This is a genomic window from Acidovorax sp. GW821-FHT10E03, assembly GCF_059415205.1.
The window spans coordinates 1-57671 of the sequence record NZ_JBWKMU010000002.1 but is presented as its reverse complement, the minus strand read 5'-3'; the positions used below and the strand labels follow the sequence as shown (position 1 = coordinate 57671).

General features: G+C 67.8%; 48 protein-coding genes (1 of these 48 running past the window's edge). 36 read left to right on the top strand and 12 right to left on the bottom strand.

The genetic code is table 11. From position 1 onward, the window contains the following. The 3 genes from AC07OD_RS03480 to dnaG all read right to left on the bottom strand — a co-directional run. Positions 1–467, bottom strand: the 5' end (the start) of a protein-coding gene (locus tag AC07OD_RS03480; protein WP_218295385.1) for a Bug family tripartite tricarboxylate transporter substrate binding protein. The gene continues 571 nt to the left of window position 1, outside the view; the window shows 467 of its 1038 coding nt (coding positions 1–467); its start codon is at positions 465–467; its stop codon lies off the left edge, out of view. A gap of 260 nt (positions 468–727) precedes the next feature. Continuing rightward, on the bottom strand, positions 728–3097 hold the full coding sequence (rpoD, locus tag AC07OD_RS03475; protein WP_218295384.1) for an RNA polymerase sigma factor RpoD: 2370 nt from the start codon (positions 3095–3097) through the stop codon (positions 728–730). A gap of 259 nt (positions 3098–3356) precedes the next feature. Further along, on the bottom strand, positions 3357–5435 hold the full coding sequence (gene dnaG, locus AC07OD_RS03470) for a DNA primase (RefSeq protein WP_369642876.1): 2079 nt from the start codon (positions 5433–5435) through the stop codon (positions 3357–3359). Between the two features lie 87 nt (positions 5436–5522). Between dnaG and AC07OD_RS03465 the strand changes: the two genes are divergently transcribed. Genes AC07OD_RS03465 through AC07OD_RS03455 form a run of 3 tightly spaced genes read left to right on the top strand, consistent with a single transcriptional unit; the run spans position 5523 to position 9981 of the window. Beyond that, positions 5523–6599, top strand: a complete 1077-nt coding sequence (locus tag AC07OD_RS03465) for an ABC transporter substrate-binding protein (RefSeq protein WP_494595175.1) — start codon at positions 5523–5525, stop codon at positions 6597–6599. A 3-nt stretch (positions 6600–6602) separates the two neighbouring features. After that, a complete protein-coding gene (locus tag AC07OD_RS03460; protein ID WP_369642874.1) occupies positions 6603–8273 on the top strand; it encodes a diguanylate cyclase domain-containing protein in 1671 nt (556 codons plus the stop codon). 49 nt (positions 8274–8322) lie between these two features. Further along, positions 8323–9981: an acyl-CoA synthetase gene (locus AC07OD_RS03455; protein ID WP_494595173.1), complete on the top strand. Its 1659-nt coding sequence runs from the start codon at positions 8323–8325 to the stop codon at positions 9979–9981. 9 nt (positions 9982–9990) lie between these two features. Here the strand turns inward: AC07OD_RS03455 and AC07OD_RS03450 are convergent, their stop codons facing one another. From AC07OD_RS03450 to AC07OD_RS03440, 3 genes are all read right to left on the bottom strand, one after another. Beyond that, positions 9991–10254: a hypothetical protein gene (locus AC07OD_RS03450; protein ID WP_494595171.1), complete on the bottom strand. Its 264-nt coding sequence runs from the start codon at positions 10252–10254 to the stop codon at positions 9991–9993. Next, positions 10251–10748: a hypothetical protein gene (locus tag AC07OD_RS03445; protein ID WP_494595169.1), complete on the bottom strand. Its 498-nt coding sequence runs from the start codon at positions 10746–10748 to the stop codon at positions 10251–10253. The genes AC07OD_RS03450 and AC07OD_RS03445 overlap by 4 nt, the downstream gene beginning before the upstream one ends. Before the next feature lie 212 nt (positions 10749–10960). Next, complete coding sequence (locus AC07OD_RS03440) at positions 10961–11848, bottom strand: helix-turn-helix transcriptional regulator (RefSeq protein ID WP_494595167.1); 888 nt, start codon at positions 11846–11848, stop codon at positions 10961–10963. Positions 11849–11998: 150 nt separating this feature from the next. Here AC07OD_RS03440 and AC07OD_RS03435 point away from each other — a divergent pair, with 150 nt between their 5' ends. Beyond that, a complete protein-coding gene (locus tag AC07OD_RS03435; protein ID WP_494595165.1) occupies positions 11999–12565 on the top strand; it encodes a carboxymuconolactone decarboxylase family protein in 567 nt (188 codons plus the stop codon). A 21-nt stretch (positions 12566–12586) separates the two neighbouring features. On the opposite strand, the gene AC07OD_RS03430 is transcribed toward AC07OD_RS03435, so the two are convergent. Beyond that, entirely contained in the window at positions 12587–13516 is a 930-nt protein-coding gene (locus AC07OD_RS03430) for a LysR substrate-binding domain-containing protein (RefSeq protein ID WP_218295376.1), read from the bottom strand. Positions 13517–13608: 92 nt separating this feature from the next. Here AC07OD_RS03430 and AC07OD_RS03425 point away from each other — a divergent pair, with 92 nt between their 5' ends. Next, positions 13609–14250: a pyridoxamine 5'-phosphate oxidase family protein gene (locus tag AC07OD_RS03425; RefSeq protein WP_494595164.1), complete on the top strand. Its 642-nt coding sequence runs from the start codon at positions 13609–13611 to the stop codon at positions 14248–14250. 27 nt (positions 14251–14277) lie between these two features. On the opposite strand, the gene AC07OD_RS03420 is transcribed toward AC07OD_RS03425, so the two are convergent. Next, entirely contained in the window at positions 14278–15255 is a 978-nt protein-coding gene (locus tag AC07OD_RS03420; RefSeq protein WP_494595162.1) for a LysR substrate-binding domain-containing protein, read from the bottom strand. A 184-nt stretch (positions 15256–15439) separates the two neighbouring features. Here AC07OD_RS03420 and AC07OD_RS03415 point away from each other — a divergent pair, with 184 nt between their 5' ends. The 8 genes from AC07OD_RS03415 to AC07OD_RS03380 all read left to right on the top strand — a co-directional run bounded on the left by AC07OD_RS03415 (position 15440) and on the right by AC07OD_RS03380 (position 28177). Then, positions 15440–16195 (top strand): sulfite exporter TauE/SafE family protein, encoded by a 756-nt coding sequence (locus AC07OD_RS03415; protein ID WP_494595160.1) that lies wholly within the window; start codon positions 15440–15442, stop codon positions 16193–16195. A gap of 161 nt (positions 16196–16356) precedes the next feature. After that, positions 16357–16794: a cupin domain-containing protein gene (locus tag AC07OD_RS03410; RefSeq protein WP_255591121.1), complete on the top strand. Its 438-nt coding sequence runs from the start codon at positions 16357–16359 to the stop codon at positions 16792–16794. A gap of 142 nt (positions 16795–16936) precedes the next feature. Further along, the gene (locus tag AC07OD_RS03405; protein WP_494595159.1) at positions 16937–20782 is read left to right on the top strand and encodes an ATP-binding protein; all 3846 of its coding nucleotides are present in this window, start codon (positions 16937–16939) and stop codon (positions 20780–20782) included. Positions 20783–20935: 153 nt separating this feature from the next. Then, complete coding sequence (locus tag AC07OD_RS03400) at positions 20936–22024, top strand: DUF8740 domain-containing protein (protein ID WP_492807153.1); 1089 nt, start codon at positions 20936–20938, stop codon at positions 22022–22024. A gap of 22 nt (positions 22025–22046) precedes the next feature. After that, positions 22047–22649, top strand: coding sequence for a phage tail protein (locus AC07OD_RS03395; protein WP_255591122.1), 603 nt, complete (start codon positions 22047–22049; stop codon positions 22647–22649). 8 nt (positions 22650–22657) lie between these two features. Next, on the top strand, positions 22658–23266 hold the full coding sequence (locus AC07OD_RS03390; RefSeq protein WP_218295370.1) for a phage tail protein: 609 nt from the start codon (positions 22658–22660) through the stop codon (positions 23264–23266). A 17-nt stretch (positions 23267–23283) separates the two neighbouring features. Further along, positions 23284–23853, top strand: a complete 570-nt coding sequence (locus tag AC07OD_RS03385) for an Ig domain-containing protein (protein ID WP_218295369.1) — start codon at positions 23284–23286, stop codon at positions 23851–23853. 271 nt (positions 23854–24124) lie between these two features. After that, positions 24125–28177, top strand: a complete 4053-nt coding sequence (locus tag AC07OD_RS03380) for an IPTL-CTERM sorting domain-containing protein (RefSeq protein WP_494595156.1) — start codon at positions 24125–24127, stop codon at positions 28175–28177. Between the two features lie 9 nt (positions 28178–28186). Here the strand turns inward: AC07OD_RS03380 and AC07OD_RS03375 are convergent, their stop codons facing one another. The 4 genes from AC07OD_RS03375 to AC07OD_RS03360 all read right to left on the bottom strand — a co-directional run bounded on the left by AC07OD_RS03375 (position 28187) and on the right by AC07OD_RS03360 (position 34548). Beyond that, entirely contained in the window at positions 28187–30025 is a 1839-nt protein-coding gene (locus AC07OD_RS03375) for a gamma-glutamyltransferase family protein (RefSeq protein ID WP_218295367.1), read from the bottom strand. 157 nt (positions 30026–30182) lie between these two features. After that, positions 30183–31715 (bottom strand): alkaline phosphatase D family protein, encoded by a 1533-nt coding sequence (locus AC07OD_RS03370; protein WP_494595154.1) that lies wholly within the window; start codon positions 31713–31715, stop codon positions 30183–30185. Positions 31716–31919: 204 nt separating this feature from the next. Continuing rightward, entirely contained in the window at positions 31920–33467 is a 1548-nt protein-coding gene (locus AC07OD_RS03365; RefSeq protein ID WP_494595152.1) for a GGDEF domain-containing protein, read from the bottom strand. Positions 33468–33573: 106 nt separating this feature from the next. Then, the gene (locus tag AC07OD_RS03360; protein WP_218295364.1) at positions 33574–34548 is read right to left on the bottom strand and encodes an NADPH:quinone oxidoreductase family protein; all 975 of its coding nucleotides are present in this window, start codon (positions 34546–34548) and stop codon (positions 33574–33576) included. Positions 34549–34694: 146 nt separating this feature from the next. Between AC07OD_RS03360 and surE the strand changes: the two genes are divergently transcribed. From surE to AC07OD_RS03245, 23 genes are all read left to right on the top strand, one after another. Continuing rightward, entirely contained in the window at positions 34695–35483 is a 789-nt protein-coding gene (gene surE / locus AC07OD_RS03355) for a 5'/3'-nucleotidase SurE (protein WP_218295363.1), read from the top strand. After that, complete coding sequence (locus AC07OD_RS03350; RefSeq protein ID WP_492244018.1) at positions 35483–36250, top strand: protein-L-isoaspartate(D-aspartate) O-methyltransferase; 768 nt, start codon at positions 35483–35485, stop codon at positions 36248–36250. The genes surE and AC07OD_RS03350 overlap by 1 nt, the downstream gene beginning before the upstream one ends. A 12-nt stretch (positions 36251–36262) precedes the next feature. Then, a complete protein-coding gene (locus AC07OD_RS03345; RefSeq protein WP_218295361.1) occupies positions 36263–37183 on the top strand; it encodes a peptidoglycan DD-metalloendopeptidase family protein in 921 nt (306 codons plus the stop codon). 38 nt (positions 37184–37221) lie between these two features. Continuing rightward, positions 37222–38229, top strand: a complete 1008-nt coding sequence (locus AC07OD_RS03340) for an RluA family pseudouridine synthase (RefSeq protein WP_492807499.1) — start codon at positions 37222–37224, stop codon at positions 38227–38229. 147 nt (positions 38230–38376) lie between these two features. Continuing rightward, the gene (scpB, locus tag AC07OD_RS03335) at positions 38377–39129 is read left to right on the top strand and encodes an SMC-Scp complex subunit ScpB (protein WP_494595149.1); all 753 of its coding nucleotides are present in this window, start codon (positions 38377–38379) and stop codon (positions 39127–39129) included. Further along, positions 39129–40730 (top strand): pseudouridine synthase, encoded by a 1602-nt coding sequence (locus AC07OD_RS03330; protein WP_494595147.1) that lies wholly within the window; start codon positions 39129–39131, stop codon positions 40728–40730. Before scpB ends, AC07OD_RS03330 begins: the two co-directional genes overlap by 1 nt. Before the next feature lie 92 nt (positions 40731–40822). After that, positions 40823–41248, top strand: a complete 426-nt coding sequence (ndk, locus tag AC07OD_RS03325) for a nucleoside-diphosphate kinase (protein WP_008905954.1) — start codon at positions 40823–40825, stop codon at positions 41246–41248. Positions 41249–41335: 87 nt separating this feature from the next. Further along, positions 41336–42460, top strand: a complete 1125-nt coding sequence (gene rlmN / locus AC07OD_RS03320; RefSeq protein WP_494595145.1) for a dual-specificity RNA methyltransferase RlmN — start codon at positions 41336–41338, stop codon at positions 42458–42460. 36 nt (positions 42461–42496) lie between these two features. After that, complete coding sequence (gene pilW / locus AC07OD_RS03315) at positions 42497–43330, top strand: type IV pilus biogenesis/stability protein PilW (RefSeq protein WP_218295357.1); 834 nt, start codon at positions 42497–42499, stop codon at positions 43328–43330. Next, entirely contained in the window at positions 43323–44234 is a 912-nt protein-coding gene (locus AC07OD_RS03310) for a helix-turn-helix domain-containing protein (protein ID WP_494595144.1), read from the top strand. Before pilW ends, AC07OD_RS03310 begins: the two co-directional genes overlap by 8 nt. 20 nt (positions 44235–44254) lie before the next feature. Then, complete coding sequence (ispG, locus tag AC07OD_RS03305) at positions 44255–45514, top strand: flavodoxin-dependent (E)-4-hydroxy-3-methylbut-2-enyl-diphosphate synthase (RefSeq protein ID WP_494595585.1); 1260 nt, start codon at positions 44255–44257, stop codon at positions 45512–45514. A gap of 153 nt (positions 45515–45667) precedes the next feature. After that, positions 45668–46933 (top strand): histidine--tRNA ligase, encoded by a 1266-nt coding sequence (hisS, locus tag AC07OD_RS03300; protein ID WP_494595583.1) that lies wholly within the window; start codon positions 45668–45670, stop codon positions 46931–46933. Positions 46934–46947: 14 nt separating this feature from the next. Further along, complete coding sequence (locus tag AC07OD_RS03295; protein WP_218295355.1) at positions 46948–47634, top strand: YfgM family protein; 687 nt, start codon at positions 46948–46950, stop codon at positions 47632–47634. Between the two features lie 41 nt (positions 47635–47675). Next, positions 47676–48803, top strand: a complete 1128-nt coding sequence (gene bamB, locus AC07OD_RS03290) for an outer membrane protein assembly factor BamB (protein WP_218295794.1) — start codon at positions 47676–47678, stop codon at positions 48801–48803. Between the two features lie 13 nt (positions 48804–48816). Then, positions 48817–50160, top strand: coding sequence for a ribosome biogenesis GTPase Der (gene der, locus AC07OD_RS03285; RefSeq protein WP_492807135.1), 1344 nt, complete (start codon positions 48817–48819; stop codon positions 50158–50160). 105 nt (positions 50161–50265) lie between these two features. Continuing rightward, a complete protein-coding gene (hfq, locus tag AC07OD_RS03280; protein WP_218295353.1) occupies positions 50266–50520 on the top strand; it encodes an RNA chaperone Hfq in 255 nt (84 codons plus the stop codon). A 69-nt stretch (positions 50521–50589) separates the two neighbouring features. After that, positions 50590–51759 (top strand): GTPase HflX, encoded by a 1170-nt coding sequence (hflX, locus tag AC07OD_RS03275; RefSeq protein ID WP_494595141.1) that lies wholly within the window; start codon positions 50590–50592, stop codon positions 51757–51759. A gap of 54 nt (positions 51760–51813) precedes the next feature. Beyond that, positions 51814–53187 (top strand): FtsH protease activity modulator HflK, encoded by a 1374-nt coding sequence (gene hflK / locus AC07OD_RS03270; protein WP_369642852.1) that lies wholly within the window; start codon positions 51814–51816, stop codon positions 53185–53187. Between the two features lie 9 nt (positions 53188–53196). Next, complete coding sequence (hflC, locus tag AC07OD_RS03265; protein ID WP_218295350.1) at positions 53197–54108, top strand: protease modulator HflC; 912 nt, start codon at positions 53197–53199, stop codon at positions 54106–54108. Positions 54109–54142: 34 nt separating this feature from the next. Continuing rightward, positions 54143–54325, top strand: a complete 183-nt coding sequence (locus AC07OD_RS03260) for a DUF2065 domain-containing protein (protein WP_492253525.1) — start codon at positions 54143–54145, stop codon at positions 54323–54325. 89 nt (positions 54326–54414) lie between these two features. Then, complete coding sequence (locus AC07OD_RS03255) at positions 54415–55563, top strand: ATP phosphoribosyltransferase regulatory subunit (protein WP_218295348.1); 1149 nt, start codon at positions 54415–54417, stop codon at positions 55561–55563. Positions 55564–55590: 27 nt separating this feature from the next. Continuing rightward, positions 55591–56967: an adenylosuccinate synthase gene (locus tag AC07OD_RS03250; protein WP_218295347.1), complete on the top strand. Its 1377-nt coding sequence runs from the start codon at positions 55591–55593 to the stop codon at positions 56965–56967. Positions 56968–57014: 47 nt separating this feature from the next. Further along, on the top strand, positions 57015–57539 hold the full coding sequence (locus tag AC07OD_RS03245; protein WP_218295346.1) for a phosphoribosyltransferase: 525 nt from the start codon (positions 57015–57017) through the stop codon (positions 57537–57539). Positions 57540–57671: the final 132 nt, after the last annotated feature.

Genomic DNA, 57671 nt, shown 5'->3' with positions numbered 1-57671 from the left:
GCCGCCACCGCCGCCACCAGGTAGTCGCTGGTGAGCCGTGCGAGCGGCTGGATGTGGGTCAGGTCCACGGCGGGTTTCTGCAGGGCCACGGCGCCCACCATCACCATGCCGCCCATCAGCAGGGTGTTGGCGTCGTTGCCGTACTTCTCCGCGTACTTGGCCAGGCCGATGGTCCCGCCCTTGCCGCCGACGTTTTCGTATTCGATCTGGTCTGCCGCACCGACGGCGGCAAGGGCCGCACCCAGCGCCCGGCCCGTCTGGTCCCAGCCACCGCCGGGGTTGGCTGGGATCACGATGCGCAGCGTGGGCGCCAGCCTGGAGGCCTTGGCGGGCGCGCCGCGCGCGCCGGCGGCAGTTGCACCGGCGGCCTGCGCCCAGGCAGGCGCTGCAAGCGATGCGCCGAGCGCGCCCACGGCGCTGGCTGCGGCAGCCTGGGTGAGGATCTGGCGGCGGTTGAAGGATGTCATGCGGTGTCTCGCAAAAAGGTGGCAGGTCGTTGAACGGGCACGTGCAGCGTGCACTGGGATGCCAGGCCCTGCAGCCGGAGAGTGCCGAACTGCATGACAGTCTCCATCAGCAGTATGTAATAGTCGCGTTACAAGCTGTCATTTTGCTGTCGGGAGCATCGGGGTAAACGCGGGGCCGCCCCGCAGAAACGAAAAAGCCCCGCACCGCGATGCGGGGCAGGGCCTTGGGGTGCAGCCAGGGCAGCCGGCTGCCGGGGTGGTTACAGCGAATCGATGAAGCTGCGCAGCTTGTCCGAGCGGCTGGGGTGCTTGAGCTTGCGCAGTGCCTTGGCCTCGATCTGGCGGATGCGTTCGCGGGTCACGTCGAACTGCTTGCCCACTTCTTCCAGCGTGTGGTCGCTGGTCATCTCGATGCCGAAGCGCATGCGCAGCACCTTGGCTTCGCGGGGGGTGAGGCCATCGAGGATGTCCTTGACCACGTCGCGCAGGCCGGCCTGCATGGCGGCTTCGATGGGGGCGGTGTTGGCACCGTCCTCGATGAAGTCGCCCAGGTGGCTGTCGTCGTCGTCGCCGATCGGCGTTTCCATGGAGATCGGCTCCTTGGCGATCTTCATGATCTTGCGGATCTTGTCTTCCGGGATCTCCATCTTCGCGGCCAGGATGGATGCATCGGGCTCGAAGCCGAACTCCTGCAGATGCTGGCGCGAGATGCGGTTCATCTTGTTGATGGTCTCGATCATGTGCACCGGGATGCGGATGGTGCGCGCCTGGTCGGCGATCGAGCGCGTGATGGCCTGGCGGATCCACCACGTGGCGTAGGTCGAGAACTTGTAGCCGCGGCGGTATTCGAACTTGTCCACGGCCTTCATCAGGCCGATGTTGCCTTCCTGGATCAAATCGAGGAACTGCAGGCCACGGTTCGTGTACTTCTTGGCGATGGAGATCACGAGGCGCAGGTTGGCCTCGATCATTTCCTTCTTCGCGTCGCGCGAGGTGGCCTCGCCCTCGTTCATGCGCTTGTTGATGTCCTTGAGCTCGGTCAGCGGCACCACCACGCGCGATTGCAGGTCCATCAGCTTTTGCTGCAGTTCCTGCACGGGCGGAATGTTGCGCGCCATCACCGTGCTCCAGGGCTTGCCGGCGGCGGCCTGCTTTTCCACCCACTTCAGGTTCAGCAGGTTGGGCGGGAAGTCCTTGATGAAGGTTTCCTGCGGCATGCCGCACTTGTCCACGATGATGCGGCGCAGCTCGCGCTCCTTCTTGCGCACGTCGTCCACCTGGCCGCGCACCATGTCGCACAGCTTCTCGATGGTCTTGGCGGTGAAGCGGATGGTCATCAGCTCGGCCGACAGGGCCTGCTGGGCCTTCACGTACGCAGGAGTGCCGTAGCCTTCCTTGTCGTACACCTTGTGCACTTTTTCAAACAGCTCGCGCAGCTTGTCAAAGCGCTCCAGTGCCTGCTTCTTGAGCTCTTCGAGCTTCTTGGTCAGCGCCTTGGAGCCGCCCTTGCCGTCGTCGTCGTCGGCTTCGTCGAATTCGTCGAAGTCTTCCTCGGCCACATAGTCGTCGGCCTCGTTGGGGTTGGAGAAGCCGTCCACGATGGTGGAGATGACGACCTTGCCTTCGCGGATTTCCTCACCCATGTTGAGGATCTCGGCGATGGTGGCGGGCGATGCGCTGATCGCCTCCATCATGGCCATCAGGCCGCCTTCGATGCGCTTGGCGATCTCGATTTCGCCTTCGCGCGTGAGCAACTCCACCGTGCCCATTTCGCGCATGTACATGCGCACGGGGTCGGTGGTGCGGCCGAATTCCGAGTCCACGGTGGACAGGGCGGCTTCGGCGGCTTCCTCGGCTTCTTCTTCGCTGGCGCCCGTGGGAGCGTTGTCGGTGATGATCAGCGCCTCGGCATCGGGCGTCTGCTCGTATACGGCCACGCCCAGGTCGTTCAGCGTGGTGATGACGGCTTCGAGGGTTTCGGCATCCACCAGCTTGTCGGGCAAGTGGTCGGAGATTTCGACGTGCGTGAGGTAGCCGCGCGTCTTGCCCAGCTTGATCAGGGTTTTCAGGCGCGAGCGGCGCTTGGCCAGGTCTTCCTCGGACAGAACAGTCTCGTCCAGGCCGAATTCCTTCATCAAGGCGCGTTCCTTCGCCTTGCTGATCTTCATGCGCAGCGGCTTGACCTTCTCGACCGTGGCCGCGGCTTCGGTGGTTTCCTCGACCTCACCTTCCAGGTCCGCTTCGATGTCGGACAGGTCGGTATCGTCGCCGCTCTCATCGCCGCCGGCCGCAGCCTTGGGCTTGCGGCCCCGCTTGGCGGGCGCCTTGGATTCGGCGGCACCCGCGGCCTTGGCGGGGCGTCCCGGGCGCTTCTTCGGGGTGTCTTCCTCGTCGGATGCGGCAGCCTTGGCGCGGACAGGCTTTTTCTTCAGCAATTCATCGGCGGCTTTTGTCAGCTCGGCAGAACTTTTCACGGGCACGGTTTTAACTTTCTTGGCTGCTGGGGCGGGTGCGGGTGCAGCTTTTTTGGCCGCGGCCTTCGCGGGAGCCTTGGCAGCAGGGGTGGAAACGGCCTTCGCGGCGGTGCCTGGAGCAGACTTGGGCGGCTTCGCGGACTTTTGAGCGGGCATGGGAGAACCTCAGAATCAAAAACGGACACAAAGAAAACGCAAGCGCCACAGATCCCGGCGCGGGTGGCAACGCGAAGCTGAAAATGTCTTCGCGCTTTGAGGGGAGGCCCTCAGGGGCAAGATGTCTGGGCGATCATTTGGTGTGCAGTCCTTGCGATGGTTGGGCTGGTTGTGCGCGTTTGTCACGGTGGCCCGGTTCGGAGGTGCTGCTGTCGCTCTTGCCGCTAACTAACCCTACATTATACCGCTTGGCGGGATTTCAAGCGGCTTTGACAGCCACTCCCAGCAAAACCCTGCGTTTTTGTTCCAGTGCACGGTAGCGCTCCAGGGCGGTCGGGTCCGTGGCGGCTTGCAGCATCAGCAGTTTTTGCTGCTCCTCGATGTCTTCGATCTGCATGCGGCTGAGCAGGTCCCGCAGTTCCGTTCGCAGCTCCTGCAGGTCGCCTTCGGTCTGGGCGTGCGAGCCCGTCATCACCTTCACGGCCAGAGCTTCGCACTCGTGATCGCGCAGGCTCTCGCGCAGCACGGCCCAGGCCAGGGGGCCGTGTTCGTGAAACTGCGCCTCCAGCCAGCCAAAAAGCGGGCCGTGGGGAGGCTGCAGCGCACACAGGGTGGCGTGGTCGTCGTGGGTCAGCTCTTCGAGGAAGGCCATGTGCGACAGCAGCAGGCGTGCGGCATGGTCCGTGCGGCTGGCGGTGGGTGTGCGCGGCAGGCGGGGCTGGGGCGGCCAGGGAGAGTCCTTGTCCTTTTTCTTCCAGTTGCCCTTCCAGTCGCCGCCCTTGCGGAACGGGGGCTTGTTGCCATAGCTGCTGCCCTGGCCAGCACTTCCGCCGCTGCCGCCGCCGTAGCCGCCTTGGTATCCGCCGTCGTATCCACTGCCCGGCTCGCCTTGGGGCGGCCACGACCCCCCGTCGGGCGGGGCGTCCCAGGAGGGTGGTTCGTGGGCGTAGGCCGCAGGCGCCTGTCGGGCCGGTGCACTACCTGCGCCGGTGTGGCCGCCGTGACCGGAGTGGGAGGACCGCGGTGCCTCGCGCGCCGTGGCCTGGCCCCACAGGTCCGCCAGGTCCTGTGCCTTGAGCTGGGTGAGATCCGCCAGCTCGCCCAGCACCTGGCGCTTGAGCACGCCGTCGGGCAGGGCCGTCCAGAGCGGCCTTGCGTTGCTGGCCATGTGGGCGCGGCCCTCGGCGGTGGCCAGGTCGCAGCCGTCGCTGGCCGATTCGACCAGGAAGCGGCTGAGCGGCACGGCCTCACTCACGTGCTTGGCAAAAGCGTCCGTGCCGTGGGCGCGGATGAAGCTGTCCGGGTCGTGCTCGGCCGGCAGGAACAGGAACTTGATGCTGCGCGTGTCCGTGGCGTGGGGCAGGGCGCCATCGAGCGCCTTGCGCGCGGCGCGCCGGCCGGCGTTGTCTCCGTCGAAGCTGAACACCACCGATTCGGTGAAGCGCAGCAGCTTGTGCACGTGTTCGGGTGTGCAGGCGGTGCCCAGCGTGGCCACCGCGTTCGGAAACCCGAGCTGCGCCAGCGCCACCACGTCCATGTAGCCCTCGGTGACCAGGGCATAGCCTTGCTCGCGGATGGCCGTGCGCGCCTCGAACAGGCCGTACAGTTCGCGGCCCTTGTGGAACACGGGGGTTTCGGGCGAATTGAGGTACTTGGGCTTGTCGTCGCCCAGCACGCGGCCCCCAAAGCCGATGCATTCGCCCTTGACGTTGCGGATGGGGAACATGACCCGGTCGCGGAACCGGTCGTAGCGCTTGCCGCCGTCCTCGTCGTTGACGATGACCAGGCCGCTTTCCTCCAGCAACGGGTCGTCGTACTGCGCGAAGACGCTGGCCAGGCTGCGCCAGCCTTCGGGGGCGTAGCCAAGGCCATACCGCTTGGCCACCGTCCCCGAGACGCCGCGCCCCTTGAAGTAGCCAATGGCGCGCTGGGATTCACGCAAGTGGCGGCGGTAGGCGTCGGCAGCCTTCTCCAGCACGTCGGTCAGCGTGGCCTGCTTCTGGCGGGCGGCGGCGGCGCGTTCCTTCTCCTGGGGGGAGATGTCGTCGTCCGGCACCGAGAGGCCCACCTGCTGGGCCAGGTCCTGAACGGCCTCGACGAAGCCCATGCCCGCGTGCTCCATGAGGAAGCTGATGGCATTGCCGTTCTTGCCGCAGCCAAAGCAGTGATAGAACTGCTTGGCGGGGCTCACGCTGAACGAGGGGGATTTTTCGCCGTGAAAGGGGCACAGCCCCATGAAATTCGCCCCGCCTTTCTTGAGCTGCACATAGCGGCCCACGATGTCGACCACATCGACGCGGGCAAGCAGTTCCTGAATGAAAGACTGAGGGATCGTCACGCCGCGTATTGTCCGCGTAAACTGTTTGTTACCAGATATTGCAGAAGCGGGGCTTTCGGCATGGCGGTCACGGCATGGTGGCGGGCAATGGACGCGTCCAGCACTTCGGCGCAGCGGGGGCTGCGGCGCCGGGATGTGGCCGTGCTGCTGCCGCTGGTGCCCGCGCTCCTGTGGCCCGCGCCCGCGAGGGCCGCGCCGGTGCTGCGCGTGCTGTCCTGGCCGGGGTATGCCGACCCCGACATCGTGGCCGTTTTCGAGAAGCGCCATGGGGTCAAGGTGGAGGTCACCACCGTCGCCTCCGACGACGTGCTGCGCACCCAGCTGGCCTCTCCCCAAGGGCCCGGTTTCGACCTTGTGGCCGCCAATACCGCCGAAATCGCGCGCCTGGTGGCACGCCGGCTGCTTGCACCGTTGCCTGTGCACAACATTCCCAATGCCGAGCGCCAGCTTCCACGCTTTCGGCAATTGCATGCGATTGCGGGCATCGCGCAGGGAACGGATGTATTCGCGATGCCTTACACCTATTCCGAGATGGGGCTGATCTATGACCGCCAGCAGATGGCCGTGCCCCCCAGTTCCATCGCGGTGCTGTGGGACCCGCGCTGGCGGGGGCGTGTGCTGGCATTCGACGGCAGCAGCCACGGGTTCTCCCTGGCGGCCATGTACCGCGGCCTGACGCCGTTTCACCTGCATGCGACCCAGTTCGGCCCCCTGGCCAGGGATCTGGTGGCCCTGCGGCGCAACGTGCGTTCGTTCTACAGCCTGCCCGAGGAGTCGCTGGAGCTGTTTCGCAAGCACCGCATTGCCGTCATGCACGCCAACTACGGCCAGCAGCAGCTCAAGCAGCTGCGCGATGCCGGGCTGGATGTGGGCTACGTGGTGCCGCGCGAGGGGGCGCTCGCCTGGCTCGACTGCTGGGCCATCACCCGGCGCTCGACCCAGCCCGCATTGGCCGCCGAGTGGATCAACTACATGCTCGACCCCTCCGTGAGCCGTGAGCTGACCCGGCGCCAGGGCCTGGCCAATACGCTCGACGAGCCACCCGCGCTCTCGGACGACGCCCCCGCCGGGGCCATCGTCTGGCTGGAGCCCGTCGAGGACGAAGCACGCCGCGCGCAACTGTGGCAGCGCATCCTGTCGGGAGACCGGCCCTCCCGGTTCTGACGCATGAAAACCCGCATGAAATGGGGCATTGCGCTGCGGCTGGGAATCCTGCTGGCGTCCTTCAGCGTGTTTGCCGCCGTCCTGGCGGGCTACTACACCTTCGACTCCAGCCGCACGCGCCTGCAGGGGCGGGCCGAGCAGGCGCTGCTGGCCACCACCCAGGTGTTGTCGCGCCACATGCAGGCGGGCTTTGGCACGGTGGCGCGCGACACCGCCTTCCTGGCCAGCGTGGCCGCCATCGAGCAGGACAGGAACGTGCTGGCCGACATGTTCAGGGCCAGCCTGGTGGCGCACCCGAGCTACCAGCAGATCCGTTTCATCGGTGCGCAGGACTACGGCCTGGAGCTGGTGCGCATCGACCGCACGGGGGACGCCTGGCTACGCGCGAGCGAGGGGGAGCTGCAGGAGAAGGCCCATTTCCCCTTCGTCTTCGAAACGCTGGCGCTGGGGCCTGGCGAGGTCTATGTGTCCGAGTTCGGCATCAACCACGAGGGGGCTCCCGATGCCGAGGCCCTGCCCGTGTTCAGCATGGCCTCGCCCGTCGTGCGTGGGGGACAGGTGCGGGGCGTGGTCGTGGTGCGCGTGGCGGCGCACCAGTTCCTGCGCAATTTCAATGATGCGCTGCCCGCCTCCTACAGCTTCTTTCTCAGCAACCGCTGGGGCGATTTCCTGGTGCACCCGGACGCCACCCAGACCTTCGGCTTCGACCGCGGCCAGCGCATCCTGATCCAGGATGCCTTCGGCCCGGTGGGGGCCCTGATCGAGGGCCGCGAGGAACAGGCCGTGCTCAGCCAGCAGGGCCCTGGCGATGACGAGGCGCGTGTCTTCTCGTTCGTGCGCATGCCCTTCGGGCGGCCGCAGGAGGGGCGGTCCATGGTGGTGGGGCTCTCGCAGCCCCTTGCCGCCGTGCAGGGCGAGGTGGTGAGCCTGGGGCGCAGCATCTTCAAGATCCTGCTGGTGCTGAGCGCCGTGGGCGTGTTGCTGGCGGCATGGGTGTCGCGCGTGGTCACCCAGCCCCTGAAGGCCATGGTGCGCGCCACGCAGGCCTTTCCGCAGGGCCGCCCGCATGGCGTGCTGCCCGTGCAGCGCGAGGATGAGGTGGGTGAGCTGGCGCGCAGTTTCCAGGACATGGAGCAGCAGATCAGCCGCCAGATGACGGAGCTCAACGCCAGCCGCGACGCCATGGCCCACCTGGCGCACCACGACGCGCTCACGGGCCTGCCCAACCGCCGCATGTTCGAGCAGCGCCTGGCGCAGGCGCTGGAGCTGTCGCGCCGCAGCGGGCGGGACTGCGCGCTGCTGTTTGTGGATCTGGACGATTTCAAGGCCGTCAACGACGCGCGGGGCCATGCCGCGGGCGACCGGGTGCTGCAGGCCGTGGCCCGCACCGTCGTGGGCGCCGTGCGCCAGGCCGACACCGTGGCCCGGCTCGCGGGCGACGAGTTCATCGTGCTGTGCGAGAACGTGGATTGCGAAGATGCGGCGCTGCAGATCGCCGCCAAGCTGGAGCTCGCTTTCGAGAGCCCGCTGCAGATCGACGGCCAGCCGCTGGCCCTGCGCGCCAGCATCGGTGTGAGCCTGTTCCCGCGCGACGCCCAGGACGCGCACACGCTGCTGGCCAGCGCCGACGCGGCGATGTACCGTGTCAAGCAGAGCCGCCGCCGAAGGGTTTGAGTCAGCCTGGGGCGGTAGCCTGTGACCCGTTCACCCACCTTCGCGAGCCATGACCTCCATCTTCGACCAGAACCTGCCCCGCACCGAAGCCAACTTCGCATCCCTGTCACCCCTGTCGTTCATCGAACGCACGGCCGAGGTCTACCCCGACCGCCTGGCCATCGTGCACGGCGACTTGCGCCAGACCTGGAGCCAGACCTATGCCCGCTGCCGCCAGCTGGCCAGCGCCCTGGCGCAGGCAGGCATCGGCAAGAACGACACGGTGGCCGTGATGCTGCCCAACACCCCGCCCATGGTGGAGGCCCACTTTGGCGTGCCCATGGCGGGCGCGGTGCTCAATGCGCTCAACACCCGGCTGGACCCGGAGGCCATTGCCTTCATGCTCGACCACGGCGAGGCCAGGGCGGTGATCGTGGACCCCGAGTTCACCGGCACCATGGCCAAGGCGCTGGCCCTGCGCACGGGCACCACGCCCATCCGCGTGATCGAGGTCCAGGACGCGCTCTACGGCCCCGCCGCGCAGAGCCTGGGCGGCACGGACTACGAAGCCTTTGTCGCCACGGGTGACCCGACTTTTGCCTGGAGCCTGCCCGACGACGAGTGGGATGCGATTGCGCTCAACTACACCAGTGGCACCACGGGCAACCCCAAGGGCGTGGTCTACCACCACCGGGGCGCGGCCAGCAATGCCATCAGCAACGTGCTGGAGTGGGACATGCCCAAGCACGCGGTCTACCTGTGGACGCTGCCCATGTTCCATTGCAACGGCTGGTGCTTTCCCTGGACGGTGGCGGCCCGCGCGGGCGTGAACGTGTGCCTGCGCCGCGTGGACGCGCAGGCCATCTTCGACGCCATCCGCACCCACGGCGTCACGCACTACTGCGGCGCGCCCATCGTGCACGGCCTGCTGGTCAATGCGCCGGATGCGATGAAGGCGGGCGTGCAGAACCTCGCACAAGGGGGCGTCAAGGCCATGGTGGCGGGCGCAGCGCCCCCGGCCTCGATGATCGAGGGCATGGAGAAGATGGGGTTCGACCTGACCCATGTGTACGGCCTGACCGAGGTGTACGGCCCCGCCACCGTGTGCGCCAAGCACGAGGCGTGGGACCAGCTCGACATCGGCGAGCGCGCCCGCCTCAACGCCCGCCAGGGCGTGCGCTACCACCTGGAGCGCGACGTGCGCGTGCTGGACCCGGAGACCATGCGGCCCGTGCCGCAGGACGGCGAAACCATGGGCGAGATCATGTTCAAGGGCAACATCGCCATGAAGGGCTACCTCAAGAACCCCAAGGCCACCGACGAGGCCTTTGCGGGCGGCTGGTTCCACAGCGGCGACCTGGCCGTGCAGTACCCCGACGGCTACATCAAGATCAAGGACCGCAGCAAGGACATCATCATCTCGGGCGGCGAGAACATCTCGTCCATCGAGGTCGAAGACGTGCTCTACCGCCACCCCGACGTGCTGGCCGCCGCCGTGGTGGCCAAGCCCGATGCCAAGTGGGGCGAAACCCCGTGCGCGTTTGTGGAACTCAAGGCGGGGGCCACCACCACGCCCGAAGACATCGTGGCCCACTGCAAGAAGCACCTCGCGGGCTTCAAGGTGCCCCGCGCCGTGGTGTTTGGCGAGCTGCCCAAGACCAGCACGGGCAAGATCCAGAAGTTCGAGCTGCGCAAGCTGGCCGGGTCGGCGGCGGCCATCAACGTCTGATCACACGGCTCAGCCAAAACCGCACGCCAGCGTCTGCCGGCCGCCATCGAGGTTGTATTCGGACTTCCAGTAGTGCCGGTCTTCGACGGCGGTGAACGCCACGCCGGGCCCGGTGGGGTAGGCCGTCGCGAACGGGCGGCGCAGGATCACAAGCAGCTCGCATTGGGGCGGCCAGTCCGCCACTTCGTCGATGACGTTGCCCCGTGCCAGCTCGGCCTCCAGGATCATGCGCAGCGGGGCGGCCAGCGCGGCGGGAATCTGCTGACGGCTCATGCGCGGGGCTGGCTGGCGGCGGCGGGCTTTGCCGACCGTTCGGATACCGCCTCGCCCCGCAGCCGCTGCAGCGCCAGCACCTGCCACTGGTGCTCCGGTTCGAAGGCCGAGAGGTCTTGCACCGCATACCCGCCGTACGCATACACCGTGGCATAGGCCGCGTAGCTGGCGGCCTCCAGCGCCCGGCCCGCGAGCGCGTTGGCCACGGCGTAGGTGGCCGACACGGCGGCATGGGCCGATCCGTCCAGCGACTGCGAGCCCCGGTGGTGCGAGGCCACTTCCTTCAGCCGGGCGGCTGCGTTGGCCAGCGTGGCTGCATCCACCGTGCCTGCCGTGAACGCTGCCAGCGTGTCCAGGCCCGCGATGGCCTCGGGGTCTTCCAGCAGATGGCGCACGCGCTGCACACAGGCCAAGCCAAACGCCAGGCGCAGCGGAGTCTGGGCGTCGCTGGCCAGCCCACAGTCGGCAGCCAGTTGGGTGAGCGCTGTGTTCATGGCGTGAGTCCTTTCCGGGGGCTGGGCAGTTCACGGGTGTTTGATATCAATAAAGTAGCAGATTGCGCAATGCGTACAAGCGCTGGCGCCTGTTTTGACCTAAAAATCCGCCTTGCGGGAAGGCGGCTGGGGCATGGCGGTGGGCGCAGGTCATTGTGGCGTCCCGCGGGCCCCGCGTCGAGCCGGGCTAGGTGGGCCACGGGGAGGAACGGCTATGCCGCGAGGCCTTCCAGCCAGGCGCGTGGCGACATGCCCAGCTTCTGCGCAAACACCCGCGACAGCGCGGACGGGTTGGCATACCCCAGCCCATGGGCGATCGATTTCACGGACCGCCCGCCGCGCAAGTGGGCCTGCGCGAGGGTGAGGCGCCAGTGCGCCAGGTAGTCCGCGGGCGTTTCCCCCACCACGGCCTTGAAGCGTGCCGCGAAGGCGCTGCGCGACATGCCGGCCTGCGCGGCCATCTGCTCCAGGCTCCAGGCCTCGCCGGGCGCATCGTGCAGGGCCGTGAGCGTGCGCGCCAGGCGCGGGTCGGCCAGGCCGGTCAGCAGGCCCGGGGGCATCCGCGCCTCCTCGGGGTGGTCGAGCAGCCAGCGCAGCAACTGCAGCAGCACGACTTCAAAGAGCCGGTCGGCCAGCACGCGGTGGCCGCAGCGCAGGCGGTCGGTCTCGGCGAACAGCAAATCCAGCGCCTGCTGCAGGCCCTCGACGCGGGCCAGCGGCAGCAGCACCAGCGGGGGCAGGGCGCGCGCCAGCGGGTGGCTGGCGCCGCCATCGAAGTCCAGTGCAGCGCAGGTGAAGTCCGAGCCCTCCATGGGCGCGTTGTGAAAGAAATGCTCCAGCGGCCGCGCGTAGAACAGCAGGCTGGGCTCGCGCACCTCCAGGCGCTCCGGTGGCCCCGCCAGAGGCTGGTGGGCGACCACCATCTCGCCGCGCCGCAGCACATGCAGAAAACCGCGCCCGGGCGCCGCCGCGAAATGGGTGACGCCGCACAGCGGGCCGGTGTGGAACAGGCGCGCCCGCACCCTGAACCGTTCCAGCAGCGAGGACAGGCGGTCCAGCGGCACGGACAGTGGCGTGAGGCTGCTTTCCGTGGGGCTCATGGTTGTTTTGGATGTATTGGTATGAATGATGGACTATTGATGCCCAATGGTATTCGATGTCGCCAGACACTGCAGGGGTGCTGTGTTCATGCACCCGATGCGGCCAACGCACCGGCTTTCAACCTCCATGCCATTTCCAAGGAAGACACCATGTCCACCATTGCCTCCTCCGCCGCCCGCATTCCCCTTGTCGACCGCTCCACTGCCAGCGGCCCGGCGCGCGCGCTGCTCGACCAGATCCACGGCGCTTTCGGCGCCACACCCAACATGTTCCGCGCGGTGGCCAACTCGCCGGCCGCGCTGCAAAGCATGTGGGGCGCCTTCGGTGCGCTGGGCGGCGGCCAGATCGGCGCCGCGCTGGGCGAGCAGATCGCCGTGGCCGTGGCCAACCGCAATGCCTGCGACTACTGCCTGGCCGCCCACACGGCGCTGGGCCGCAAGGCGGGCGTGAGCGGCGACGAGCTGGCCGCCGCGCAGTCGGGTGCATCCGCCGACCCGCGCACCGCCGCGGTGCTGCGCTTCGCGCTCAAGCTGGTCGACGAGCGCGGCCAGGTGGATGCCGCCGATGTGCAGGCGCTGCGCGAGCAGGGCTGGAGCGACGGGCACATCGTGGAGATCGTGGCCCATGTGGCGCTCAACCTGTTCACCAACTACGTGAACGTGGCGCTGGCCGTGCCCGTGGACTTCCCCGGCGTGAAGCTGCGCCCCGCGCGCTGAGCCGAGGGTGCTGCATGCCCCTCACGCCACTGTGCGGGCCGCTTGCAGTTCCTGCTCCAGCCACGCCGCGAAGCGCTGGGCCTGCGGCGATGCCTGGGGCGCCAGGCCGTAGTAGTGGCGCGTGAGCGGCAGGGCCAGCCCCGGCAGCGGGCAGGCCAGGCGGCCCGCCGCCAGGTCCTGCGCCACCAGCGAGGCGGGCGCGAGCGCGAAGCCCAACCCGTCCAGCGCGGCCTGCAGCACGAAATGCAGGTGGTCGAACTGCAACTGGCTCGCCGGTTGCAGGCGCGGGGCGCCCACCTGGCGCTTCCAGTCGTCCCAGTCGCCGGGGCGCGAACGCGACCACAGCAACACGTGCGCCGCCAGGTCGGGCGGCGTGCGCACCGGCTGGGCCGCCCACAGCGCGGGTGTGCCCACCACCAGGGCCTGGTCGTGCAAAAAAGGCTGCGGCGTGATCGCGGCCGGCCAGCCCGCCAGCCCCCGGCGGATGGCCACGTCGAACGGAGCGGTGGCGTGGTCGGGCGTGACCGTGCTGGTCACGACGTTGGGCTCGATGTCCGGGCACTGCGCGACGAAACCCGGCAGGCGCGGGATGACCCAGCGCACGGCGAACGAGGGGCGCACGTTGATGGTCACGGTGCGCGGGGCCCCGGGTGTCGCCAGGGCCTGGGCTGCGGCGCCGATCTGCGCCAGGGCGGGCTCCACCTGTGCAAAGAACTGCTGGCCCTGCGGCGTGAGCAGCACCTGCCGCACGCGCCGCTCGAACAGGGCCACGCCCAGGTGGTCTTCCAGCGCGCGGACCTGGCGGCTGATGGCGCTGTGGGTGACATGCAGTTCCATGGCCGCGCGCGTGAAGCTCAGGTGGCGCGCTGCCGCCGCGAAGGCGCGCACCGCATGGAGCGGGGGCAGGCGCTGTGGCGTGGCGGGCGGCATGTGTGCGATTTTGTCACGCATGCCGGGCGGCGATGTCGTTTGTCAGCGGCCGCCGTCGTGCGCACCATCGCCTCTGGCCCTGATCCCCTCCACCTTTTTTTGAACCACCCGCCATGACAGCCACCGCCCTGGCGCAGCCCGATCCCCATGCCATCGACACCCTGGCGCGCCTGGAGGCGCTGCTCGGGCCGCTCAGCGATGCCTCCGTGCACAAGGAGGTGCCCCGCGTCCACCCCGCCTACCGCGCCATGATCGAGGCCTCGCCCTTCGCGGTGCTGGCCACCACCGGCCCCGGGGGGCTCGATGCATCGCCGCGCGGCGATCCGCCAGGCTTCGTGCAACTGCAGGACGACACCACCCTGCTGCTGCCCGAGCGCCGGGGCAACAACCGCGCCGACAGCCTGCGCAACATCCTGGCCGATCCGCGCGTGGCGCTGCTGTTCCTCATCCCCGGCGTGGGCGAAACCCTGCGCGTGAACGGCCGTGCCCGCATCAGCGTGGCGCCCGACCTGCTCGCGCGTTTCGTGGTCAACGGCCAGCCGCCCAAGTGCGTGGTCGTGGTCGAGGTGGAGACCGTGTTCTTCCAGTGCGCGCGTGCCCTCCAGCGCTCGCGCCTGTGGGATGCCGTGCCGCCCGGCACCCCGCGACCGGTGCCCACGCCCGGCGCCATCCTTGCGTCCCTCACGCACGGCGCATTCGATGGCGCGGCGTACGACCAGGAACTGCCGGCGCGGCAGCAGGCGACGCTGTATTGAGAGGATCGGCCGGACGGACGCGAACCCTCAGGCCTGCTCGGCCGTGAAGGCCGCCGCCGCCCCCCGCAGCGCCTGCGCGAACTGTGCCACCTCGGCATGCTGCGCGTCCCGCAGGCGCTGGAACAGCGTGATGGGCGGCAGCGTCCAGCCAAAGCGGTGCGGCACGATGGCCACGCCGGCGATGCGCACCAGCTCCTGCGCGATGTCGGCCGGCACGATGGAGACAGCCCGCTCGCTGGCCGCCACCAGCTCGCCGATGACCTTGGACGAGAGGCTTTCCACATAAGGCTGCGGCGGCACCACGCCCGCGCGCAGGAAGAAGTCGGTGATCTGCTCGCGCATGGGCGTCTGCCGCGCGCCCAGCACCCAGTCCAGGTCCGCCAGCTCGGCCCAGGCCAGGGGCTTGCGGGCCAGGCGCGCCGACAGGCGGCGGTGGGCGATGAGGCGCGGCTCCTGGTGGTACAGCACCTCGTGCACCAGCCCGTCCATGTCGAGCACGGCGGATGCGCGGCCGATCACGCAGTCGAGTTCGTGCCCGCGCAGGCGCTGCAGCAGGTGGTCGCTGGTGCCTTCGTGGATGCTCACCGTGGCGCGCAGCCCGCGCGGCCGGGTCTGCCCGATGGCCGCGGCCAGCAGGCGGCCCGGCACGAAAGGGATCACGCCGACCTGCAGGTGCGCGGCGCGGCCCGCGCTGGCCGCTTCCATGTCGCGGGCCCAGTGGCCCAGGTCCTGCAGCAGGGTGCGCGCACGGGCCAGCGCCACGGCGCCGAGCGCGGTGGGCACCATGCCGCGCGGGGAGCGCTCGAACAGCGGCGCGCCGAAGATCGCCTCCAGTTCGGCCAGCGCGTGCGTGATGGCGGGCTGGCTCGTGGCCATGTGGTGCGCCACGCGGGTGAGCGTGCCATGCGCCTCGATCTGCTGCAGCAGCACCAGATGCCGCACCTTCAGGCGCGAGGCAAGGCGGGCCTGGACGGCCTCCGGATCCAGGGGCGGGGGCGTGGGCATCGGGTTTTTGGGGTATTCAGAAAACTGTATGGCTTGATATTAATTGCTGATGCTTTGCTTATGGGAAGTCTCCACAATGCGAAGCGAGCGAGGGAGCGAACAGGCAGGTGGGTGGAGCTGGCGGGAGCGCAGAGGCACCGCCAGTCTCCTTGGGCACGCGGACAACCAGAAGGGGGACAAGGCAATGGATTCAGTGCTGTGGGTGGTGGCCCTGGGGGCCGTGGCGGCGGGCTTCGTGCAGGGCCTGTCGGGCTTTGGCTTTGGCATGGTGGCCATGTCGTTCTGGGCCTGGACGCTGGAGCCGCGCCTGGCGGCCGTGCTGACCGTGTGTGGCGCGCTCACGGGCCAGCTGGTGGCGGCGGCCACGGTGCGCCGGGGTTTTGACCGGGTGCGCCTGCTGCCCTTTGTGCTCGGAGGGCTGGTGGGCATCCCGGTCGGCGTGGCCGTGCTGCCGCGCCTGGACATGGATGCGTTCAAGATCGTGCTGGGCACCTTGCTGGTGCTGTGGTGCCCAGCGATGCTCATGGCCCGGCAACTGCCCCGCATCGCCCGGGGCGGGCGCGTGGCCGATGCGGTGGTGGGCATGGCGGGTGGCGTGATGGGTGGGCTGGGCGGCTTCACCGGCGTGCTGCCCACGCTGTGGTGCACCTTGCGCGGCATGGACAAGGACGTGCAGCGCGCCATCATCCAGAACTTCAACCTCGCGATGCTGCTGGTGACGTTTGGCACCTACGTCGCGACGGGCCTGGTCACCCGCGAGGCGCTGCCCCTGCTGGCCATCGTGGTGCCGGCGATGCTGGTGCCCACGCTGTTGGGCGCGCGGCTGTACCACGGCATCAGCGACCTGCGTTTCCGCCAGATCGTGCTCGGGCTGCTCACGCTGTCGGGTGTGGCCATGCTGGTGGCGAGTGTGCCCAGGGTGCTGGCGCGGCTGGGGTGAGGGCGCACGCCTTCAGAACCCTGACGGCCCGGCAGCGCAACGGCGCCCAAGGCTCTAACATGCCCTTCGGCACGCGCCTTGCCCATGCGGGCGCGGCCGCCGCGGCGTGTGCCGGGATGACTGACCGGCGCGGCTGCGGCATCCATCCACCGAGGAGACTTATGACAACACACAACAAATCGCTTGCACGGGCTGCGGGCGCCGCCCTGGCTCTGGCCCTGCTGGCCGCGCCGGCCCTGGCCGAGGTGTACGCCAAGGAAGAACTGATCAAGGCCAGCAAGGAGGCCGCCGGCGGTGGCAAGGGCACGCTGATCGGCGAGTATGCGTTCACGCGCGACAAGGCGTCCAGGGACCAGGCCATCAAGGAGATCAGCTGGCTCACGCTGCAGCCGGGCGACTCCATCGGCTACCACAAGCACACGACCAATGAAGACACCTACATCATCGTCTCGGGCCGTGGCACCTTCCGCGACAAGGACGGCCGCGAGGTGCCCGTGAAGCCGGGCGATGTGACCATCGTGCGCAAGGGCGAATCCCATGGTCTGGTCAACACCGGCACCGAGCCGCTGGTGTTCGTGGATGTGATCGCCGAGCAGTGAGGGCGCCGTGGCGCGGCCCCGCGCAGTGACAGGGGCTGGGCGGCGGGGGCCGGCCGGGCTGCGCGCGGGCGGCACATAGAATGCCGCGGTGCCCGCCAGCGCACCATTCCTTCCCGTCCCCCGTTGCTCCTCTCTTCGCACCTTGACTACCTTCGTGAACGGGCCTCTTTCGCGCGAGCTGGCCATGCGCTTTCTGGGCGGATTCGACATCTCGCGCGGACAGGAGGCCGTGACCGCGTTCCCCTATGACAAGGTCCGCGCACTGCTGGCCTACCTGGCCCTGGAGCCTGGCGAGCACCGCCGCGAGCACTTGGCCGACCTGTTGTGGCCGCAGGTGGATGCCGAGCGGGCCCGCGCCAACCTGCGGGGCTGCCTCTTCGACCTGCGCCGTGCGCTGGGCGAGGCGCAGGCGACGGCGACGGGATCCCCGCCGCTGATCGAAGCGTCCCAGAAAACGCTGCGCCTGCGCGCCGGCGCCGGCTGCCGCCTGGACGTGGCCGATTTCCTCGCGGGCGCCGGCGTGCCCGTGGATGCGCCGGCTTTGCTCGAGCAGCGCGTGGCGCACTACCGGGGGGCCCTGCTGGCGGGGCTGTACCTGCCCGACGCGCCCGAGTTCGAGGCATGGCTGGCCGCGCGGCGCGAAGGGCTGCACCGCCAGGCGCTGGACATGCTGGAGCGGCTGGTGGCGCACCACGAGCTGCAGGGCCACGGCGCGAAGGCGCTGCAGTATGCGCAGCGCGCCATCGAGGTGGACCCGTGGCGCGAGCCCTTGCAGCGCAGCTATCTGCGGCTGCTCGCGCGCCGCAGCCCGTCCGCGGCGCTGACGCACTATGCCGCGTACCGCCGCGCCATCGCGCAGGAGCTGGGGGCCGAGCCCGAGCCACAGACCGTGGCGCTGGTCGAACGCATCGGCGCCGCCGCAGCACCGCACTCCCCGCGGCCCGAGGGCCTGGCGCTGCCGGAACGCCGCCGCCTTGCCGTGCTGGCCTGCGATTTCGAGCCGCGCGACGGCATGGACCCCGAGGACGCCGCCGCCGCGCTGGCGGGGCTGCTGGAGCAGGGCAGCGGGCTTGTTCGCGGGTACGCAGGCCATGTGGTCGCGGCGCAGGGGGGCGAGCTGCTCGCCTTCTTCGGCTACCCCAGCGCGCGCGAGCATGCGCCGCGCGATGCCGCGCAGGCCGCTCTCGCCCTGGTGCAGACGTGGCGTGCCGCGGGCTGCGCGGCGGACCTCGTGCCGCGCGTGGGCCTGCACGCGGGCTGGGCCTTTGTGGCCGAATCCCAAGGCCCGCCCGATGCGGCGGGCACGCTCACCAGGACGGCGCGCCGCATGGCGCAGGCCGCGCCGGCGGGGGGCGTCTTGGCCAGCGCCGCGTTGCGCGGCATCCTGGAGACGCATTTCCAATGGGGCTCTGCCCAGGAGGGCGCGGCGGTGCTGCTGGCCCGAAGGCAGGACATGCGCCGCGGGGATGCGGAGGAGCGCCCCGCCTCTCCCCTGGTCGGGCGGCGCCAGGAGCTGGACAGGCTGCTGGCCGCGTGGGGCGACGTGCAGCGGGGGCGGCAGGTGGGCGTGCTGCTGCGGGCCGATGCGGGCAAGGGCAAGTCCCGCCTGGCGGCGGCCCTGGCCCAGCAGGTCCGGGCCTGTGGCGGCCGGGTCGCCGAAGTGGCCTGCCAGGCCGAGTCGGCCCACATCCCCTATTTTCCCTTTGTCGAGCAGCTGCATCGCCAGATGGGGCTGGACCACGGCACGCCCGCCGATGCGCACCAGGGCGCTGTCCAGGCCGCCGTCCAGGTCCTGCAAGAGCTGGGGACGGAGACCGCCCTGGCGGAGCTGCCCGTGCTGCTGCACCTGCTGGGCTTGCCCATGGACCCCGGCATTGCCGCCGCTGCGCAGCCCCTGTACCCGGCCCAGCGCAAGGAACGCGAGCAGCACCTGCTGGCGCGGCTGTTCGGCCCCGGCAGCGATGGCCGGCCGCTGCTTCTCGTCGTGGAGGACCTGCACTGGGCCGACCAGGCCACATCGGAGCTGCTCGAGCGCATGCTGGCGCCAGACCGCGATGCCCCCTTGCTTCTGCTGTGCACCACGCGGGCGCAGCCGCATGGGCCGCTGGCCGCCAGGCTGGCGGTGCAACTGGAACTGGCGCCGCTGTCGTACCAGTCCATCCGCGCCCTGGTGACGCAGCTGGAGGGCGGCACGCGGCTGGGGGATTCCCAGATGGCGTCCATCGTGGGCCGCGCCGACGGGGTGCCCCTGTACGCCGAGGAACTGGCCCGTGCCGCTCTGGCGGGGGGCGCAGGCCACAGCGAGGTGCCGGCCACGCTGTGGGACGCATTGGCCGCGCGCCTGGATGGAATGGGCCCGGCCAAGCGCATCGCACAGTACGCGGCCTGCATCGGCCGCGACTTCGGAGAGGACCTGCTGCGCGCCATCTCCGGGCCACAGGACGATGTGGGCGGCGGCCTGGAGGTACTGCAGCACGCGGGGTTGGTGCGGCGGCGGCTCGGCGGGCCGCTGTATTTCCGCCATGCGCTCATCCGCCAGGCTGCCTACGAATCGCTGGCCCAGGCCGAGCGGCGGCGGCTGCATGCCCGGCTGGCCGAGGCGCTGCGCACCGATTTTTCCGAGCGTGTGCGGGCCTATCCCGCAATCCTTGCCCACCACCTGTCCGAATCCATCCATCCCGCCGCTGCGCATGCCTGGTGGGTGGCCGGCACCCAGGCCGCATCGCGCTCGGTGCTGGGGGAGGCCATCCACGACTTCTATGCGGGCCTGGCCGCCGTGCAGGCGCTGCCCGAGGACGACCCGGGCCGCGCGCGCGACGAGCTGCTGCTGCAGGTCGGCCTGGGCACGGCCCTGGTGGGCGCGCAGGGCTATGGCTCCGACGCGGCCAGGGATTGCTTTCACCGCGCCTGGGCGCTCGCCGCCAGCGCGCCGCCGGGCATGGACCTGTTCCCGCTCATGTGGGGCCTGTGGATGGTGGGGCGCCACAGCGAGGACGAGCATCCGCTGGAATACGCCGACCGCCTGGCCCGCATGGCCGAGGGCAGCCCCGATCCGGCGCGGCGCATGGCCGTGGAGTACGCCTACGGCAACAACACCCTGTGGCTGGGCGAGTTCGCGCGCTCGCGGGGGCACCTGGAGGCGGCCATCGGCTGGAGCACGCGGGTGGGCAGTGCCGAATCGATCGCGCGGTTCGGCGAGGACATCGGCATCGCCGCGCGCGCCCTGCTGGCCTGGGTGCACTGGATCGAGGGCGACCTGCCGCGCGCGCGGGCGCTGGCCGATGACAACGTGGCCCTGGCACGCACGCTGGGCCACGCGCACAGCTTTGGCTTTGCGTTCAGCTGCGCCGCCGTGCTCTACCGCCACCTGCGCGATCCGGAGCACGCCGCCGCCCTCAGCGCCGAACTGCTGGCCTACGCGCAGCACCACCGGCTGCTGCTGTGGCAGGCCGCCGCCGCGGCGGTGCTGGGCTGGGCGCAGGCGGTGCAGGGCGATGCCCGCGCGCTGGCCCCCATCCGCGAGGGCCTGGAGGGCGCGCGGCAGGTGTTCCGCGTGATCGAGATCACCTTCATGGCGTTCCTCATCGATGCGCTGCTGCACCTGGGCCGTGGCGCCGAGGCGCTGCCCGCCATCGACGAGGCGCTGCACAAGGCGGCCGCGCACCACGACACGCATTTCGTCGCAGAACTCCTGCGCCTGCGGGGCGATGCCCTGCTGCAGCTGCGGCCGTCCGACACCGTGCCGGCGCTGCGGCTGTACCGCGACGCGCTGGCGCGGTCCGAGGCCTGCGGCGCGGCCCTGTTTGCGCTGCGCAGCGCCACGCGCATCGCACGTCTGCTGGCGGCGCAGGGGGCCTGTGGCGAAGCGGCGGCGCTGCTCGAACCCGCATTGGCTCGCGTCTCGGACCTGCCTGGCAACCCGGATCTGCACGAGGCACGGGAATGCCTGGCGCAGTGCACCGCGGCGGCCGCGGCCATGCGCCCCTGACGGAAGCATCGCGGCGGCCTGCCCCCCGGCGTTTTGTCGCGGGCCCGGTCCAGGGCCGCGATCGCGGCATTCAACGCTCTGTCAACGCCCTGCTTTCCACAATCCGCCCCTTGTCCAAGGTGCCGCGGCGCGGCGTAACAGGGAGGAGGCGGGATGGTCGTGAATGCAGCGAAGAAGGCCGAGGCGGCGTACCCATGGCGTGGCACCGTGCGTGCCGCTGCCATGGCCCTGGCGCTGGGCTGGGGGCTGGCGGCGCAAGGCAGCCATGCGGCGGTGCCCGCCTCCGTCAGCTACCAGGGGCAGCTCACCCAGCCTGGTGGCGGGCCGCTGGCGGGGCCCGTGCAATTGCAGTTCCGGCTCTACGATGCGGCCACGGGCGGCGCGGCGCTGTGGGAGGAGACCCATCCGGCGGTGGCACTGGCGACCGGCGTCTTCAGCGTGCAGCTGGGCAGCATCGCCCCGCTGGCCTTGCCGTTCGACCAGCCGTATTACCTGGGCGTGAGCGTGAACGGCGCCGCCGAGCTGGCGCCGCGCATGCCCCTGTCCAGCGCGCCCTATGCCCTGAGCGCGAAGACCGTCGCCGACGGCGCGGTCACCGCCGCCAAGATCGGCCAGGTGTGCGCCGTGGGCGAGACGCTGCTGCAGACGGCCACTGGCTGGGCCTGCGGCGCGGCCACCGGCCCGCAGGGGCCGGCGGGCGCGGCCGGGCCCATCGGCCCCATCGGCCCGGCCGGTCCCACCGGCGCGGCGGGCGCGCGGGCGCTCATCGCCACCGCCGCCGAGGCTGTTGGCGCCAACTGCGCCACCGGCGGCACGCGGGTGCAGGGTGGCAGCGACGCGAACAGCAACGGCGTGCTGGACGTGGGGGAGGTCTCCGCCACCGCCTACGTCTGCAACGGCGCCCAGGGGCCGCAGGGGCCTGCCGGGCCGCAGGGCCCCGCCGGCCCGGCCGGCGGCGGCGCCGGCAACCTGGTGCACGGCTGCTTCAGCGTGGGGCAGGCCGGCAGCGGCACGGGCTACACCGTGGCCTACGACGGCGGCACCGGCCAGCACCAGATCACCTTCACCACCGCCTTCGCCAGCGCTGGCTACACGCTGGTGCTGGACGCGCGGGCCGCGCCCACGGGCCGCGCGCGCGCCGTGCACCCGGTGGCCAAGGCGGCCGGCGCGGTCACGCTGGCGCTGGGCTGGCTCGACAGCGCCGAGACGGCGCAGCCGGTGTGCTTCATCGCCGCGCAGTGATGCATCAAGAGAACGACATGCCATGAAGAAGAACCACGCTTTTGCTTCCCTGGCCCTGGCGGCCGCCCTGGCCGCCGGCGCATCGCCCGTGATGGCGCAGCAGGAATGCATGATGGGTGAGCTGCGCCTGTTCGCCGGCAACTTCGCGCCCCGCAACTGGGCCCTGGCGCAGGGGCAGATGCTGGCCCTCAACGCCCAGACGGCAGCGCTGTTCAGCATCCTGGGCACCACCTACGGCGGCAACGGATCCTCCACCTTCGCCCTGCCGGACCTGCGCGGGCGCGTGGCGGTCGGCGAGGGGCAAGGGTTCGGACTGACCTACCGCGCGCTGGGGGACCAGTGGGGCGCTGAGACGCACACGCTGACCACCGGCCAGATGCCCCTGCACATCCACGCCCTGAACGTGGCCAGCAATGCCCCGGCCACCACGGGCACCCCCGGTAGCGACAAGGTGTTGGCCGTGGCGCAGAACGCGGGGCTGTATGCCGCCGCGTCGCCGTCGGTGCAGCTGGCCGCCACCAGCGTGGCGTCCGCCGGCAACGGACAGGCGTTCCTGATCCTGCCGCCGAGCCTGGGCATGAACTACATCATCTGCACCGCGGGTGACTTCCCCGTCCGGCCGTGAGCACCGCCATGCAAACACGGCGAACACGGCTGGGCCAGCTCCTGCTGGCCGGCACGGGCCTGCTGGCATGCGCCGGCACCGGCGCGCAGGTGGCCGGCAACTGCCTGCTGGGCGATGTGCGGCTGTTCGCGGGCGACTACGCGCCGGTGGGCTGGATGCTCGCCAACGGCCAGGCCCTGAGCATCACCGACCACAACGCGCTTTTCTCGGTGCTGGGCACCACCTGGGGCGGCGACGGCATGACCCACTTCAACCTGCCCCATCTGGGCAGCCGGATCCCGGTGGGCACGGGCCAGGGACTGGGGCTGGCCACCGACGTCGTCGAAGGCACACACCGGGGCGACGAGCAGATGTGGCTTCAGCACTGGAACCTGCCGCCCCACAGCCACGCGGTGGCGGCGGCGGGCGGCGCGGCCACCAGCGCCACGCCCGCTGCCGGCATGGCGCTGGCCGCGGTGCCGGAGGCGGGCGCCTTCGCGGCGGTCGCGCCCGACACCCGGCTGGCGCTCACGTCGGTGGGGAGCGCGGGCTCCACCCAGTCGTTCGAGAGGCTGCCGCCGTCGCTGGCGCTGAACTACATCATCTGCGTGGGGGGCACGTACCCCACGCGGAACTAGCGGACAGGGAGCGCGGCATGCCATCCTTTCTTCTCTCCTCGGGCCGCGCGGCTGCTGCGCTCGCCCTGCTGGCTGGCGCCCTGGGGGCGCCGCCCGCAGCGGCCCAGGCCGGCGCCATCGCGGGGCAGGCCGTGGCGGGCCTGTCGTCGGGCGGCGGCGTGGTGCTGCACAGCGGCGCCGTCATTCCTCTGGCCAGCACGCCGGTGCTCACGGGGGGCAGCCTGCCCGGGGGCGTGGCGGGCATGGCCTACAGCCAGAGCCTGTCGGCCACGGGGGGCACGCCGCCCTACACCTACGCCCTGGCGGCCGGAAGCAGCCTGCCGGCGGGCATGTCCCTGTCCGCGGGAGGCCTGCTGTCGGGCGCCCCCACGGCGGCGGGCCACTACGGCTTTTCGGTGCAGGTCACGGACGCCGCGGCGCAGACGGCCACGGTGACCTATGTGTTCTCGGTGGCCGCCGCGCCCGGTCCAGGCGGGCCCGCGACCCCGGTCGCCGTACCGCTGGGCGGCCCGTGGGCGGGCACGTTGCTGGCGCTGCTGATGGCCGGGGGCGCGGCCACCGCACGCCGCCGTCAGCGCAAGGATTGATGCCATTTTGGGCTGCAGCGCTTTACCGCAAAGCGCTGGAAGCTATTAAAAATATAGCAAAAAATGCACGGACCGGTGCCTGCGCTCCCGCGTGCACCCGCCAGGGCGGCGGGCGTTCAACGCTGCGTCAACGCTGCCTGCGAACAATCGCGGCCCAACACGGTGCCGTGCAGCGGCTGAAGGGGGAGGGGATATGGGCGGTTGGAAGGCGGGGTTGCGGATGCGCCGGTGGGTGCTGGGTTGTCTGCTGGCGTGTGCCTGCGGAGGGGCGGTGGCCGATGACCCGGAACCCGGCTTCACCAATTACGCGCAGCTGGCCTCCATCGCGGTGGGCGGTGTCGCCGCGGTTTACCCGCTGGGGGATCTTACCGACGACCCGCTGCGGGTGGCGGTGCCGGGCATCCGCATCGGCCATTGCGCGCCGCAGAGCATCGCGGTGCGGGCCTGGCAGCCCAACTACCAGCCCTATACCGTGCGGGCCCTGGGGCAGACGCTCCACCTGTTCGGCGGCGAGACGGAGGGCGCGCTGTCCGTCCCCCTGGCGTTTGGCGCCAACACGGTGGAGCTGGCGGTGGAGCGGCCCCTGTCGTTCGACTACACCGCCAGGGCCTTCTACACGCTGCAGATCGAGCGCGAGGGGCCGGGCGCCAACGCCGAGCTGGCCGCCCTGGCGCTGTCGGCGGGCATGCTCTCCCCGCCGTTCGATCCGGCCACGCACAGCTACAGCGCCACCGTGCGCGACCGGTCCGTGGCGGTGGTCGCCACGGCGGCGGACTGCCCCGGTCTCACGGTCAACGGCCAGCCGGTGGCCAGCGGCAGCGCATCGCCGGCCATCCCGCTGGCCCTGGGCGCGAACACGGTGACGGTGCAGTCCGTGGCTCAGGACGGCACCACCCGCACCTTCGATCTGGCCATCACGCGGCTGGCCAGCGCCAGCGCCGACCTGGACAGCCTCGCCCTGTCCGGCGCCGCGCTCAGTCCGGCCTTCGACAGCGCCGTGACGGGCTACAGCGCCACGGTGCCCTATGCCACCACGGCGGTGTCGCTCACGGCGTCGCCAGCTGCATCCACCGCCACCCTCACCGTCAACGGGGCGTCCTTGGCGGCGGGCGTGCCGCATTCCGTGGCGCTGCAGGCGGGGGCCGCCACGGCGATCGCCGTCGGCGTGCAGTCGGAGGACGGCTTGGCCACCAGGACCTACACCGTGACCGTGGCCCGCGCCGCGCCCGACACCAACGCCCGGCTGGCGGCGCTGGCCCTGTCGGCGGGCACGCCGAGCCCGGCGTTCGATCCGGACGTGATGCTCTACACCGCATCGGTGGCCGGCACCGTCAGCGCGGTGACCGTCACGCCCACCCCCGCCTTCGCCGGGGCGTCGGTCACGGTCAACGGCGCGCCCGTGGCGGCCGGGGGCGGTGTGAGCGTGCCGCTCGCGCCCGGCACCAACACCATCGCCGTGCGGGCCACGGCGCAGGACGGCGCCACGCAGCGCACGTACACGCTGCGCGTGGTGCGTGCCAGTCTCGTGAACAGCGCCAGGCTGCTGGGGCTGGCGCTGTCCAGCGGCACGCCCTGGCCGTCGTTCCATCCCGCAATCGCCGCCTACACCGTGCGGGCCGCCAGCGATGCCTCCACGCTCACGGTCACGCCCACGGCGGAGGATGCGACGGCCACCATCCTCGTCCATGGTGGTCCGGTGGTGCCGGGAGAGGCCTCGGCGCCGATTCCCCTGCAGCCCGGCCACAACGCCATCACCATCCAGGTCACCAGCACCGACGGCCTGCAGACCGGCAGCTACACGCTGGATGTGCTGCGCGGACGCACCGACGCGGCGCTGGCCGGGCTGACGCTGTCGGGCGGCAGCCTCAGCCCCGCGTTCGACCCGGACGTGCTGGCCTACAGCGCCAGCGTGCCTTTCGTGATGGCCTCCGTGCGGGTGGGGCTGGCGCTGCCCGATGCCGAGGCCACGGCCCGCGTCGGCGGGCAGATGCTGCGCAGCGGCCATGCCGCCACCGTGGCGCTGGCGCCGGGGCCCAACACCGTGCCGGTGCAGGTCACGTCCAGCGACGGCATGGTGCAGCGCACCTACCTGGTTTCCATCACGCGCCAGGCGCCGCAGGCGGTGCCGCTCGCGCACAACCCGACGGCCTTCGCCGCGCCGCTGTCGTTGCCGCTGGAGGGCACGCAGGCCGTGACGCTCGCGGTGGGCGACGTGGATGGCGATGGGCATGTGGACATCGCCGCGGTGAGCCTGGTCCGGCGGGACATCGCGCTTCTCGCGGGCCGGGGCGATGGCACCTTCGCCGCCGCGCAGTGGTCGCCGGTGGGGTTGGGCGACGGTTTCCTGCTGGCACTGGGCGACTTCCAGGGCGACGGCTGGCTGGACGCGATGGCGGTGGATGGCAGCCACGCCCAGCTGGCCTCGGGCCTGGGCGATGGGCGCTTCAGTGCGCTGTCGCCCCCGCTGGCCTGGCCGCCCGCGGCGGCCGCGGGCGTCGCGGCGCTGGACGTGGACGGCGATGGCCGCCCCGATCTCGTGTCGCCCGGCGCGAACGGCGCTGCCGTGCAGCGCGGCCTGGGCGGCGGCCGCTTCGCGGACGCGCAGCCGGTGGGGAGCCTGGGCTGGGTGCGGTACGTCGTCGGCGGGGACTTCAATGGCGATGGGCGGATCGACCTGGTACTGGCCAGCGGCGACGGTGCGCTGCAACTGCTGCCGGGCCTGCCCCTGGGCGGTTTCGGCGCGCCTTTCGACGGGACGCTGGGCGTGCCCATGGGCGGGGCGGTTCCGCGCGTGGGCGACCTCGACGGCGACGGGCGCGATGACCTCGTCGTCGCCGTGTCGGTGAACGGCGTGAGCACGGTGTTCGTGCTGCGGGGCCGCCCGGACGGCAGCTTCGAGAACCCCGTGCGCTTCGCCAGCGGCCTGGGGCCCATGATCGGCCAGGAGGTACCGCAGGACGTGGTGGTGGGCGATTTCAACGGCGACGGCCATCCCGACGTCGCCGTGCTCAACGGCAACGGCGGCGCCTTCAATGTCGCCATCCTGGCGGGGCAGGGCGATGGCAGCCTGGCGGCGCCGCAGCTGCATTACGTTCCGTGGCTGCCCTCGCGCATGGCGATGGCCGACCTCGACGGCGACGGCAAGCCCGACCTGGTGATGAACGCGCTGTCGAACCGGGGGGAGGGGCTGAGGGTGCTGCGCAACACCGCGCCCGACCTGGCCCAGGTGGTGCCGTCCAGCGGCACGCTGAGCCCGGCGTTCTCGGGCGCCGTCACCGCCTATGCCGTGCAGTTGCCCGTGGGCGGCCCGGACTTCACGCTCACGCCCTGGCTGGCCTTCGGCACCGCCGAGGTGCGCGTCAACGGCGTGCCGGTGGCCAGCGGCAGCGCATCGGCGCCCGTCGCGGTGCCCGCCGGCGGCAGCGCGGTCGTCACGGTGAGCGTGCTGGCGCGCGATGGCGGCACGGCCACCTACACCTTCTCCGCCACGCGCCCCGTGCCCAGCGCGAATGCCCTGCTGGGCGCGCTCACGCTGTCCGCGGGCAGCCTGGGCCCGGCGTTCGATGCCGGCACCCTGCAGTACACGGCGAGCGTGGACCACGCGGTGGCGTCCATCACGCTGACGCCCCTGGCGGCCGAGGCCACGGCCAGCGTGCGGGTCAACGGCGCGCTGGTGGCGCGCGGCAGCGCGTCGGCGCCCATCGCGCTGGCCGTGGGCGACAACCCGGTCACGGTGCTGGTCACGGCGCAGAGCGGTGCCACGCTGTCGTACGTGGTGCGCGTGGTGCGTCCGGCCGCCGCCACCCAGTTCACGGGCGAGGGGCCGGGCGGCGCCGTCACGGCGGGTTTTTCGGGCGGCGGGGCCGGCTGCGGCTTTGCCGCCAGCAGGTTCGTTCCCGCCGCCAGCGTGGCGCCGGCGGCGCCCACGGGCGTGGCCTTTCCGCACGGGCTGTTCGATTTCGCCACCGCCGGGTGCGCGGCAGGGGCCACGCTGCACTTCACCATCACCTATCCCGCGCCGCTGCCGCCCGGCACGCGCTATTGGAAGTGGGGCCCCACGCCCGGCAACGCGGCTGCGCACTGGTACGAGCTGCCCGCCACCATCAGCGGAAACACGGTGCGGTTCAGCATCACCGATGGGGGCCTGGGCGACGATGACTTTGCCCTGGGGCCCAACGGTGCGGTGCACGATGCGGGAGGCCCCGGCGTGCCCATGGTGTCGGGCGCGACGGCCGTGCCCACGCTGTCGCCCTGGGCCCTGCTGCTGCTGGCGGCCGGTGTGGCGGCCCTGGCGGGGGCCGGCCGGCGGCGCGCGGCACGGTGAGCGCGGGGCTCAGTCCCCCATCACCACGCCCTCGCGCCGCGGGTCGGCGCCGCCCATCCAGAGCTTCTTGCCGTGGGCGTTGCCCAGGGTGATGGCCTGCAGGCCGCTGGTCATGTTCATCTCGCGCACCTCGGCGCCGCGTGCGCGCAGGGCCTCCACCGTGGCGGGCGGGAAGCGCTTTTCCTCCAGCAGCGTGGGCCCGTTCATGGAGCCGAAGTTGGGCAGGTTGATGGCCTGCTGGGGCATCAGGCCCCAGTGGAAGACGCCGTAGAGCGTCTTGGCCGTGTAGTGGATGATGGCCGCGCCGCCGGGGCTGCCGCCGCTCATCAGCAACTCGCCGGTGGCCTTGTCGAACACCAGCGTGGGCGCCATGGACGAGCGCGGACGCTTGCCGGGCTGCACGCGGTTGGCGATGGGCTGGCCCTGGGCATCGGCGGGCGCGAAGCTGAAGTCGGTGAGCTCGTTGTTGAGCAAAAAGCCCTTGACCATTTGCCGCGCGCCGAACTGGTCTTCGATGGTGGTGGTCATGGCCACCGCGTTGCCGAACGCGTCGACGATGCTGATGTGGCTGGTGCCGTACTCGGGCTGGTCGGGCATGGGCGCGTAGCTGGCCTTCACCGCGCCGGGGTTGCCGGGCTGCGCGACCTTCATGCTCTGTGCGCCGATGAGCTTGGCGCGTTCGGCCAGGTAGGCGGGGGCGAGCAGGCTGCTCCAGCTGCCGGCGGGAGGCTGCACGAAGTCCGGGTCGGCCACGTACTGCGCGCGGTCGGCAAAGGCCAGGCGCGCGGCCTCGGTGTACAGGTGCAGCCAGTCGGCCGAGGGGATACCGTCCTGCAGCGGCTTGGCGGCCGCGTCGGTGTTCTTGAGGATGCCCAGGATCTGCCCGATGGCGATGGCGCCTGAGCTGGGCGGCGGAAAGCCGCAGACGCGGAAGTCCTTGCTGGCGACCTGGTAGTCGTGGCACAGCGCCTCGCGCTTTTTGGGCTGGTAGCCGGCCAGGTCGGCCAGGCTGAGCTTGCCGGGGTTGGTGGGGTGCTTTTGCACCTTGTCGACGATGGCCTGGGCGATCTCGCCCTCGTGCAGGGCCTTGCTGCCTTCGGCGGCGATGCGGCGCAGCACCGCGGCCAGTTCGGGGTTGCGCAGGTTCACGCCCACATCGCGGGCATCGCCATCGGCTTTGTAGAAGTAGGCGGCGGCCACCGGGTCCTTTTTGAGGTGCGGGTCCGCCGCCACCAGGGTGTTAAGCCGTGCGCTGATTTTGAAGCCGCCCTCGGCCAGGGTGATGGCGGGCTGGAACAGTGTGGCCCAGGGCAGTTTGCCGTGCTGCTTGTGTGCCAGCTCCAGCATGCGCACGGTGCCGGGCACGCCGACCGAGCGGCCGCCCACCACGCCGTCGTAAAACGGCACGGGTTTGCCGTCGGCGCCGAGGAAGAGTTTTTCGTCGGCGGCGGCGGGCGCGGTCTCGCGCCCGTCATAGGCCTCCACCACCTTGCCGCTGCTGTGCAGCAGGAAGGCGCCGCCGCCGATGCCGCTGGACTGCGGCTCGACCAGGGTCAGCACCATCTGCACCGCGATGGCCGCGTCCACGGCCGAGCCCCCGGCCTTGAGGATCTGGTAGCCCGCGTCGGTGGCCAGCGGGTTGGCGGCGGCCACGGCGAATTTCTCGGTGGCCCAGCCGGGTTTTTCGGTGTAGCCCGAGGAGCCTTCGGGCTGGGCCGGCACGGTGTAGGCGAACGGCGAGGGGGCGCTGGCGCAGCCGGCCAGCAGTGCGGCGAGCGCGGCGCAGGTGATCAGGCCAGGGCGCAAGCTGCGGGGGGATGCCGGGGCCGGCGAGACGATGGGGGACATGGGCTTCTCCTTCGTGGCAAGCAAGAAGCGGCCATCGTACGGTGCCCAGCCTGCGCGGGGGCTTGGCGTTACATTGCGCTACAGGCGCACGGTTTGAGGTATTTTGCGGTCCTGTCGCTTTCTGGATAAGCGCTGAAAGCTATCAAAAAATGAGCGTTCACGCCGGCACGGGCCCCGCGCGGCCGTCCTGAACCACGAACCGGGCCAGGGTGCTGGCGCCGCTGTCCGCGCGCATCGGGTCGTCCACCGCGCGCAGGGTGGTGGTCCAGCGCTCGGGCGTGATGTCCGCCAGGCCGTAGCCGCGCAGGTCGCAGCGGGCCAGCAGCACGTGGGGGTTGTGCCGCGCCACGGCGTCCACCTTGTCCTGCGTGGTGCCCGAGCGCGAGCTGATGGAGGTGCCGCAGAACTCGCTGGCGATGACGGGCGAGCCGGGGCGGTCCGCGTCGGCGTGCACGCGGCACACGTAGTTCTGGTGGATGTCGCCGCCCAGCAGTACGGTGTTGCGGGGCGCGTGGCGGGCCACCGATTGCAGCAGGCGTGCGCGGCCTGCGGGGTAGCCGTCCCAGCTGTCGGTGGACACCATGCCCGAGGGGTAGTGGCGCGGCGAGAACAGCGTCTGCTGCGCGACCACGCTCCAGCGCGTGGTGTCGCGGGTGGCCGCGTCGCTGGCCAGGCCGGCGTCGAGCCACTGCTCCTGCGCCGCGCCCAGAAAGCTGCGGGCGGGGTCGCCCAGGTCGGCGCACTGGCCGCCGCGCACTGCGCCTGCGCTGGCGGATTCCGGTGTGCGGCAGGCCTGCCAGGTGCGGTACTGGCGGCCGTCCAGCAGGTGGATGTGGGCCAGCCGGCCCCAGCGCAGCCGGCGGTAGACCTGCAGTGCGTCCCACCGGGTGTCGGGGAAGGGCCGGTTCAGGCTGGCCGCGCGCAGCGGCATGTTCTCGTAGAAGGCCTGCCATGCGGCGCCACGCATCGCCGCAAAGCCGGTGGCGTCGCCCCGGCCCGCTCCGGCGGCGTAGTCGTTCTGCACCTCGTGGTCGTCCCAGGTCACGGCCCAGGGGCAGGCGGCGTGGGCGGCCTGCAGGGCCGGGTCGCTCTTGTGCAGCGCGTACCGGTCTCGGTAGTCGGCCAGCGTGGTGGCCAGCTGGAGGCTGTGGGTGCGCGCCAGGTCGGCCGTGTTCCTGGGCGTGGCGTACTCGTAGATGTAGTCGCCCAGGAACAGCACCAGGTCGGGCTGGTCGGCCGCCAGGTGGCGCCATGCGGCGTAGTGGCCGTGCTCCCAGCGCTGGCAGGAGGCAAATCCCACGCGCAACGCGCCAGGCAGGTCGCCCGGTGCGGGGGCCGTGCGCGTGCGGCCCACCGTGCTCACCGCATCGCCCAGCATGAAACGGTAGTGGTACCAACGGTCCGGGGCCAGGCCGCGCAGCTCCACATGCACGCTGTGGCCGAGCTGCGGCAGGGCAGGCGCCTCGCCCTTTTGCACGATCTTCGCAAAGCGCGCATCGTGCGCCACCTCCCACCGCACGGTGTGGGCGGCCTGCACCTGCGCCGCATCGGCCAGCACCAGCCGCGTCCACAGCACCACGCCGTCGGGCGCCGGGTCTCCACTGGCCACGCCCAGCGCGAACGGATTGGCGTGCAGCGACGGCGGGTTGCTCCAAGCCCAATGGGGCAGGCTGGTGGCAGCGGCAGCCATGGCTGCGCGCCGCAGAAAGGACCGTCTTTGCTCTGGGGGCACTGCAGGGTGCGCCTTAGTGCGCTGCGCTCAAAACTGGCGCAGCCCAGGCCAGCGGCCGCCGCGCAAGGGCCGCCAAGCTGCGGACGCGGCGCTTCGCTTGCGTGCGCTGGCGGCGTCCCCCTCCGGGGGAAGGTGCCGAAGGCGACACAGAGGGGCTTCCTTTCATGCCGCCATCACGCGGTTCTTGCCCGAGCGCTTGGCCAGGTACATGGCCTGGTCGGCGCGGCGGATGGTGTCCGCGCTGTCTTCGCTGTCGTGCAGCTGGGCGACCCCGGCGCTGAAGGTGATGAGCACCTTCTCGGAGCCCTGCAGGAAGAAGCGTGTCGTGAGCTCCCGCTGCAGCCGCGTCATGGCGGCCACGCCGCTTTCCACGGGGGTGTCCGGCAGCACCAGCACGAATTCCTCGCCGCCGTAGCGCGCCAGCAGATCCTGGGGGCGCATGACCTCGCGCGTGACCTGCGCCAGGTGCACCAGCGCCGCATCGCCGCCGGAATGCCCCAGTCGGTCGTTGATGGTCTTGAAGTTGTCCACGTCGAGCAGCGAGAGGCACAGCGGAGACCCCAGGCGGCGCGCACGCGCGATTTCGCGCTCGATGGCCTCGTCCAGGCCCTTGCGGTTGAGCGAGCCGGTGAGCGGGTCGTGCCGGGCCTGCTGGCTGGCGCGGTCGAGCTCTTCCTGCAGCTTGGCCACTTCGGCGCGCTTGGCTTCGGTGCGCTCGCGCAGCTCATGGAGCTCGTCGTGCGTGACGCGGCTGTCCAGCGCCATCGCGCGGGTGGCGGTCATCACCTCGTGCAGCACGGGGGCGATCTCCTCCAGCGTGTTGGCCTTGCCGATCAGGTCGGCGCACCGTGCCATCGTGCCCTGGTAGGTGGTGCTGGACGCCGTGATCCGGGCCAGCCGTTCGATGAACGTGGCCAGCATGTCCTTCATCTGCTCCTGGGCCTCGACCGTGCGGGCCTTGGCCTCGGCCTGCTTGAAGATCACGTCCTTGAGCCGGCGCTGCACGTCGTCCAGCCGGCGCAGCGTGAGCGGCGGCGTGGACGCGGCCATGAGCGCCTCGGCCTGGCCGTGCAGCCAGCGGTCTTCCAGGCTGAGCACGGCGATGTTCTCGAACACCATGTGCAGCAGCTCCAGCAGGCTGGCGCGGATGGAGGCCTGCTCCTCGGTGGCGAACGACAGCCTGTAGGTGAAGTTGCCCAGCATGAGCTGCACCGTGGAGATGGGGGGCGCGGGCTCCTTCAGGAAGGTGATGAGCTGCTGCGCCATGTCGATCACGCGGGCATCGTCTTCACCAAGCGCGGGCAGCGTGTTGTCGATGAGGCGCGCCAGCATCTGCGCAAACTCGTCCGGCAGGATGCCTGGCGAGGCAGTGGCCGTGGCCCCGGGGGCCGGCTCCACCGGCGCCGATGCCGCCGTGGCGGGGTTCAGGCCCAGGTTGGCGTAGCCCACCAGCACACTTTGTAGCGAAGTCCAGTCTTTGTTGTTGACGGCGCGTTCGAATTGGCCCAGCAGGCGCTTCTGTGCGGGCGTCTGCCCCGGCAGCACCCTCAGGATGTGCTGCAGGGGGCCTTCGGGAAATGGCTGCGGGCTGCGGACTCCTGCGATCTCGTCATACAGCGCCAGATAGTTGTCGGGCGTCGGGGGAAGGCGCCGGGTGGCCAGCTGCTTGAGCGTCTCGCGCGCGATTTCGGAAGGTGGTCGGTCGGCCATGTGCGGACACCAGTGTCAGGGAGAAGCAGGATGAGCGAGTGTGACACAGCGGCCGGATTCCCGGGGCCTGGATGAAGCCGGGCGGCGCGCCCGGCGGGCCACAGGCTCAGTTCACCATCACCAGCTTGCCCATCACGCCCCGCGAACCCATGTGCGCATAGGCGGCGGGCAGCTCCGCCATGGGCATGGTGCGGTCGATCACGGGCTTGATCTTGCCCTGGGCATACCACTGCGCCAGCTCGCCCATCATGGCGGCATTGGCCTTGGGTTCGCGCTTGGCGAAGTCGCCCCAGAACACGCCCACGATGGAGGCACCCTTGAGCAGCGCCAGGTTGAAGGGCAGGGCCGGGATGGGGCCGGAGGCAAACCCCACGACCAGGTAGCGGCCGCGCCAGGCGATGGAGCGGAACGCGGGCTCGGCAAAGTCGCCGCCCACCGGGTCGTAGATCACGTCCGGGCCCTTGCCGTCGGTGAGCGCCTTGATGGACTCGCGCAGGTTGTCCTTGCTGTAGTTGATGGTGGCGTCCGCCCCGATGGAGGTGCACAGCGTGCATTTCTCGTCGGTGGAGGCGGCAGCGATCACGCGTGCGCCCATGGCCTTGGCGATCTGGATGGCCGAGGTGCCCACGCCGCCGGCGGCGCCGAGCACCAGCACCGTTTCGCCGGCCTTGAGCTGGGCGCGGTCCACCAGCGCGTGGTACGACGTGGCGTAGATCATGATGAAGGCTGCAGCATCCACGTGCGAGAAGCCATCGGGCAGGGGCATGCACAGTGCCGCGGGCGCGATCGTGTGGGTGCCGAAACCGCCCGTGCCCGACAGGCAGGCCACGTTCTGGCCCACTTTCAGATGCGTCACGCCGTCGCCCACGGCGGCCACGACGCCCGCGTATTCAGAGCCGGGCACGAAGGGCAGTGGCGGCTTCATCTGGTATTTGTTCTGCACGATGAGCAGGTCGGGGAAGTTCAGGCTGGCTGCCTTGATCTCGATGAGCACCTCGCCCGCCTTGGGCGTGGGCGTGGGCAGTTCGGTCCAGGCCAGGGCGTCGACGCCGACGGGGTTGGTGCAAAGCCAAGCGTGCATGGGAAAAGTCTCCTGTCAATGTGGGACGCATGATAGGCGGGGCCTGCCGGGGCGCGATGTCCCACGAGCGACGGCTTGCGCCTGCGTTGCGCAGGGCAGGGCCCCGGGCACGCCACCTACAATCCGTTGCAACCCCTTCTGCAACCATGAAAATTCTGATTTCCAACGACGACGGCTACCAGGCTCCCGGCATCGTGGCGCTGCACGATGCGCTCAAGACCCTCGACGGGGTGGAGGTCGAGGTGGTCGCGCCAGAGCACAACAACAGCGCCAAGTCCAATGCGCTCACCCTGCATTCGCCGCTGTACGTGCACCAGGCGCACAACGGCTTCCGCTACGTGAACGGCACGCCCGCCGACTGTGTGCACATCGCCCTCACCGGCCTGCTGGGCTACCGGCCCGACCTGGTGGTGTCGGGCATCAACAACGGCGCCAACATGGGCGACGACACCATCTATTCCGGCACCGTGGGCGCGGCGATGGAGGGCTATCTGTTCGGCATCCCCGCCATTGCCTTCTCGCAGGTGGACAAGGGCTGGGGCGAGATCGAGGCGGCCGCGGCCAAGGCGCGCGAGATCGTCGCGCAGATGCGGGCCCAGCGTCTCGTGACAGAGACCCCATGGCTGCTGAATGTGAACATTCCCAACATGCCGCTGGAGGCGCTGCAGCCCCTCAAGCTGTGCCGGTTGGGGCGCCGCCACGCGGCCGAGCGGGTGATCGTGCAGGAAAGCCCCCGGGGCGAGGCGATGTACTGGATCGGCAGCGCGGGGGCCGCCAAGGACGATGCGGAAGGCACGGATTTTCATGCCACGGCGCAAGGCCACGTGTCGATCACGCCGCTGAAGGTGGACCTGACGGACCACGACAACCTGGGCTACTGGGCACAGACCGCGTCCCGCCTTGTGGCAGGCGTGGCCGGGGCGCCGGGACCGTGATGCAGCGCCGCCCCGGATTCCCTGCCAGGTTGCCAGGATCTGGACCTTCTCCCGCCAGGCCCGCCCCGGTCGCTCCGCCCGCGCGCCAGCCGGCGGCGGCGCCGGTGGGGGTGGGGCTGGATTCGGCGGCGGTGCGCGCGCGCATGGTGCACAAGCTGGCGGCCGGAGGCATCACGTCGCCGGCGGTGCTGCACGCCATGGGCACCGTGGAGCGCCATCGTTTTGTCGACAGCGCGCTGGTCAACCAGGCGTATGAGGACACCAGCCTGCCGATTGGCCTTGGGCAGACCATTTCCAAGCCGAACGTCGTGGCCCGCATGTGCGAGCTGCTGCTGGGCGCCGAAGGCGCGCGCGCGGGCGGATTGGGACGTGTGCTGGAGATCGGCACGGGCTGCGGCTACCAGGCGGCCGTGCTGAGCCACCTGGCGCGCGAGGTCTATACCCTGGAGCGCCTGCGGGGCCTGCACGACAAGGCGCGCCACAACCTGCGCCCGTTTCGCCTGGCCAATGTCCACTTGCTGTTCGGGGACGGCATGCTGGGCTACGCCAAGGGCGCGCCTTACGCGGCCATCATCGCCGCCGCGGGCGGGGATGCCGTGCCGCAGGCGTGGTGCGACCAGCTGGCGGTCGGAGGGCGGCTGGTGGCGCCCATGGCGGTGGCAGGCGGGCAGCAGATGTTGCTGGTGATCGACAAAACCCCGCACGGATTGAAACAAAACGTGCTCGAGCCCGTACATTTTGTCCCCCTAAAATCGGGGATTGCCTGAAGGGAAATGCTTATGTTCGTATCGCGTGGTCTTGTGGTTGGGTTTACCGTGGCGCTGGCGGGGCTTGCGCTCACCGGTTGCGGCACCCGGCTGAACAAGGCTCCTGTGGAAGACCGGGGCACATCCTCCTCGTCCTCCGCGCCTCCGCCAGCGGCCCAGCCCGGCGTGGTGGTGGGGACACCCCTCAAGCCGCTGCCCGGCGCGGAAAATGCTGGAAAACCAGGCTACTACACGGTCAAGCCGGGAGATACCCTCATTCGCATCGGCCTGGAGTCGGGCCAGAGCTGGAAAGACATTGCGCGCTGGAACAACCTCGAGAACGCGAATCTGATCGAAGTGGGCCAGGTGCTGCGCGTGGCGCCGCCCGCGCCCGCCTCGCAGGCCGTGGCCGCCGACAGCGGCGTGGTCACCCGCCCGGTGACCTCCTCGACGGTGACGCCCGCCAATCCCGCCAGTGCGGCCGTGCCCCCGGCCAGCGCGGCCAAGCCCGCCACCTCGGCGGCCTCCGGCCCCGTGGTGGCCGTCGCGCCGGCAACGCCGACACCGTCGTCGGGCGCCGCGGAAGACGACATGGCATTCATCTGGCCCGCTCCGGGCTCGCTGATCGCCGGGTTCGACGAGGCGCGCAACAAGGGATACGACATTGCTGGCAAGGCGGGAGACCCCGTCCTGGCCGCCGCCGACGGCCGCGTGGTGTATGCGGGCGCGGGGCTGCGCGGATACGGCAACCTGGTCATCCTCAAGCACAACAACACCTTTCTGACGGCGTACGCGCACAACCAGACCCTGCTCGTCAAGGAGGACCAGTCCGTGCGCAAGGGGCAGAAAATTGCCGAGATGGGCAGCACCGACGCCGACCGCGTCAAGCTGCACTTTGAAATCCGCCGGCAAGGCAAGCCCGTCGACCCGTCGCGCTACCTGCCTGCACGTTGATTTCCGCCGTGGCTTCGCCGCCAATGGGCGCAACGGGCATGGCGCGGGAGCCGGCCGGGGCAGCGGATGAGCTGCTGGCCGACGAGTCGGAAGGGCTGGCGGACGAGTCCGGGAGCGAGCTTCGCTCCATGCACATCGGGGCCGGACAGCATGGCGTGCGGCTGGACCGGGCGCTGGTCGATCTGGTGCCCGAGTTTTCCCGCAGCTACCTGCAGCAACTGCTGGCGCAGGGGCTGGTGAGCCTCAATGGCAAGCCGCTTCCCAAGGCGGCAGCGCGCGTGAAGGCGGGCGATCAGGTGGTGCTGGAAATGCGGCCCACGCTGCAGAGCCAGGCCTTCCGGCCTGAGTCCATGTCCATCGACGTGGTGTTCGAGGATGCACATCTGCTGGTGGTGAACAAGCCCGCCGGCCTGGTGGTGCACCCCGCGCCGGGGAACTGGAGCGGCACCTTGCTCAACGGCCTGCTCGCCCGCGACGAAAAGGCGCTGACCGTGCCGCGCGCGGGCATCGTGCACCGGCTCGACAAGGACACCAGCGGGCTGATGGTCGTTGCCCGCGACCGCGCCACCATGGACGCGCTGGTCGCATTGATTGCCGGGCGCAAGGTGCAGCGGCAGTACGTGGCCATGGCCCACGGCGCATGGTCGGGTCCCAAGATCCGCACGGTGGACGCTCCCATTGGCCGGGATCCGCGCAACCGCCTGCGCATGGCGGTCGTCGACCTGGCGACCCATGCGGGCAAGCTTGCGCGCACCGACATCCGGTGGCTCGCTGGCGTGGACGAGGGCTGCTGGGTGCAATGCACCCTGCATACGGGCCGCACGCACCAGATCCGCGTGCACATGGCGTCCTTGCGGCATCCGTTGGTGGGGGATGGCCTGTATGGCGGCGCGCCGGTCGGCAGCCTGCAGCGGCAGGCGCTGCATGCCTACCGCCTGGCCTTCTCGCACCCGGTGACCGGCGAGGCGCTGGAATTCCGGGCGCCGGTGCCGCAGGACATCTGCCAGGCCCTCTCGTCATGGGGGCTGGGCTACAATGCGCCCTGACGGCCAGACTGGCCCCAGCCCGAAGACGGAATCCCGCCGGGCTCTTGCGTCGCGCCAGCACCCTTGCACAGCGCGCCATTGATTGCCCCCTGCTGTTGATGTGACACCCGTTGCAACGCGTGGCACTTTTCCAGGAATCGCTGAACCATGAACACGGTGGATGCCAAAAGGGTCCTCGAAACTGCGTTGATCTGCGCGCAGCAGCCTGTGCCTTTGCGCGAGCTGCGGGTGCTGTTCCATGACGCGCTGGGGTCGGACACGCTCAAGGTATTGCTGCAGGAGCTGCAGCTGGAATGGACGCAGCGTGGCGTGGAGCTGGTTCAGGTGGCCACGGGCTGGCGTTTCCAGAGCCGGCCCGAGATGCGCGAGTACCTCGACCGGCTGCACCCCGAAAAGCCGCCGCGCTATTCGAGGGCCACCATGGAAACCTTGGCGATCATTGCGTATCGCCAGCCGGTGACGCGGGGTGATATCGAGGACATCCGGGGGGTGACGGTCAACAGCCTGATCGTCAAGCAGCTGGAAGACAGGGGCTGGGTCGAGGTCATCGGCCACCGGGAAACGGTGGGGCGTCCGGCGCTGTTTGCGACCACGCGGCAGTTTCTGGATGACATGGGGCTGCAGTCGCTGGACCAGTTGCCGGTGCTGGATGACCCCACCGGCAATGCCAATGTCCTGGAGGCCATGGCCGCTGCCGCCCAAGGGGTGATAGAGCCGGAGCCCGAACCGGCAGCGGAGCTGGTCGCTGCGCCATCGGAGCCCGGCCCAGGCCAACAGCCGCCAGAACCGGGCGCGGCGCCGGATGCGGTGCTGCCCGTGGAAGACTTTTTTCAGAATGCGGAGACGGATCTCCGCGACGACGATGCCGATACCCCGGGTGGTATCCAGGGAAATATTTGATGAACGATTCGACCCCCGAAATGCCGGCTGATCTGCCGGAGGCTGCGCCTGCGCAGGCGGCTGCGGCGCCGAAGAAACCTGCTGCCAAGCGCGCCCCGCGCAAGAAGGCGGTGCCGGTGGCTGTGGTTGCCGAGGAGCAAAGTGCTGCTGGCGACGCCATCGCTTCGGCGGCCCCCGAGGCCGTTTCTGAGGTGGAGCCCGTGACAGCTGCGGAGTTGCCGCCCGAGGCGCTCTCCTCGTCGCAGGTGGTTGCAGGGCCCGAGGCCGAGGCTGCGGCGGCGCATGCGGAAGGCTCTGAGTCTGTGGGCCAGCCAGGGCAGGGCGGCCGCAGGAACCAGGGCCAGCCCGGCGGCAGGCCGCCCCAACGCCCCGAAGGTGCCGGGCGCGACAGGCGCAAGGCGGCGCCGGCGGTGGATGGCTATCAGTTCGAGGATGTGGTGTCGGGCCGCTTCGATGAGGATGATGCGTCGGCCGACGCCGTTCCCGCCAAGCGCGTATTGCTGCCCCAGGTGGAAACGCCCAAGCTTCACAAGGTGCTGGCCCAGGCGGGGCTGGGGTCGCGGCTGGAGATGGAGCAGCTCATCCTGGAAGGGCGCATCTCCGTGAACAACGAGCCTGCCCATATCGGACAGCGCATCCAGTTCGGAGACCAGGTCAAGGTCAACGGCAAGCCCATCCGCTACCGGATCGACCCGCCGCCCGCGCGCGTGATCGCGTACCACAAGCCGGTGGGCGAAGTGGTGACCCATGACGACCCCCAGAACCGGCCCACCGTCTTTCGCAAGCTGCCCCGGCTCATGCAGGGCAAGTGGCAGTCTGTCGGGCGCCTGGATCTGAACACCGAAGGCCTGCTGCTGTTCACCAGTTCCGGCGAACTTGCCAACAAGCTCATGCACCCGCGTTTTGGCTTGGAGCGCGAGTACGCCGTGCGGGTGCTGGGCGCCTTGAGCAACGAAGAAAAGCAGAAGCTGCTGGATGGCGTGCGCCTGGACGATGGCATGGCATCCTTTGGGTCGATCGAGGATGGCGGCGGCGAAGGCTCCAACTGCTGGTACCGGGTCACCATTTCCGAAGGGCGCAACCGCGAGGTGCGCCGGATGCTGGAGTCTGTGGGACATGCGGTCAGCCGGCTGATCCGTATCCGGTACGGCGCCATGGTGCTGCCGCGCGGGCTCAAGCGCGGCGCCTGGCTGGAACTCGATGAGAGTGACATCCGCGCCCTGGTCCAGGCCGCCGGTGCCGGACGGCCGGAGGCTCCGGCCGAAGGCCGGTTGGAAGAGGGGCCTGGTGCGGGCGGGCGCGGCGGCAACAAGCGCAACCGGGGGCGCAACGGGCCCCGCGTGGGCGACGGCCCGCGCCGCGACATGTCGCAGGGGGCGCCGGGCGGCCCCCGTGGCCAGAAACCCCGCCGTGACAATGGACAACAAGGTCAGGCCCGCGGCAACAATGCCGGCGGCGGTGACCGCCAGCGCGGGGCGGCACAGCCGGATCCGATGAAGACCTCGGTGGGCTATATCGGCATGGACAGCCTCTCGCGGCACCGCCAGGACAAGCGGCGCCCCGGCGGAGGCGGCCCTCGCCGCGGGGGCGGTGGGCGCTGAGCGCACGCTGCGCCGGTCTGCCCGGTTAGAATCGAGGGCTTTGTCCAGTGGGCAAACGAATTACAGCAACATCATCCATTCAGGAAATCAACATGGCAATCGAACGCACCCTCTCCATCATCAAGCCCGACGCAGTGGCCAAGAATGTCATCGGTCAGATCTATGCACGCTTTGAAGCTGCCGGCCTCAAGGTCGTGGCTGCACGCATGGCCCACCTGTCGCGCCTGGAAGCCGAGCAGTTCTACGCCGTGCACAAGGAGCGTCCTTTCTTCAAGGACCTGGTGGACTTCATGATCTCCGGCCCCGTGATGATCCAGGCCCTGGAAGGTGAAAACGCGATTCTGAAGAACCGCGAACTCATGGGCGCCACGGACCCCAAGAAGGCAGAAGCCGGCACCATCCGCGCCGACTTCGCTGACAGCATCGATGCCAATGCAGTGCATGGTTCCGACGCAGCTGAAACCGCCCAGGCAGAAGTGGCCTTCTTCTTCCCCGGCCTGAACATCTACTCGCGCTGATATGGTGCTCCCCATGCCTGTTCCCGCAATCGTGGGACACCTGCGCCATGGGGACGACCGCGCTCGGCCCGTCACTGGGAGGGCGCGATGACCACCACCAACCTGCTGGAATTTGACCTCGACGGCCTGGCTGCTTTCTGCCAGCAACTGGGCGAAAAGCGGTTTCGCGCCACCCAGCTGTTTCGCTGGATCCACCAGCGCGGCGCCAGTGAGTTTGACGCCATGAGCGATCTGGCCAAGGCCCTGCGCGACAAGCTCAGGGGTTGCGCCCGCGTCGAGGCCTTGCCAGTCATCTCAGAGCATGTTTCCTCGGACGGCACGGTGAAGTGGCTGTTCGACGTGGGGGATGGCAATGCGGTGGAAGCCGTCTTCATTCCTGAGGATGACCGCGGAACGCTGTGTATTTCCTCCCAGGCCGGCTGTGCCGTGGGGTGCCGCTTTTGCTCCACGGGGCATCAGGGTTTCAGCAGGAATCTGACCACGGGCGAGATCGTCGCGCAGTTGTGGTTTGCAGAGCATTCCTTGCGCAAACGCCTCAAGTCCGAAGATCGGGTGATCTCGAACGTCGTGATGATGGGGATGGGCGAGCCACTGCAGAACTACTCGGCGCTCGTACCCGCCTTGCGCGTCATGCTCGATGACCATGGGTATGGTCTGTCGCGGCGGCGGGTGACGGTATCCACGTCGGGCGTGGTCCCCATGATGGACCGCCTCTCGCAGGATTGCCCGGTGGCCCTGGCCGTGTCTTTGCATGCGCCCAACGATCCGCTGCGGGACAATCTGGTACCGCTCAATCGCAAGTATCCGATCGAAGAGCTGCTGGAGGCCTGCAACCGCTATCTGGCGCACGCACCGCGTGATTTCATCACTTTTGAATACTGCATGCTTGATGGCGTCAATGACCAGCTGGAGCATGCGCAGCAGCTGATCGAACTGGTCAAGCCCGCCCGCGGCGCAGGGGTGCGCTGCAAATTCAATCTCATTCCCTTCAATCCATTTCCCGCATCGGGGCTGTTGCGATCTGCGCAAAATCAGGTGGTTGCATTTGCGAAGGTCCTGAGCGATGCAGGTATTGTCACAACGGTGCGCAAGACCCGGGGAGATGATATCGACGCGGCCTGTGGCCAGCTCGCGGGAGATGTCAAGGATCGCACACGGGCCGCCGAGCGCATGGCAAAGCAGCGGACAATCGTGCTCAAACCGGTGACTTGATCAGCAAGCAATCGGCATACTTCAAGGAGGCTCTACATGGTGGGATTGGTTGGAAGCTGGCAGCAACTTGGCCGCTGGACACTCACGGCATGTGGCGTGCTCGCATGCATGTCCGTACTGCAGGGGTGTGCGACCAACAACAGCATGTCCACCGTGGATACCAATGCGGGATTGGTCACTCCGTCCGATGAGCCTGAAACGCGGCGCCGTGCCCGCATCCGCCTGGAGCTTGCATCCAACTATTTCGAGAACGGCCAGACGGCCGTGGCGCTTGATGAGGTTAAGCAGGCGCTGGCGGCCGATCCCACGTATTCCGACGCCTTCAACCTGCGCGGCCTCATCTACATGCGGCTGAACGATTTTGCGCAGGCGGACGACAGTTTTCGCAGGGCGCTGGCGCTCAGGGGGAACGATCCCAACCTGTTGCACAACTACGGCTGGTTGCTCTGCCAGCAGCAGAAGTACGCAGAAGCGGACCAGCAATTCGGGCGGGCGCTGGCCAATCCTTCCTACACCGCGCGCAGCAAGACACTCATGGCACGCGGGCTTTGCCAGTCGGGGGCCGGTCAGTTCGCCGAAGCCGAGCAGTCACTGCTCAAGGCCTATGAACTGGATGCCGCCAACCCCGTGGTGGGTTACCACCTGGCTGCGCTTTTGTTGCGGCGCAACGAGCTGACCCGCGCCCAGTTCTATATCCGGCGGCTGAACAACAGCCAGTTTGCCAACTCCGAATCGCTGTGGCTCGGAATCAAGGTGGAGCGTGGCCTGGGTGACTCCGTGGCCATGAAGCAGCTGGCGGAACAGTTGCGCAAGCGTTTCCCGGATTCGCGGGAACTGGGGGCATACGAGCGTGGGGCTTTCAATGAGTGAGGTTCTGGAGAGTGGTGGAATGACAGCGGGTGGATTGCTCAGGGAAGCGCGGCAGGCATCCGGCATGCACATTGCCGCCTTGGCCGTGGCGCTGAAGGTGCCGGTCAGCAAGCTGGAGGCGCTGGAGGCCGACAACTACGAGGCGCTGCCTGATACGGTGTTTGTGCGGGCGCTGGCATCCAGCATCTGCAGGACACTCAAGCTCGATCCTGCGCCCGTCCTGTCGCTGTTGCCGCAAAGCAAGAGTCCGCGTCTGGCCACGGACAGCGCCGGTCTCAATGCACCCGTGAAGGGCGGTTCTGGCAAGTCGTCTTCGTCCTCGGGGTCCTTTTCGGGATCCACTTCGCGGTCCGTCACGTTGGTGGTGCTGGCGCTGCTGGTGGGAGCTCTCGTCCTTGTTTTCTTTCCCCGCCAGCAGGACGGGGCGACGAGCACGACAGGCGCAGTGCAGGCACCTGCCCCGGTGACGGCCGCTCCTTCGGTCATCGCGGAACCTCAGGCCAGCCCCGCACCCACAGAAGTATCGAGTGCCGCGACCGGCGTTGCCGAGCGCAAGCCGGAGAGCCCCGCGCCAGTTGCGGCGGGGCGCCCCGATGCAGCCGCGCCCGCGGCTGCCAATGGTGTTGCATCGGCCCCGGTGGCGGCCGCCAGCGCAGCCGCCCCCCCCGCAGGTGCGCTGGTGCTGCGCGCGCGCAGTGAATCCTGGGTGCAGGTGCGGGACTCCGCAGGCGCGGTAGCGCTGCAGCGCAATCTGGTCGCGGGCGAGTCGGTGTCGGTCGCCGGGTCGATGCCTTTGGCGGTTGTCATCGGACGCGCGGACGTGACGGAGGTCTTCGTGCGCGGAAAGCCTTTCGACCTGACGACTGTGTCGCGTGAAAACGTTGCTCGCTTCGAGGTGAAATAGTGGAACAGGTATCTGGTGATATGGGGCCCATTGCGATTGCATCCCCTTTGCCTCGGCGCTCACGCCAAGCCAGGATCGTGTGGGGATCCCGTGTCGTGACGGTGGGCGGCGATGCGCCCGTGCGCGTGCAATCCATGACAAATACCGATACGGTGGACGCCATCGGCACGGCCATACAGGTCAAGGAGCTGGCGCAGGCGGGTTCGGAGTTCGTGCGGATTACCGTGAATACCCCCGAGGCCGCGGCGGCGGTGCCCTATATCCGGGAACAACTGGACCGGATGGGGGAAAGTGTGCCGCTCGTGGGGGACTTTCACTACAACGGGCACCGGCTGCTCACGGATTTTCCCGATTGCGCACAGGCGCTGTCCAAGTACCGCATCAATCCGGGCAATGTCGGCAAGGGTGACAAGAGGGACCGGCAGTTTGGCCAGATGATCGATGCCGCCATGCGGTGGAACAAGGCGGTGCGCATCGGGGTGAATTGGGGCAGTCTCGATCAGGATCTGCTGGTGAACCTGATGGACGCCAACAGCCGCCGGTCCTCGCCCTGGGAGGCGCGCCAGGTCATGTATGAGGCGCTCATCACGTCGGCCATCGAGTCCGCTCGCCGGGCCGAGCAGATGGGGCTGGATGGCAATCAGATCATCCTGTCGTGCAAGGTCAGTGGCGTGCAGGATCTGATTTCCGTCTATCGTGAGCTCGCACGCCGCTGCGACTATGCGCTGCATCTGGGGCTGACGGAAGCGGGCATGGGAACCAAGGGCACGGTGGCGTCGGCAGCCGCGCTGTCAGTTCTGCTGCAAGAAGGCATCGGCGATACCATTCGCGTGTCCCTGACGCCCCAGCCCGGGGAGGCGCGCACGCAGGAGGTGGTGGTCGCCTCCGAGATATTGCAGGCGTTGGGTCTGCGTATGTTTGTCCCCAGCGTCACGGCATGCCCGGGCTGTGGCCGCACCACAAGCACGACCTTTCAGGACCTGGCCAAGCAGATCGACGATTTTCTGCGTGCCCAGATGCCCGTATGGCGGGTTCGTTATCCCGGCGTCGAGAATCTGCGCGTCGCCGTGATGGGGTGCATCGTCAACGGTCCTGGCGAAAGCAAGCACGCAGACATCGGCATCAGCCTGCCCGGTACGGGTGAGGCGCCTGCGGCCCCTGTGTTCATTGATGGCGAAAAGGCCCTGACTCTGCGCGGCGAGAACATTGCCAATGAGTTCCATCAGATCGTCGAGCAGTACATTGAAAAGCGTTTCGGTGCCGCGGTTCCCGCCGCCTGACCCGCTGCATCCGCGCCGACAGCCCTTGCTCAGCCCCCGCAGTGGGGCCGCAAGGAAGCTCTCTCAAAATAATTGGATAAGAAAAGAACAGCTGTGAGTAACGAAAAAAGCGCCACCTCGCCCAAGCCGGAAAAGCTGGTGGCCGTGAAAGGCATGAATGACATCCTGCCTCCCGAATCTGCCCGCTGGGAGTGGCTGGAGGCCAAGGTCCGGGGCCTGATGGCGCGCTATGCCTACCGCAATATCCGTACGCCGATCGTCGAGCCCACGCCGCTTTTTGTGCGGGGGCTCGGCGAGGTGACCGATATTGTTGAAAAAGAGATGTACTCGTTCGAGGACCGTCTCAATGGCGAGCACCTGACCCTGCGCCCCGAGGCGACGGCAGGCGTCGTGCGCGCCGTGGCCGAGCATTCCATGCTGTACGACGGGGGCAAGCGCCTGTACTACATGGGGCCCATGTTCCGCCACGAGCGTCCGCAGCGCGGGCGGTATCGCCAGTTCCATCAGATTGGCGCCGAGGCGCTGGGTTTTCCGGGCGCCGAAGTCGACGCGGAACTGATTTTGCTGGCCCAGGCGCTGTGGCGTGAACTGGGGCTTCAGAATGTGCGGTTGGAGCTCAACAGCCTGGGCGAGCCCCATGAACGCAAGGCCCATCGTGCTGCGCTGATCTCGTACCTCGAGCAGCATGCCGATGTGCTGGACGAAGAAGCACGCCGGCGCTTGCACAGCAACCCCCTGCGCATTCTGGATACCAAGAACCCCGCCATGCAGGCCATCGTGGAGGCCGCACCTCGGTTGATCGATTTCCTGGGGCCGGAGTCGCTCGCGCATTTCGACGCAGTGAAGTCCATCCTGAGTGCCAATGGCGTCGCATGGACCGTCAATCCGCGCCTTGTCAGGGGCATGGACTACTACAACCTGACGGTGTTCGAGTTCGTCACTGACCAATTGGGCTCGCAGGGCACGATCTGTGGCGGCGGCCGTTACGACTACCTGATCGGTCAGATTGGCGGCAAGGCTGCGCCAGCGGTGGGCTGGGCGCTGGGGGTTGAGCGTGTGCTCGAACTCCTCAAGGAGCAGGCCAGCGCATTGCCGGCGCTGGCTCCCGATGTGTATGCGGTGATTCCCTCGGCGGCGGCGTTGCCGGTGGCGGTGGCGGCCATCGAGCGCCTGCGGCAGCTCGGCGTCAGTGTGCAGATGCATGCTGCGCCCGCAGGCGGTGAAGGAATGGGCAGCATGAAGTCCCAGTTCAAGAAGGCAGATGCGAGCGGCGCGCTGCATGCACTGGTCTTTGGCGACGATGAGCTCTCCCGAGGGATGGTTGTTGTCAAGTCCTTGCGCGATGGTGTCGGAGCGCAGGCCGAACAACCGCTGGACTCCCTGGTCGAATGGGTGTCCCACCTACAATTCAACCGCTAAACAGAACATATTCCATGGCAAATCACCTAGATCTCGAAGAACAAGAACAGCTTGACCAGCTCAAGCATTTCTGGAACACCTGGGGCACGCTCATCAGTTCGGTACTGATTCTGGTGGCGGGCTCCCTGGTTGCGTGGAACGGATACCAGTATTGGCAAAACCGCCAGGCGAGCCAGGCCGCGGCGCTCTTTGATGCCGTGGATGTGGCTGCCCGGACGGGGGATCAAGCGCGCATGGCGCAGGCGTTTGCCGACCTCAAGGCCAAGTATTCGGGCACTACGCAGGCCAGCCAGGCCGGCCTCGCGCTCGCCAAGACGATGGTGGATGCCGGCAATGCCGATGGCGCGAAAGAAGCGCTGGCCTGGGTGGCCGCCCAGTCAGGGGATGATGGCCTCAAGGCGCTGGCCAGGTTGCGCTTGGCCAGCGTGCTGATGGACCAGAAAAACTACGATGAGGCGCTCAAGCAGGTGTCTGGCAGCACTCCCCTTGAGTTTGAAGCGGTGTTCGCAGATCGCAAGGGTGATATCTATGCCCTGCAGGGCAAGCGCACAGAGGCGATCGCGGAGTATGCGAAGGCATACAAGGCCTTCGAGGAGAGTGTGGAGTATCGGCGCCTCGTGGAAATCAAGCTTGGTGCCCTGGGGGTCTCGCCGCAGGGTATCGCGGTGGCTGTGGCTGCTCCTGTGGAAGGGGTGAAATAACCATGGCGTTCAATCGTGCAAACAACACGCCGGGCGGGCGGATGCTGCTGCGTGGCGTTTCGTCCGCGGTGCTGGTCGCCACGTTGGCCGGGTGTTCGCTGTGGAGTGGCAGCAGCTCCAAACCCGTACCTGCCGATCTGGGGGCCAATGTCGCTGTCCTGGGTGTGCGGCAGGCATGGACAGCGCGCATCGGCAATGTCGGAGGATTTCCGCTGGAGGTCCACTCCGCAGGCAATGTGGTGACCGTGGCATCCGCTGACGGCGTGGTGGCTGCGATCGATGCGCGCACCGGGGGAGACGTATGGCGCACCGCATTGGCCGAGCCCTTGTCCGCGGGTGTGGGAAGCGATGGAAAGTCTGCGGCTGTCGTGTCCCGCAGCAACACGTTGATTGTTCTGGATGCCGGCCGTGAGCGGTGGCGGCAATCCCTGGCTGCGCAGGTATTCACGCCCCCCCTGGTCGCTGGCGGGCGTGTCTTTGTGCTGTCGACGGATCGGTCGCTGGCGGCCTACGATGCTGTGACGGGGCGCAAGCTCTGGAGCCAGCAACGCCCTGGAGACCCCTTGGTCTTGCGGCAAGCCGGCGTGCTCCTGGCTGTGGGAGATACCTTGGTGGCGGGTTTTGCCGGCCGCCTTGTGGGCTTGAACCCGGACAACGGCAGCGTTCGCTGGGAGGCGCCGCTGGCCAGTTCGCGCGGTACCAATGATGTCGAACGCCTGGTGGAACTGGTCGGCCGTACCAGCCGGGTAGGGGACTCCGTCTGTGCACGGGCCTTCCAGTCGGCTGTGGGTTGCGTCAATACGGCCAGAGGCGCGGTGGCCTGGACGCAGCCGGCCAGTGGAGCCGATGGAGTGCACGGCGATGGCGAAGCGCTGTTCGGGGCCGAGAGCAATGGCACGGTGATTGCGTGGCGCCGCAGCGACGGCTCACGCCTGTGGGCGACGGACAGGCTCAAGCACCGCAAACTGACAGCGCCTTTGCTGCTGGGACGCTCGGTGGTGGTCGGGGACGATGCAGGCCTCGTTCATCTGCTTTCCCGTGCGGACGGTTCTCCGCTTAACCGCATTGCCACCGATGCATCCGGCATAGCTGCGGCGCCCGCTGTCGCTGCCGATACGCTGGTGGTGGTCACGCGAAACGGTGGCGTCTACGGATTCCGTCCTGATTGATGGATCTTATTCAATGAAGCCAGTTATCGCCCTCGTCGGGCGTCCGAATGTCGGCAAGTCCACGCTTTTCAACCGTCTGACCAAGTCTCGCGACGCCATCGTGGCGGATTTCGCCGGGCTGACGCGGGACCGGCATTACGGCAATGGCAAGCAAGGCAAGCACGAGTACATCGTCATCGATACGGGGGGCTTCGAGCCTGATGCATCGAGTGGCATCTACAAGGAGATGGCCAAGCAGACGCAGCAGGCCGTTGCCGAGGCCGATGTGGTCATCTTCGTGGTCGATGCACGTGCCGGCGTTTCTGCGCAGGACCATGACATTGCAAACTACCTGCGCCGCCTTGGCAAACCCTGTGTGCTGGTCGCCAACAAGGCGGAGGGCATGCTGGAAGGTGTGCAGCTGGCAGAGTTTTATGAGCTGGGGCTGGGCGAGGTGTATCCCGTGTCCGCGGCGCATGGGCAGGGTATCCGCAGTCTGGTTGATATCGCCCTGGAACCCCTGCAGCTTCCTGAGCCGGACGACTCCGAGGCCGGCTCCGACAAGAGCGTCATCAAGCTTGCCGTCGCAGGGCGGCCCAATGTCGGTAAATCGACGCTGATCAACACCTGGCTTGGCGAGGAGCGCCTTGTCGCGTTTGACATGCCGGGCACGACCCGGGATGCCATCACCGTGCCATTCGAGCGCAATGGCCAACGCTTCGAGCTGGTCGATACGGCGGGGTTGCGCCGCAAGGGCAAGGTGTTTGAGGCGATCGAGAAATTCTCGGTCGTGAAGACTCTCCAGGCCATTGAATCGGCCAACGTGGTTCTGCTGCTGCTGGACGCGACCCAGGGGGTCACGGATCAGGATGCGCACATCGCAGGCTACATCCTTGAAAGCGGCAGGGCCGTGGTCGTGGCTGTCAACAAGTGGGATGCCGTGGACGACTACCAGCGCCAGTTGCTGGAGCGGTCCATCGAGACCCGGCTCGCCTTTCTGAAGTTTGCCTCGATGCATTTCATTTCCGCCAAGAAGCGGCAGGGGCTGGGGCCGCTGTGGACGTCGATCGCCCAGGCGCACAAGGCGGCAACCTGCAAAATGTCCACGCCGGTGCTTACACGCCTGCTCCTGGAGGCTGTGCAGTTCCAAAGTCCCAAGCGGGCAGGCATGTTCCGCCCCAAGATGCGGTATGCACACCAGGGGGGCATGAACCCGCCGGTGATCGTGATCCATGGCAATTCGCTCGAACATGTCACCGATGCCTACAAGCGCTTCCTGGAAGGACGCTTCCGCAAAGAGTTTGATCTGGTGGGCACGCCGCTGCGGATAGAAATGAAAACCTCCCATAATCCTTTTGCCGACAAGGACGAGGCCTGATCCAAAGGCTGGAGCCCTGAAGGGCCATGCACTACCAGCCCGATTTGCCCTTCGGGCTGTGGTAAGGTGCTGGTTTACAACAACATTTTGAACACGGAGAATATCGTGAGCAATAAAGGCCAGCTTTTGCAAGATCCCTTCCTCAACGCGCTGCGTCGGGAGCATGTTCCTGTTTCCATCTATCTGGTGAATGGAATCAAGCTGCAGGGGCAGATCGAGTCATTCGACCAGTATGTGGTGTTGCTGCGCAATACAGTGACCCAGATGGTTTACAAGCACGCTATTTCCACCATCGTGCCAGGTCGCGCCGTCAATTTTTCCACCGCCGACACCCCTGATGCAGATAGCAGCAACGCTTGAGTTGTTGTTTCTGAACCGGTCTTCGCTTCTTGCACGGATGGTGCGAGAAGGCCATCTGATTTGCATGCGATGACATCTTCGCGCGTGGACGGCACCCCGGTGCTGCTGGTGGGGGTGGACTTTGGTTTTCCCCATTTTGATGGCGATCTCGAGGAATTGGGCTTGCTCGCACAGACGGCGGGCATGAACCCGGTTGGCCGCCTGACATGCAAACGCAAGGCCCCGGACGCGGCCTTGTTTGTCGGAAGTGGCAAGGCAGACGAAATTCGCACTGCGGCACAGATGCACGGTGCGGTAGAGGTGCTGTTCGATCAATCGCTCAGCCCGGCCCAGCAACGTAACCTGGAGCGTCACCTTGAGCTTCCCGTCAACGACCGCACGCTGCTGATTCTGGAGATTTTTGCCCAGCGCGCCCGCAGCCATGAGGGCAAGCTTCAGGTGGAGCTTGCGCGACTGCAGTACATCAGCACCCGCCTCGTGCGTCGATGGTCTCACCTGGAGCGTCAGACGGGTGGGATTGGCGCACGTGGTGGCCCTGGCGAGAAGCAGATTGAACTCGACCGCCGGATGATTGGCGACGCCGTCAAGCGCACCCGCGAGCGTCTTGTCAAGGTCAAGCGGCAGCGGTCCACCCAGAGGCGGCAACGGGAGCGGCGCGACACCTTCAATATTTCATTGGTCGGCTACACCAATGCGGGCAAGTCCACCTTGTTCAATGCGTTGGTGAAGGCCCGTGCCTATGCCGCAGACCAACTGTTTGCCACGCTGGACACGACAACGCGCCAACTGTATCTGGGCGATGCAGGACGATCGGTGTCCCTCTCCGATACGGTGGGATTCATTCGCGACCTGCCCCATGGCCTGGTGGATGCATTCCAGGCGACGTTGCAGGAGGCCATTGATGCGGATCTGCTGCTTCATGTGGTGGATGCCTCCAATCCGGGCTTTCCGGAGCAGATGGCGCAGGTCCAGAAGGTGCTGCATGAGATCGGGGCTGCGGATATTCCTCAGATATTGGTGTTCAACAAGCTGGATGCGCTGCAGGCGGAGCAACGTCCCCCGCTTCTGGAGGATCAGTACGATGTGGATGGGCAATTGTTCCAGCGCCTGTTCGTGAGCGCGCGCTCCGGCGAAGGGCTGGACACGCTTCGCCAGGCGCTTGCATCCAGGGTGGTGATTGCGGCTCAAGAAGGCATGACCCCTGGTGCCGCCATTGAATTGCCAGGGTCCGAGCCCTGATTGGGCACAATGCCAGCATTACCGATGCCATCCAGAGAACCAGAGACTTTGCGCATGAATTTCCAAAATCGCACCCTACGCTGGACTTCGCTGCCAGCACGTATTCGGGGCATGTTCAACCTGAACGATCCCCGGTGGGGACGCGGCGAAGACAACAAGTCCGATGATGGCGCACGCCCAGAGGACCGCCCCGCTCCCCCGCCTTCGGGAAACCGGGGGGGTGACCAGCGCCCGGGCAATGGGCAGCCGCCGGATCTCGACGAACTGTGGCGCGACCTGAACCGGAAGCTGGGCGGATTGTTCGGATCCAAGAACGGTGGCGGGCGCGGGCCGGGCAACGGTGGCGGTTCGGGCGGCGGGTTCCAACCCGACATGAAGAGCGCAGGCGTTGGTGTGGGGCTGATCGCCGGGATTGTGTTTGTCATCTGGATGGGGACAGGGTTCTTCATCGTCCAGGAAGGCCAGCAGGCCGTGATCACTCAGTTTGGCAAATACAAGAGTACGGTGGGCGCGGGTTTCAACTGGCGATTGCCATACCCCATCGAGCGCCACGAGCTTGTTTTCGTGACCCAGATTCGCTCCGCCGACGTGGGCCGGGACAGCGTCATCAAGAGCACCGGCCTGCGCGAGTCGGCCATGCTCACCGAAGACGAGAACATCGTCGAGATCAAGTTTGCCGTGCAGTACCGCTTGAGTGATGCACGCGCCTGGCTGTTTGAAAGCAAGAATCCGTCGGATGCAGTGGTACAGGCCGCCGAAACGGCGGTTCGCGAAGTGGTAGGAAAGATGCGCATGGATACGGCCCTGGCCGAAGAGCGTGACCAGATTGCACCGCGGGTCCGTGCGCTCATGCAAACCATTCTTGACCGCTACAAGGTCGGTGTCGAAGTTGTTGGAATCAACCTGCAGCAGGGGGGTGTGCGTCCACCTGAACAGGTGCAGGCGTCGTTTGACGATGTGCTGAAAGCAGGGCAGGAGCGCGAGCGGGCCAAGAACGAAGCGCAGGCATACGCCAATGATGTCATCCCGCGTGCAGTGGGCTCTGCGTCGCGCTTGAATGAGGAGGCGGCAGCTTACAAGGCGCGGATTGTTGCGCAGGCGCAAGGCGATGCGCAACGCTTCTCTTCCATTCTGGCGGAATACCAGAAGTCGCCTCAGGTGACCCGTGACCGCATGTACCTGGAGGCCATGCAGCAGATTTACGGCAATGTGACCAAAGTGCTGGTCGAGTCGCGCCAGGGCTCCAATCTGCTGTATCTGCCCCTGGACAAGATCATGCAAGGCGTGGCGAGCGGAGCAGGGCCTCTGGATGCTCCGGCTGCCGCTGCGCCCGCCCCAGCGGTGGTGCCTGCCGTGCCTTCGTCCACTTTTTCGAATGACCCCCGAGCGCGTGACAGCAGTCGCACACGCGATCGTGAATCTCGCTAGGAGCTGCTCGTGAACAGAGTCGGATTTATTGCATCTACCCTCCTGGTGGTGCTGGCCCTCATGAGCTCCATGCTTTTCGTGGTGGACCAGCGCCAGTTTGGCGTGCTCTACGCGCTGGGGCAGATCAAGGAAGTGATTACCGAGCCGGGCTTGAATTTCAAGCTGCCGCCGCCTTTCCAGAACGTGTCGTATATCGACAAGCGTCTTCTGACGCTGGACAGCAGCGATACAGAACCCATGCTGACGGCTGAAAAACAGCGTGTGGTCATCGACTGGTATGTGCGCTGGCGCATCTCCGAACCCACGGAGTACATCCGCAATGTGGGGTTGGACGAAAGCGCCGGGGCCATGCAGCTCAATCGGGTGGTGCGCAATGCCTTTCAGGAGGAAATCAACAAGCGCACTGTCAAGGAACTGCTGTCTCTCAAACGCGAGGCGCTGATGGCAGATGTCAAGCGCGAAGTGCTCGAGACCGTTCGCGGGGCCAAGCCCTGGGGTGTGGACGTGGTGGATGTGCGCATCACCCGCGTCGACTACGTGGAAGCCATCACGGAATCGGTCTACCGGCGCATGGAGGCTGAGCGTAAGCGTGTCGCCAATGAACTGCGCTCCACAGGGGCGGCTGAGGGCGAAAAAATTCGGGCGGATGCAGATCGTCAGCGTGAGATAGCGATTGCCAATGCCTATCGCGATGCCCAGAAGATCAAGGGTGAAGGCGATGCTGAAGCAGCGCGCATCTACGCCGAGGCTTTTGGCCGGGACCCACAGTTTGCCCAGTTCTACCGCAGCTTGGAGGCATACAAGTCCAGCTTCAACAAGAAGACCGACGTGATGGTCCTCGATCCCTCGTCTTCGGAATTCTTCAAGACTTTCCGAGGCGGAACCTCGGCCACGGCGCCTGCTGCCGCGGCACGCAAGTGAGTTCCCCCGCCCTGGTTGTTGGTAGCTTGCCGCAGTGACTTTTGACAGTCTTTGGACGGCTCTGGCCCTCGTGCTGGTGATTGAAGGGCTATTGCCCTTCCTATCGCCACAGGGCTGGCGGCGTGCGGTCTCCCAGATTGCACTGCTGCAGGATGGCCAGATACGTTTTTTCGCATTGCTGGCCATCGTTGCCGGTGTTGCCATGCTGTGGTTCTGACCTGGGCTTGGAGTCCTGGCGGTGGAGTCTCTCGGGCCTTCGCTCTCCTCCCGGTAGAATCACGGTTTTAACAGCCTCCCCTTTTCTCCATGTCTGCTTGGGTCCTTCCGGATCACATTGCCGATGTCTTGCCGTCCGAAGCGCGGCACATCGAAGAATTGCGTCGCGGGCTGCTTGATACAGCCCGTTGTTATGGCTATGAGCTGGTGATGCCTCCTTTGCTGGAGCATCTCGAATCCTTGCTGACAGGTACTGGCGAGGCGCTCGACCTCCAGACCTTCAAGCTGGTGGATCAGCTCTCCGGGCGTTCCATGGGGCTGCGGGCGGACACCACCCCCCAAGTGGCCCGCATCGATGCGCACCTGCTCAATCGCAAGGGGGTTGCTCGGCTGTGCTATTGCGGCCCCGTACTGCACACCCGGCCTGACCGTCCCCATGCCACACGCGAGCCCCTGCAGTTCGGCGCGGAGATATACGGGCATGCCGGGCTGGAGGCGGACCTCGAGGCTTTGCAGTTGGCCCGGGAGTGCCTGCGGGTTGCGGACGTTCGTGGCACGACGATAGACCTGGGGGACGTGCGGATTGTGCGCAGCCTGCTGGCTGGCGTGCCGCTGAATGCCCAGGTGTTGAGTGCCATCCATGCCGCGCTGGCTGCCAAGGACGCTGGCGAATTGGTGTCTTTGACCCGCGCTTTCCCCGAGAAGTCTCGCAAAGGTTTGCTGGCGCTGCTGCAGCTGTATGGAGATCAGGCTGTGTTGGATGAGGCTGAAAAAGCGCTCAAGCACTTTCCCGACATTCCCCTGCTGCTATCAAATTTGAAATGGCTTGCTACCCGGTTGGAGGGGGCTACCGTGACGTTTGATCTGGCCGATTTGCGTGGCTATGCGTATTACAGCGGTGCACGTTTCGCTATCTATGCACCGGGTGCAAGCGATGCGTTGGTCCGAGGCGGGCGCTATGACGAAGTGGGGGCCGTGTTCGGCAGAAACCGCCCCGCGGCAGGGTTCAGCTTGGATCTCAAGCAAGTGGTCGGCGTAGTGTCGCCGCGTGCGTTGAAGGCGGCGATCCGGGCCCCATGGGAGGAGTCCGATGAGGTCAATGCGGCCATCGCCAAACTCCGCAAGGCGGGTGAGACGGTGGTCTGCGTTCTGCCGGGGCATGAGAGCGAAGTGGACGAGTTCCACTGCGACCGGGAACTGGTGCAGGTTGCGGGCCGGTGGGTCGTGCAGGCTGTTTGAGCAATTGAAAATTGAATTGGGTTTGAGATGAAAGCAACCAAAGGTCGCAATGTAGTGGTGGTCGGGACCCAGTGGGGTGACGAAGGCAAGGGCAAACTGGTTGATTGGCTGACAGAGAGTGCCCAAGGCGTGGTCCGTTTTCAAGGCGGGCACAACGCTGGCCATACGCTGGTGATCAATGGGGTCAAGACTGCGTTGCACTTGATTCCCAGCGGCATCATGCGACCCGGGGTGAAGTGCTACATCGGCAACGGCGTCGTGCTGTCGGCAGCCAAACTGTTCGAGGAAATCGAAGGCCTTGAGAAGGCGGGTGTTGAAGTGCGGTCACGCCTGCGCATCAGCGAGGCCTGTCCCTTGATCCTTCCTTTCCATGCTGCCATTGACGTGGCGCGTGAAGCCGCGCGCGAGCAGGGCGGTACGGAGAAGATTGGAACAACAGGCCGGGGTATTGGTCCCGCGTACGAAGACAAGATTGCCCGCCGCGCACTGCGGGTGCAGGACCTGAAATACCCAGAGCGGTTTGCAGCCAAGCTGCGTGAGTTGCTGGACCTGCACAACCATACCCTCACGACGTACCTCCGCTCCGGCTCGTTCGTGTTTGGTGATGCGCTCAAGCCGTACATCCAGGATGGCAAGGTTCAGTTTGACGTGGTCTATGCAGAGGCGATGCGCCATGCCGAATTGCTCAAGCCCATGATGGCCGATGTGTCACGTGAATTGAACGATGCCCACCGCGAAGGCGCCAATCTCCTGTTCGAAGGTGCACAAGGTACGTTGCTGGATGTGGACCATGGCACCTATCCCTATGTCACCTCCAGCAACTGCGTGGCCGGCAACGCAGCGGCGGGATCCGGCGTGGGGCCTGGCATGCTGCATTACATCCTTGGCATCACCAAAGCGTATTGCACCCGCGTAGGCGGGGGACCATTTCCCACCGAGCTGGACTGGGAAGTGCCAGGTACGCCGGGTTACCACATGAGCACGGTGGGTGCTGAAAAGGGCGTGACTACTGGACGCAGCCGCCGCTGCGGCTGGTTTGATGCCGCATTGCTCAAGCGCAGTGCGCAGGTCAATGGCCTCTCTGGCTTGTGCATCACCAAGCTGGACGTTCTGGATGGCCTCGAAGAACTGTTGCTTTGCACGGGATATGAGCTCGATGGCGAACGCATTGATCTGTTGCCCATGGGGGCTGAAGACATCGCCCGCTGCACCCCTATCTACGAGACATTGCCAGGGTGGAGTGACTCCACCGTTGGTGTGACCGACTATGCCAAGCTCCCGGAAAGTGCCCGGCGCTACCTGGAGCGCATCGAACAGGTGACAGGTGTGCCGATCGACATGATTTCTACTAGTCCGGATCGGGATCACACCATCATGATGCGCCATCCCTATGTCGCTGGCTGATTGCCTTTGACCCTCGCCTCTACAGCTATACATCCAGGAGCCATTTCATGTTGACCGAAGACGGCAAACACCTCTATGTCAGTTATGACGAGTATCACAGCCTCATCGAGAAGCTGGCCCTCAAGGTGCATCAGTCGGGATGGATGTTCGACACGATCCTGTGTCTTGCACGGGGCGGGTTGCGTCCCGGCGATATCCTGAGTCGTATCTTCGACAAGCCCCTGGCCATCATGTCCACCAGCTCCTACCGTGCCGAAGCCGGCACCGTGCAGGGGCATCTGGATATCGCTCGCTTCATCACAACTCCCAAGGGTGAGATCGCTGGTAAGGTGCTGCTGGTCGATGATCTTGCGGACTCCGGCCACACTCTGCATGCCGTGATCAATATGTTGAAGACCAACTATGCTCCGATCACCGAACTGCGCAGTGCGGTGATCTGGACGAAGGGTCTGTCTACGTTCTCTGCGGACTACTCTGTGGAGTTTCTGCCGACAAACCCCTGGATTCATCAACCCTTTGAAGGCTATGACAGCCTGAGCCCCGACAAGTTGCTTGAGAAGTGGCGTGTGTAGAGAGGGCTGCGAATTCTGAAATTTCACGGACTTTCTTCTGCCTCTCTGAAATTGGTGCTATAGTCGAGGGCTTCGCTACTGAGGCGGTGCTGCAGAGATGCGGGGCGCTGGAGGTTCGGGTGATGATGGGGT

What these genes read in the sequence shown, in the direction of transcription:
- rpoD (WP_218295384.1), bottom strand. Translation starts at nt 3,097, where the DNA reads ATGCCCGCTCAAAAGTCCGCGAAGCCGCCCAAGTCTGCTCCAGGCACC.
- AC07OD_RS03465 (WP_494595175.1), top strand. Translation starts at nt 5,523, where the DNA reads ATGGACGCGTCCAGCACTTCGGCGCAGCGGGGGCTGCGGCGCCGGGAT.
- AC07OD_RS03460 (WP_369642874.1), top strand. Translation starts at nt 6,603, where the DNA reads ATGAAAACCCGCATGAAATGGGGCATTGCGCTGCGGCTGGGAATCCTG.
- AC07OD_RS03455 (WP_494595173.1), top strand. Translation starts at nt 8,323, where the DNA reads ATGACCTCCATCTTCGACCAGAACCTGCCCCGCACCGAAGCCAACTTC.
- AC07OD_RS03450 (WP_494595171.1), bottom strand. Translation starts at nt 10,254, where the DNA reads ATGAGCCGTCAGCAGATTCCCGCCGCGCTGGCCGCCCCGCTGCGCATG.
- AC07OD_RS03445 (WP_494595169.1), bottom strand. Translation starts at nt 10,748, where the DNA reads ATGAACACAGCGCTCACCCAACTGGCTGCCGACTGTGGGCTGGCCAGC.
- AC07OD_RS03440 (WP_494595167.1), bottom strand. Translation starts at nt 11,848, where the DNA reads ATGAGCCCCACGGAAAGCAGCCTCACGCCACTGTCCGTGCCGCTGGAC.
- AC07OD_RS03435 (WP_494595165.1), top strand. Translation starts at nt 11,999, where the DNA reads ATGTCCACCATTGCCTCCTCCGCCGCCCGCATTCCCCTTGTCGACCGC.
- AC07OD_RS03430 (WP_218295376.1), bottom strand. Translation starts at nt 13,516, where the DNA reads ATGCGTGACAAAATCGCACACATGCCGCCCGCCACGCCACAGCGCCTG.
- AC07OD_RS03425 (WP_494595164.1), top strand. Translation starts at nt 13,609, where the DNA reads ATGACAGCCACCGCCCTGGCGCAGCCCGATCCCCATGCCATCGACACC.
- AC07OD_RS03420 (WP_494595162.1), bottom strand. Translation starts at nt 15,255, where the DNA reads ATGCCCACGCCCCCGCCCCTGGATCCGGAGGCCGTCCAGGCCCGCCTT.
- AC07OD_RS03415 (WP_494595160.1), top strand. Translation starts at nt 15,440, where the DNA reads ATGGATTCAGTGCTGTGGGTGGTGGCCCTGGGGGCCGTGGCGGCGGGC.
- AC07OD_RS03410 (WP_255591121.1), top strand. Translation starts at nt 16,357, where the DNA reads ATGACAACACACAACAAATCGCTTGCACGGGCTGCGGGCGCCGCCCTG.
- AC07OD_RS03400 (WP_492807153.1), top strand. Translation starts at nt 20,936, where the DNA reads ATGGTCGTGAATGCAGCGAAGAAGGCCGAGGCGGCGTACCCATGGCGT.
- AC07OD_RS03395 (WP_255591122.1), top strand. Translation starts at nt 22,047, where the DNA reads ATGAAGAAGAACCACGCTTTTGCTTCCCTGGCCCTGGCGGCCGCCCTG.
- AC07OD_RS03390 (WP_218295370.1), top strand. Translation starts at nt 22,658, where the DNA reads ATGCAAACACGGCGAACACGGCTGGGCCAGCTCCTGCTGGCCGGCACG.
- AC07OD_RS03385 (WP_218295369.1), top strand. Translation starts at nt 23,284, where the DNA reads ATGCCATCCTTTCTTCTCTCCTCGGGCCGCGCGGCTGCTGCGCTCGCC.
- AC07OD_RS03375 (WP_218295367.1), bottom strand. Translation starts at nt 30,025, where the DNA reads ATGTCCCCCATCGTCTCGCCGGCCCCGGCATCCCCCCGCAGCTTGCGC.
- AC07OD_RS03370 (WP_494595154.1), bottom strand. Translation starts at nt 31,715, where the DNA reads ATGGCTGCCGCTGCCACCAGCCTGCCCCATTGGGCTTGGAGCAACCCG.
- AC07OD_RS03365 (WP_494595152.1), bottom strand. Translation starts at nt 33,467, where the DNA reads ATGGCCGACCGACCACCTTCCGAAATCGCGCGCGAGACGCTCAAGCAG.
- AC07OD_RS03360 (WP_218295364.1), bottom strand. Translation starts at nt 34,548, where the DNA reads ATGCACGCTTGGCTTTGCACCAACCCCGTCGGCGTCGACGCCCTGGCC.
- surE (WP_218295363.1), top strand. Translation starts at nt 34,695, where the DNA reads ATGAAAATTCTGATTTCCAACGACGACGGCTACCAGGCTCCCGGCATC.
- AC07OD_RS03350 (WP_492244018.1), top strand. Translation starts at nt 35,483, where the DNA reads ATGCAGCGCCGCCCCGGATTCCCTGCCAGGTTGCCAGGATCTGGACCT.
- AC07OD_RS03345 (WP_218295361.1), top strand. Translation starts at nt 36,263, where the DNA reads ATGTTCGTATCGCGTGGTCTTGTGGTTGGGTTTACCGTGGCGCTGGCG.
- AC07OD_RS03340 (WP_492807499.1), top strand. Translation starts at nt 37,222, where the DNA reads ATGGCGCGGGAGCCGGCCGGGGCAGCGGATGAGCTGCTGGCCGACGAG.
- scpB (WP_494595149.1), top strand. Translation starts at nt 38,377, where the DNA reads ATGAACACGGTGGATGCCAAAAGGGTCCTCGAAACTGCGTTGATCTGC.
- AC07OD_RS03330 (WP_494595147.1), top strand. Translation starts at nt 39,129, where the DNA reads ATGAACGATTCGACCCCCGAAATGCCGGCTGATCTGCCGGAGGCTGCG.
- ndk (WP_008905954.1), top strand. Translation starts at nt 40,823, where the DNA reads ATGGCAATCGAACGCACCCTCTCCATCATCAAGCCCGACGCAGTGGCC.
- rlmN (WP_494595145.1), top strand. Translation starts at nt 41,336, where the DNA reads ATGACCACCACCAACCTGCTGGAATTTGACCTCGACGGCCTGGCTGCT.
- pilW (WP_218295357.1), top strand. Translation starts at nt 42,497, where the DNA reads ATGGTGGGATTGGTTGGAAGCTGGCAGCAACTTGGCCGCTGGACACTC.
- AC07OD_RS03310 (WP_494595144.1), top strand. Translation starts at nt 43,323, where the DNA reads ATGAGTGAGGTTCTGGAGAGTGGTGGAATGACAGCGGGTGGATTGCTC.
- ispG (WP_494595585.1), top strand. Translation starts at nt 44,255, where the DNA reads ATGGGGCCCATTGCGATTGCATCCCCTTTGCCTCGGCGCTCACGCCAA.
- hisS (WP_494595583.1), top strand. Translation starts at nt 45,668, where the DNA reads ATGAATGACATCCTGCCTCCCGAATCTGCCCGCTGGGAGTGGCTGGAG.
- AC07OD_RS03295 (WP_218295355.1), top strand. Translation starts at nt 46,948, where the DNA reads ATGGCAAATCACCTAGATCTCGAAGAACAAGAACAGCTTGACCAGCTC.
- bamB (WP_218295794.1), top strand. Translation starts at nt 47,676, where the DNA reads ATGCTGCTGCGTGGCGTTTCGTCCGCGGTGCTGGTCGCCACGTTGGCC.
- der (WP_492807135.1), top strand. Translation starts at nt 48,817, where the DNA reads ATGAAGCCAGTTATCGCCCTCGTCGGGCGTCCGAATGTCGGCAAGTCC.
- hflX (WP_494595141.1), top strand. Translation starts at nt 50,590, where the DNA reads ATGACATCTTCGCGCGTGGACGGCACCCCGGTGCTGCTGGTGGGGGTG.
- hflK (WP_369642852.1), top strand. Translation starts at nt 51,814, where the DNA reads ATGAATTTCCAAAATCGCACCCTACGCTGGACTTCGCTGCCAGCACGT.
- AC07OD_RS03255 (WP_218295348.1), top strand. Translation starts at nt 54,415, where the DNA reads ATGTCTGCTTGGGTCCTTCCGGATCACATTGCCGATGTCTTGCCGTCC.
- AC07OD_RS03250 (WP_218295347.1), top strand. Translation starts at nt 55,591, where the DNA reads ATGAAAGCAACCAAAGGTCGCAATGTAGTGGTGGTCGGGACCCAGTGG.
- AC07OD_RS03245 (WP_218295346.1), top strand. Translation starts at nt 57,015, where the DNA reads ATGTTGACCGAAGACGGCAAACACCTCTATGTCAGTTATGACGAGTAT.